The 54,509-nt window shown below is 64.6% G+C and carries 56 protein-coding genes, 5 pseudogenes and 1 other annotated feature (1 of these 62 running past the window's edge); of the genes and pseudogenes, 34 read left to right on the forward strand and 27 right to left on the reverse strand.

Features of this window, described 5'->3' with window-relative positions; all coding sequences use genetic code 11:
* Positions 1–222: 222 nt before the first annotated feature.
* The 10 genes and pseudogenes from BW981_RS18265 (at position 223) to BW981_RS18310 (ending at position 10,865) form a co-directional block, all read left to right on the forward strand.
* Entirely contained in the window at positions 223–795 is a 573-nt protein-coding gene (locus BW981_RS18265; RefSeq protein WP_076441838.1) for a transglutaminase-like cysteine peptidase, read from the forward strand.
* Between the two features lie 114 nt (positions 796–909).
* Positions 910–1,194 carry a hypothetical protein gene (locus BW981_RS18270; RefSeq protein WP_076441840.1) on the forward strand — a complete coding sequence of 95 codons (285 nt, stop codon included), beginning with the start codon at positions 910–912 and terminating at the stop codon, positions 1,192–1,194.
* 209 nt (positions 1,195–1,403) lie between these two features.
* Positions 1,404–1,762, forward strand: a pseudogene (locus BW981_RS18275) (DapH/DapD/GlmU-related protein).
* Between the two features lie 264 nt (positions 1,763–2,026).
* On the forward strand, positions 2,027–2,299 hold the full coding sequence (locus BW981_RS18280) for a spike base protein, RCAP_Rcc01079 family (RefSeq protein ID WP_139333838.1): 273 nt from the start codon (positions 2,027–2,029) through the stop codon (positions 2,297–2,299).
* A 17-nt stretch (positions 2,300–2,316) separates the two neighbouring features.
* Complete coding sequence (locus BW981_RS18285) at positions 2,317–4,296, forward strand: hypothetical protein (protein ID WP_076441844.1); 1,980 nt, start codon at positions 2,317–2,319, stop codon at positions 4,294–4,296.
* Positions 4,297–4,619: 323 nt separating this feature from the next.
* Positions 4,620–5,834, forward strand: a complete 1,215-nt coding sequence (locus tag BW981_RS18290) for a polysaccharide biosynthesis/export family protein (RefSeq protein WP_083712472.1) — start codon at positions 4,620–4,622, stop codon at positions 5,832–5,834.
* A 301-nt stretch (positions 5,835–6,135) separates the two neighbouring features.
* On the forward strand, positions 6,136–7,536 hold the full coding sequence (locus tag BW981_RS18295; RefSeq protein WP_139333839.1) for an O-antigen ligase family protein: 1,401 nt from the start codon (positions 6,136–6,138) through the stop codon (positions 7,534–7,536).
* 583 nt (positions 7,537–8,119) lie between these two features.
* Positions 8,120–9,049, forward strand: a complete 930-nt coding sequence (locus tag BW981_RS18300; RefSeq protein ID WP_083712473.1) for a transglutaminase-like cysteine peptidase — start codon at positions 8,120–8,122, stop codon at positions 9,047–9,049.
* Positions 9,050–9,281: 232 nt separating this feature from the next.
* Positions 9,282–9,719, forward strand: a complete 438-nt coding sequence (locus BW981_RS18305; protein WP_083712476.1) for an acyltransferase — start codon at positions 9,282–9,284, stop codon at positions 9,717–9,719.
* Positions 9,720–10,865, forward strand: a complete 1,146-nt coding sequence (locus BW981_RS18310; RefSeq protein WP_076441852.1) for a glycosyltransferase family 4 protein — start codon at positions 9,720–9,722, stop codon at positions 10,863–10,865.
* A 65-nt stretch (positions 10,866–10,930) separates the two neighbouring features.
* Here the strand turns inward: BW981_RS18310 and BW981_RS18315 are convergent, their stop codons facing one another.
* The 3 genes from BW981_RS18315 to BW981_RS18325 form a co-directional block, all read right to left on the reverse strand.
* Positions 10,931–12,055 carry an endo-1,4-beta-xylanase gene (locus BW981_RS18315; RefSeq protein WP_083712474.1) on the reverse strand — a complete coding sequence of 375 codons (1,125 nt, stop codon included), beginning with the start codon at positions 12,053–12,055 and terminating at the stop codon, positions 10,931–10,933.
* 23 nt (positions 12,056–12,078) lie between these two features.
* Complete coding sequence (locus BW981_RS18320) at positions 12,079–13,425, reverse strand: UDP-glucose dehydrogenase family protein (RefSeq protein WP_076441854.1); 1,347 nt, start codon at positions 13,423–13,425, stop codon at positions 12,079–12,081.
* Positions 13,426–13,567: 142 nt separating this feature from the next.
* Complete coding sequence (locus BW981_RS18325) at positions 13,568–14,986, reverse strand: mannose-1-phosphate guanylyltransferase/mannose-6-phosphate isomerase (protein ID WP_076441856.1); 1,419 nt, start codon at positions 14,984–14,986, stop codon at positions 13,568–13,570.
* Between the two features lie 283 nt (positions 14,987–15,269).
* Here BW981_RS18325 and BW981_RS18330 point away from each other — a divergent pair, with 283 nt between their 5' ends.
* Both BW981_RS18330 and pgm read left to right on the forward strand, forming a co-directional pair.
* Positions 15,270–15,905: a thermonuclease family protein gene (locus tag BW981_RS18330; RefSeq protein WP_139333840.1), complete on the forward strand. Its 636-nt coding sequence runs from the start codon at positions 15,270–15,272 to the stop codon at positions 15,903–15,905.
* A gap of 320 nt (positions 15,906–16,225) precedes the next feature.
* Complete coding sequence (gene pgm, locus BW981_RS18335) at positions 16,226–17,875, forward strand: phosphoglucomutase (alpha-D-glucose-1,6-bisphosphate-dependent) (RefSeq protein ID WP_076441860.1); 1,650 nt, start codon at positions 16,226–16,228, stop codon at positions 17,873–17,875.
* Positions 17,876–17,909: 34 nt separating this feature from the next.
* Here pgm and BW981_RS18340 read toward each other — a convergent pair whose 3' ends face one another.
* Positions 17,910–18,725 carry a class I SAM-dependent methyltransferase gene (locus BW981_RS18340; protein ID WP_083712475.1) on the reverse strand — a complete coding sequence of 272 codons (816 nt, stop codon included), beginning with the start codon at positions 18,723–18,725 and terminating at the stop codon, positions 17,910–17,912.
* Positions 18,726–19,282: 557 nt separating this feature from the next.
* Here BW981_RS18340 and BW981_RS18345 point away from each other — a divergent pair.
* From BW981_RS18345 to BW981_RS23180, 3 genes are all read left to right on the forward strand, one after another.
* A complete protein-coding gene (locus BW981_RS18345; RefSeq protein ID WP_076441864.1) occupies positions 19,283–19,663 on the forward strand; it encodes an ArsR/SmtB family transcription factor in 381 nt (126 codons plus the stop codon).
* Between the two features lie 205 nt (positions 19,664–19,868).
* Positions 19,869–20,303, forward strand: a complete 435-nt coding sequence (locus tag BW981_RS18350; RefSeq protein WP_076441866.1) for a pseudoazurin — start codon at positions 19,869–19,871, stop codon at positions 20,301–20,303.
* A gap of 249 nt (positions 20,304–20,552) precedes the next feature.
* Positions 20,553–20,978: a helix-turn-helix domain-containing protein gene (locus tag BW981_RS23180; RefSeq protein WP_175624171.1), complete on the forward strand. Its 426-nt coding sequence runs from the start codon at positions 20,553–20,555 to the stop codon at positions 20,976–20,978.
* Positions 20,979–21,618: 640 nt separating this feature from the next.
* On the opposite strand, the gene BW981_RS18360 is transcribed toward BW981_RS23180, so the two are convergent.
* Positions 21,619–22,236 (reverse strand): TetR/AcrR family transcriptional regulator, encoded by a 618-nt coding sequence (locus tag BW981_RS18360; RefSeq protein WP_076441870.1) that lies wholly within the window; start codon positions 22,234–22,236, stop codon positions 21,619–21,621.
* A 103-nt stretch (positions 22,237–22,339) separates the two neighbouring features.
* Here BW981_RS18360 and BW981_RS18365 point away from each other — a divergent pair, with 103 nt between their 5' ends.
* Entirely contained in the window at positions 22,340–23,032 is a 693-nt protein-coding gene (locus BW981_RS18365; protein WP_076441872.1) for a PspA/IM30 family protein, read from the forward strand.
* Between the two features lie 45 nt (positions 23,033–23,077).
* Positions 23,078–23,389: a YiaA/YiaB family inner membrane protein gene (locus tag BW981_RS18370; protein WP_076441946.1), complete on the forward strand. Its 312-nt coding sequence runs from the start codon at positions 23,078–23,080 to the stop codon at positions 23,387–23,389.
* A gap of 110 nt (positions 23,390–23,499) precedes the next feature.
* Here BW981_RS18370 and BW981_RS18375 read toward each other — a convergent pair whose 3' ends face one another.
* Positions 23,500–23,862 carry an antibiotic biosynthesis monooxygenase family protein gene (locus BW981_RS18375; RefSeq protein ID WP_076441874.1) on the reverse strand — a complete coding sequence of 121 codons (363 nt, stop codon included), beginning with the start codon at positions 23,860–23,862 and terminating at the stop codon, positions 23,500–23,502.
* Positions 23,863–23,982: 120 nt separating this feature from the next.
* Positions 23,983–24,435 (reverse strand): DUF3597 domain-containing protein, encoded by a 453-nt coding sequence (locus BW981_RS18380; protein WP_076441876.1) that lies wholly within the window; start codon positions 24,433–24,435, stop codon positions 23,983–23,985.
* 186 nt (positions 24,436–24,621) lie between these two features.
* On the opposite strand from BW981_RS18380, the gene BW981_RS18385 reads away from it, so the two are divergent.
* On the forward strand, positions 24,622–24,921 hold the full coding sequence (locus BW981_RS18385) for a hypothetical protein (protein WP_076441878.1): 300 nt from the start codon (positions 24,622–24,624) through the stop codon (positions 24,919–24,921).
* A 36-nt stretch (positions 24,922–24,957) separates the two neighbouring features.
* The gene (locus tag BW981_RS18390) at positions 24,958–25,521 is read left to right on the forward strand and encodes a hypothetical protein (RefSeq protein WP_076441880.1); all 564 of its coding nucleotides are present in this window, start codon (positions 24,958–24,960) and stop codon (positions 25,519–25,521) included.
* 149 nt (positions 25,522–25,670) lie between these two features.
* Here BW981_RS18390 and BW981_RS18395 read toward each other — a convergent pair whose 3' ends face one another.
* Positions 25,671–26,360 (reverse strand): hypothetical protein, encoded by a 690-nt coding sequence (locus tag BW981_RS18395; RefSeq protein WP_076441882.1) that lies wholly within the window; start codon positions 26,358–26,360, stop codon positions 25,671–25,673.
* 87 nt (positions 26,361–26,447) lie between these two features.
* Positions 26,448–27,224, reverse strand: coding sequence for a hypothetical protein (locus BW981_RS18400; RefSeq protein ID WP_139333841.1), 777 nt, complete (start codon positions 27,222–27,224; stop codon positions 26,448–26,450).
* Positions 27,225–28,140: 916 nt separating this feature from the next.
* On the opposite strand from BW981_RS18400, the gene BW981_RS18405 reads away from it, so the two are divergent.
* From BW981_RS18405 to BW981_RS22720, 4 genes and pseudogenes are all read left to right on the forward strand, one after another.
* The gene (locus BW981_RS18405) at positions 28,141–29,139 is read left to right on the forward strand and encodes a hypothetical protein (RefSeq protein WP_076441886.1); all 999 of its coding nucleotides are present in this window, start codon (positions 28,141–28,143) and stop codon (positions 29,137–29,139) included.
* On the forward strand, positions 29,136–29,456 hold the full coding sequence (locus BW981_RS18410; RefSeq protein ID WP_076441888.1) for a hypothetical protein: 321 nt from the start codon (positions 29,136–29,138) through the stop codon (positions 29,454–29,456). Before BW981_RS18405 ends, BW981_RS18410 begins: the two co-directional genes overlap by 4 nt.
* 372 nt (positions 29,457–29,828) lie before the next feature.
* Positions 29,829–29,954: pseudogene (locus BW981_RS22715) on the forward strand (SDR family oxidoreductase); the annotation flags it as partial.
* A gap of 94 nt (positions 29,955–30,048) precedes the next feature.
* Positions 30,049–30,576: a hypothetical protein gene (locus tag BW981_RS22720; RefSeq protein WP_139333843.1), complete on the forward strand. Its 528-nt coding sequence runs from the start codon at positions 30,049–30,051 to the stop codon at positions 30,574–30,576.
* Between the two features lie 49 nt (positions 30,577–30,625).
* On the opposite strand, the gene BW981_RS18420 is transcribed toward BW981_RS22720, so the two are convergent.
* The 3 genes from BW981_RS18420 to BW981_RS18430 are packed head-to-tail and all read right to left on the reverse strand — an operon-like array spanning position 30,626 to position 31,700.
* Positions 30,626–30,946: an acetyl-CoA hydrolase/transferase C-terminal domain-containing protein gene (locus tag BW981_RS18420; protein WP_210188698.1), complete on the reverse strand. Its 321-nt coding sequence runs from the start codon at positions 30,944–30,946 to the stop codon at positions 30,626–30,628.
* Entirely contained in the window at positions 30,943–31,491 is a 549-nt protein-coding gene (locus BW981_RS18425) for a DUF488 domain-containing protein (protein ID WP_076441892.1), read from the reverse strand. Before BW981_RS18425 ends, BW981_RS18420 begins: the two co-directional genes overlap by 4 nt.
* Positions 31,491–31,700 (reverse strand): hypervirulence associated TUDOR domain-containing protein, encoded by a 210-nt coding sequence (locus tag BW981_RS18430; protein ID WP_076441894.1) that lies wholly within the window; start codon positions 31,698–31,700, stop codon positions 31,491–31,493. The genes BW981_RS18425 and BW981_RS18430 overlap by 1 nt, the downstream gene beginning before the upstream one ends.
* 300 nt (positions 31,701–32,000) lie before the next feature.
* Between BW981_RS18430 and BW981_RS18435 the strand changes: the two genes are divergently transcribed.
* Positions 32,001–32,288 (forward strand): hypothetical protein, encoded by a 288-nt coding sequence (locus BW981_RS18435; RefSeq protein ID WP_076441896.1) that lies wholly within the window; start codon positions 32,001–32,003, stop codon positions 32,286–32,288.
* A 110-nt stretch (positions 32,289–32,398) separates the two neighbouring features.
* On the opposite strand, the gene BW981_RS18440 is transcribed toward BW981_RS18435, so the two are convergent.
* Complete coding sequence (locus tag BW981_RS18440; protein WP_076441898.1) at positions 32,399–33,517, reverse strand: PLP-dependent cysteine synthase family protein; 1,119 nt, start codon at positions 33,515–33,517, stop codon at positions 32,399–32,401.
* Positions 33,518–33,619: 102 nt separating this feature from the next.
* On the reverse strand, positions 33,620–34,021 hold the full coding sequence (locus tag BW981_RS18445) for a DUF6455 family protein (RefSeq protein WP_076441900.1): 402 nt from the start codon (positions 34,019–34,021) through the stop codon (positions 33,620–33,622).
* A gap of 163 nt (positions 34,022–34,184) precedes the next feature.
* On the opposite strand from BW981_RS18445, the gene BW981_RS22725 reads away from it, so the two are divergent.
* The 4 genes from BW981_RS22725 to BW981_RS18460 all read left to right on the forward strand — a co-directional run bounded on the left by BW981_RS22725 (position 34,185) and on the right by BW981_RS18460 (position 36,396).
* Entirely contained in the window at positions 34,185–34,394 is a 210-nt protein-coding gene (locus BW981_RS22725) for a hypothetical protein (protein ID WP_139333844.1), read from the forward strand.
* Positions 34,395–34,503: 109 nt separating this feature from the next.
* Positions 34,504–34,932, forward strand: coding sequence for an RrF2 family transcriptional regulator (locus tag BW981_RS18450; protein WP_076441902.1), 429 nt, complete (start codon positions 34,504–34,506; stop codon positions 34,930–34,932).
* A gap of 56 nt (positions 34,933–34,988) precedes the next feature.
* The gene (locus tag BW981_RS18455) at positions 34,989–35,450 is read left to right on the forward strand and encodes a hypothetical protein (RefSeq protein ID WP_076441904.1); all 462 of its coding nucleotides are present in this window, start codon (positions 34,989–34,991) and stop codon (positions 35,448–35,450) included.
* A 202-nt stretch (positions 35,451–35,652) separates the two neighbouring features.
* Positions 35,653–36,396, forward strand: coding sequence for a C40 family peptidase (locus BW981_RS18460; RefSeq protein ID WP_244560372.1), 744 nt, complete (start codon positions 35,653–35,655; stop codon positions 36,394–36,396).
* Between the two features lie 196 nt (positions 36,397–36,592).
* Here the strand turns inward: BW981_RS18460 and BW981_RS18465 are convergent, their stop codons facing one another.
* The 11 genes and pseudogenes from BW981_RS18465 to BW981_RS18515 all read right to left on the reverse strand — a co-directional run.
* Entirely contained in the window at positions 36,593–36,787 is a 195-nt protein-coding gene (locus BW981_RS18465) for a hypothetical protein (protein ID WP_076441908.1), read from the reverse strand.
* Positions 36,788–36,891: 104 nt separating this feature from the next.
* Complete coding sequence (ccoS, locus tag BW981_RS18470; protein ID WP_076441910.1) at positions 36,892–37,062, reverse strand: cbb3-type cytochrome oxidase assembly protein CcoS; 171 nt, start codon at positions 37,060–37,062, stop codon at positions 36,892–36,894.
* Positions 37,059–39,317 carry a heavy metal translocating P-type ATPase gene (locus tag BW981_RS18475; RefSeq protein ID WP_076441912.1) on the reverse strand — a complete coding sequence of 753 codons (2,259 nt, stop codon included), beginning with the start codon at positions 39,315–39,317 and terminating at the stop codon, positions 37,059–37,061. The genes ccoS and BW981_RS18475 overlap by 4 nt, the downstream gene beginning before the upstream one ends.
* Entirely contained in the window at positions 39,314–40,099 is a 786-nt protein-coding gene (locus BW981_RS18480) for a DUF2189 domain-containing protein (protein WP_076441914.1), read from the reverse strand. The genes BW981_RS18475 and BW981_RS18480 overlap by 4 nt, the downstream gene beginning before the upstream one ends.
* 14 nt (positions 40,100–40,113) lie before the next feature.
* Complete coding sequence (locus BW981_RS18485) at positions 40,114–40,320, reverse strand: hypothetical protein (RefSeq protein WP_076441916.1); 207 nt, start codon at positions 40,318–40,320, stop codon at positions 40,114–40,116.
* Entirely contained in the window at positions 40,317–41,195 is an 879-nt protein-coding gene (gene ccoP, locus BW981_RS18490) for a cytochrome-c oxidase, cbb3-type subunit III (protein ID WP_076441918.1), read from the reverse strand. Before ccoP ends, BW981_RS18485 begins: the two co-directional genes overlap by 4 nt.
* A 3-nt stretch (positions 41,196–41,198) precedes the next feature.
* Positions 41,199–41,369, reverse strand: a complete 171-nt coding sequence (locus BW981_RS18495) for a cbb3-type cytochrome c oxidase subunit 3 (protein ID WP_076441920.1) — start codon at positions 41,367–41,369, stop codon at positions 41,199–41,201.
* Positions 41,370–41,373: 4 nt separating this feature from the next.
* Positions 41,374–42,108 (reverse strand): cytochrome-c oxidase, cbb3-type subunit II, encoded by a 735-nt coding sequence (gene ccoO, locus BW981_RS18500; RefSeq protein ID WP_076441948.1) that lies wholly within the window; start codon positions 42,106–42,108, stop codon positions 41,374–41,376.
* Positions 42,109–42,112: 4 nt separating this feature from the next.
* Positions 42,113–43,768: a cytochrome-c oxidase, cbb3-type subunit I gene (ccoN, locus tag BW981_RS18505; RefSeq protein WP_076441922.1), complete on the reverse strand. Its 1,656-nt coding sequence runs from the start codon at positions 43,766–43,768 to the stop codon at positions 42,113–42,115.
* A 136-nt stretch (positions 43,769–43,904) separates the two neighbouring features.
* A pseudogene (locus tag BW981_RS18510) lies at positions 43,905–44,387 on the reverse strand (NapC/NirT family cytochrome c); the annotation flags it as partial.
* Positions 44,388–44,417: 30 nt separating this feature from the next.
* Positions 44,418–44,720 (reverse strand): annotated as a pseudogene (locus BW981_RS18515) (integrase core domain-containing protein); the annotation flags it as partial.
* 46 nt (positions 44,721–44,766) lie between these two features.
* On the opposite strand from BW981_RS18515, the gene BW981_RS18520 reads away from it, so the two are divergent.
* Positions 44,767–46,170: an IS30 family transposase gene (locus BW981_RS18520; protein ID WP_076441950.1), complete on the forward strand. Its 1,404-nt coding sequence runs from the start codon at positions 44,767–44,769 to the stop codon at positions 46,168–46,170.
* Between the two features lie 13 nt (positions 46,171–46,183).
* Here BW981_RS18520 and BW981_RS18525 read toward each other — a convergent pair.
* Positions 46,184–47,112 (reverse strand): annotated as a pseudogene (locus tag BW981_RS18525) (IS3 family transposase); the annotation flags it as partial.
* Positions 46,712–46,828 (reverse strand) — a sequence feature (AL1L pseudoknot). It overlaps the preceding pseudogene by 117 nt.
* A 122-nt stretch (positions 47,113–47,234) precedes the next feature.
* On the opposite strand from BW981_RS18525, the gene BW981_RS18535 reads away from it, so the two are divergent.
* Both BW981_RS18535 and BW981_RS18540 read left to right on the forward strand, forming a co-directional pair.
* Positions 47,235–47,570 (forward strand): metal-sulfur cluster assembly factor, encoded by a 336-nt coding sequence (locus BW981_RS18535; RefSeq protein ID WP_076441924.1) that lies wholly within the window; start codon positions 47,235–47,237, stop codon positions 47,568–47,570.
* On the forward strand, positions 47,570–48,742 hold the full coding sequence (locus tag BW981_RS18540; RefSeq protein ID WP_210188697.1) for a hypothetical protein: 1,173 nt from the start codon (positions 47,570–47,572) through the stop codon (positions 48,740–48,742). Before BW981_RS18535 ends, BW981_RS18540 begins: the two co-directional genes overlap by 1 nt.
* A 23-nt stretch (positions 48,743–48,765) precedes the next feature.
* Here BW981_RS18540 and BW981_RS18545 read toward each other — a convergent pair whose 3' ends face one another.
* Positions 48,766–49,653 (reverse strand): ferritin family protein, encoded by an 888-nt coding sequence (locus tag BW981_RS18545; protein WP_076441926.1) that lies wholly within the window; start codon positions 49,651–49,653, stop codon positions 48,766–48,768.
* 315 nt (positions 49,654–49,968) lie between these two features.
* On the opposite strand from BW981_RS18545, the gene BW981_RS18550 reads away from it, so the two are divergent.
* The 3 genes in view from BW981_RS18550 to BW981_RS18560 are tightly spaced (at most 39 nt apart) and all read left to right on the forward strand, a layout consistent with a single transcriptional unit that may run on beyond the window.
* Positions 49,969–52,233, forward strand: a complete 2,265-nt coding sequence (locus BW981_RS18550) for a NosR/NirI family protein (RefSeq protein ID WP_076441954.1) — start codon at positions 49,969–49,971, stop codon at positions 52,231–52,233.
* Between the two features lie 39 nt (positions 52,234–52,272).
* On the forward strand, positions 52,273–54,222 hold the full coding sequence (nosZ, locus tag BW981_RS18555) for a TAT-dependent nitrous-oxide reductase (protein WP_076441928.1): 1,950 nt from the start codon (positions 52,273–52,275) through the stop codon (positions 54,220–54,222).
* A 2-nt stretch (positions 54,223–54,224) separates the two neighbouring features.
* A protein-coding gene (locus BW981_RS18560; RefSeq protein WP_076441930.1) for a nitrous oxide reductase family maturation protein NosD crosses the window boundary here: on the forward strand, positions 54,225–54,509 show its 5' end (the start). The gene runs 1,113 nt beyond the window's last position; the window shows 285 of its 1,398 coding nt (coding positions 1–285); it begins with the start codon at positions 54,225–54,227; the stop codon falls past the right edge of the window.

Genomic DNA, 54,509 nt, shown 5'->3' on the forward strand with positions numbered 1-54,509 from the left:
CGTCTGCTTCCATCCCGATCCTCCGTCTCGCCAATCGGAGGATGCTGCCACATGCAGCTCATGAACCGCACGAGGGGACCGGCGTGGCGCTTACGCTGCAACCCCTTCGTCGGTTGATAGCGCTGGCCGAGCGGCAATGGCAGCGGTCAATCGGCGTGGCGCCGCCTACTGCCTGTTAACGGTGCGACGACTACGCTGTCGCGCGCTGTCCGGATGCCGCCCATGTCCCACCGCTTCCCGCTTTGCCGCGTTCTCGCCCTCGCCTGCACGCTTGCGGGGTGCAGCAGCGGGGTGGTGTCACATTCCAGTGCGAGTCAAGGCACGTCTGCACAACTCGACCAGTCGAATCTCACCCTGGCTCCGCTGCAGTTCGTCAGCTTCTGCATGAGAAACGGATCGGAATGCGCACCACGCGGCCCGTCCGACGCTCTTTTGCCCTGGACACCGGAACTTTCCGCGACGCTCGTCGCTGTGAACCTGAGCGTCAACGCGAGGATCGCGCCCTCTCGCGAGGAGAATCTCTGGCGGATCAATCCTACGAGCGGCAACTGCAATGACTACGTCGTGTCCAAGCGTCACGAGCTTCTGGCCCGCGGACTGCCTTCGAGCGCGCTGCTCATCAGTGTCGTTCGTACCCGGCCAGGGGAGGGGCATCTCGTGCTTGTGGTCAGAACAGACCGAGGCGAGATGGTCCTCGATAATCTGACCTCGCAAATCCGGGATGCCGCCGAGACCTCGTATTCCTGGATCAAGCGCCAGACGACGCGCGACCCGAAGCTCTGGGAAAAGGCTTGAGTCCTCCCCAGCGATCATCAGCCTTCTCCCGAATATATTCAGGCAAAAGAAACCTCGTCCTTGCACCTCGCTGAAAGGGAGGATCGCTTAACTGGAGCCAGAAGGAGATTGGCGATGCCCCAGATCTGGCTGACCTATGACGAGATGTCCGAAGCTTTCGATATTCCGCGCCATGTGGTTCGCGACACCTGCGCGGAGCTTGGGCTCGCGCGCATGAGAAGCTCCGACGGGACCACGCGTGCACGTCTGTCACCCGGATTGATGCATCAATACCTCAGCACCATCCTTGCTCAGCATGCCGGAGAGCCGACAGGGGCGCGCCATGAGCAGATCGCTTTGGAGATGATCCTCAAAGGGCAGGAGCCGCAGCGGAAGGCCGACCTCGCCTTGGCCGCGTAGACCAGCGCTGCGGGCGTCAGTCTTAACAACAGCTGACGCAAGGAGGGGGCGAGATCAGCGAAGGAATCCGCCAGACGGCTTGAGCCCGCCGATGAGCCGTCGCCCGTGGGTTCGGCCCCCTTCGAAATGCCGCGTTCAGCGCGATGCCGTCTCTCAACAAGCTGAAGAAGCTCCGCAGGATCATCTTTGACCTTCGGCGGCTCTATCAGATGTGCGTCTGGGGGATGGAGTCCACCCGACGCGGAATTTTCCCTGAGCGTTCGCTTCGACAAGACCTTTCCGGCAGGGGCCATGCCGGAGCCGAGACGTATATCGCGTTCGGTGTCGCCATTCTCGCCACCACACCGCTCGGCGGGCGTCCGAGCAGAACCGCATCGGACAACGCTGCTTCATCGGCGCCCGAAGCAGTATCTTGCCGAGCATCGAGATCGGCGATGGGTCCACCGTGGCAGCAGGCAGCGTCGTGGCCGGGAACGTGCCGCCGCGCAGCATTGTGGCAGGCCATCCGGCAGTCATCATCCTCAGCGATATCGAAATCGAGGCTTACGGCCGCCTTGTCCGGCGCTGACGTTCGACCGGATGTCCGTGCCGCCTGCGGGATAGCCGCCCTCATCGCCTGACTGTGACGTTCCGGTTCGTCGAGAGCCGCGTTCCGCGTGCCTCGTATCTGCGCGAGCTCTTCCTTCGTCGCCAGGGACCGGCGACCGGAGCTCCCCGAACTTGACAATGTTCCTGCTTTGTGCTAGGAACAAATTCCTCATAGCGGTTGCTGGATTCCCAACGGGCGGCGGTCGCGCCGCCCGCCGGCTCGCCGCATCCGGAAAGGACGATCATGCCTGCGCAGGACCTCTATTCCAGCCACTCCGCCTCGGCCACCGGGCCAGCCCGGCGGCTCCGCAGCGTGACCCCCAGCGATACGGACGAACTCGAATTCGTCTGCAGTGGGGTCGTCTGCGGCGCTGGCGGTTTTCTCTCCATCGTAGCGGTCGACGACAGTCTTCCGGTGACGCTGCCCGTTGTCGCGGGCCAGATCTATCCGGTTCGCGCCAAGGCGGTGCGGGCGACCGGCACCACCGCCACCGACATCGTCGCTTTGATTTCGTGAGGTGCTATGAACACGCCATGGAAACAGACCGCCGCCAGATCCTCTTGGGGGCCGGGTCGATGATCGGGCTCAGCCTCTCGATTGCCGAGGCCGCGACCCGCGGCCCCGGCTCGATCACCCTGTCCACCGCGTCCGTGGATGAGGATGCGGCGCCGGGCACCATCGTCGGCCGGCTCGACGTCATCGGGGCCGGGCCCGGGCCCTGGAATTTCAGCCTCGCGGACGATGCCGGAGGCCGCTTCGGCCTTGCCGGCGCGGATCTGCTGGTTGGAGCGACGCCGCTCGACAACGGCATGGCTCCGCGCCCCGTCATCCTTGCCCAGGCGACGGACGGCCAGAGGACGCTTGCCACACCCCTCGCGGTCGGCGTGCGGCCGCGACGTCGGCCGGTCGCTCAGGCGGGAGACCTGGTTTTCTCGGCGCAGGCCAACATGGCCTATCCGGTTCGCGCTGCCGCCAGCCAGTTCGTTGTCGCCCCGGGTCGCGAGCACTGCCTGTGCGAGACTTATCTTCCGGCGCAGCCCGCAGGGGCGCGCGTCGTCTACGCCGACAGCTGGGGCCGAGGCGACGGGACCTTCCCCGTGGAATACGGCCTCGCGAATGGCGAGACCATCGCCTGGTGCAGCCTGATGAACGGCGTCAACGGGACCACGCGGCGGGCGGACATCACCTTCACTGAGTTCGGCGCGGCAATTCCGGCCGGGGGCTTCACCCTGTCCGATCCGTTTCCGATCGCGGTCGCCGATGGCAACGCCTTGCGCACGGTCATTTCCGCGCCTCTCGGCGGCCAGCGCATGGCCAATAACGGCTACAACATCATCGGCGAACAGCAGCGTGCGAGCGCGACATTGTCGACCTTCAACACCGCGCGGACCAGCCAGGCCGCATCCGCGGTGGGGGGCGGCATCTTCAATGCCGAGGCCTTCACGGCGACGGGGATCGTGGCGCCGCGACCGGCCGGCTACCGGTCGTTCCTGCTGATCGGCACGTCGATCATGCGGGGGCAGGATACGACCTATCGCTTCATCCAGAGTCCTTCGCGCAACGCCTATGGCTATCTGCCGTTCGGCCTCGACAGCGCCGAGAACGGCCGCATGGGCTGGTGGCAGGCGGCCATTCATGGCCAGAATATCGCCAAGCAGAACGAAGATGCGGAGGGCAAGCTCGCCAAGCGCTTCGCGATCCTGACGGCGATCGCGGAGAAGAATGCCGGGCGCTGGCCGTTCACCGACATCATTCTCGACCTGCGCAACGACTGGGTCGGCGCCACCGGAAACGATCCTCAGAGCGTCTTCCGGTTCATGGCGAGCCAGACGAAGGAACTCGTCGCCAGCGTGAAGGCGCTGTTCCGCGACGTTCCGGTGCATCTGGTCGATTGCCCGCCGATCCAATCCATCGGCAGCGGCTTCCAGGCGTCGCGCTTCGGCACGGAGCCCGCGCTGCAGGTCCCGGCCAGCGGCAACCACAAGGCCGCAGCGGTCAGATTGCTGAACAACTGGATCGCGACGACCTATGCGGAACTCGGCGTCGCCAGTGTCATCAAGGCTGGCTCCGCCTGTTGCGCGCCGGATGACGGCTCAGGCTTCGCTCGCTGGCGCCAGACGCCGTTCACCGCTGCCGGAGGCGGGTCGATCGCTGCGGCGGATTATCCGAGCGGACTTGCCGCGGGCGTCAATCTCGCGACGACCGGCCTCGTCGTGGCGGCCGCCGCGGCTCCGGAGATTGGAGCCCATCTTGCGCTGTTCGATCCCGATATGGCCAACCCCGAAGCGATCGTGGGCAACGCGAACGGCTTCAGCGGCGGCTATATCGTATCGGCAACGGCGGCCGGAGCCGGGCGCTGGCTCGTGAAGACGGCGACAGGCAGCACGTCACGAGCGCGCCCGGCTGGCTCCGTCGCCCGTACCACGGCCACGCAGGACGGCACCCATCCGTCCCATTGGTTGCATATGGGGCCCATGGCCGAGGCCGTGATTGCCTGGAAGCAGATCATCTGAAGACCATGCTGCCGCTGCGGATCACCAAGGGCGGCACCGTAGGGACGTCTCATGCTGCAGTTGCGAAGCCGCTGCAGCATGTCTTACGTCGGCGGATAACCAGGTCCATTCTGCATCGGACCCTGAGTCACTTGTAATGATTGCATGATTTAAGTGCATGTTTGCCGACCAAATAGGCAATATCCGAGTCTTCAGCGTCCATCCGCGTGGTGTCGGACTGTTGCAGTTGTAGCACTCTTGTTAACCGATGTTTCAGAAATGAGGCGGCGCCCGTTTCGCGCTGCGTCATGATCTACTAAGCTGAGAATCGGGCTTGGATCGCCATGAATAGCGGCTGGGGTGAGGTTTCAGTGATCGAGCGCCACGGGGGCATCAGGCGGCGTGTGTTTTTGTGCGGCGCACTGGGCGCTGTGCTGAGCGCCTGTTCGGCCTTCCCGACGCAAGGCCCGAATTCGATGACGGTAACCCAGGATCAGCCTGCCACCGAGGCCGGCACCGGTTATCTGCTCATCGATCTCAACCCGACGAACATCACTGTTCTTGAGCGGCTCGGACCCAAATCCCAGGGCGACAGTTTCGCGAGCCTGAGCAACCGCCAGCCGACGCTGCTGTTCGGTGTCGGTGACCTCGTCAACGTGACGATTTTCGAGGCGGCGGCCGGTGGCCTCTTCATTCCGGCCGAAGCGGGCTCGCGCGCCGGCAATTTCGTGACGCTTCCGGTCCAGGAAGTCGATCGCAACGGCATGATCCAGGTGCCGTTCGCCGGAGCCGTGAAAGCTCAAGGCCAGACCCCGGGCCAGGTCAAGGAGGTGATCGAGGCCAGGTTGCGCAATCGCGCGATCGAGCCGCAGGCCGTGGTCACCCTGCAGGAATCGCGTTCCACACTGGTGACGGTGACAGGCGACGCGACCGCGCCCTCGCGCTTCCCGCTGTCGCGTTCGAGCGATCGCATCCTGGATGTGATTTCGCGGGCGGGCGGGTCGAAATGGCCGCCCTACGAGACCTATGTGACCCTGCAACGCGGCAATCTCACCCGGATGATCTATTTCAATCGCCTGGTGAACGAGCCGCGCAACAACATCTATGTCCAGCCCGGCGATGTGCTCAGTATCTCCCGCCTGACGCGATCCTTCATGGCGCTGGGTGCCTCGGGGCAGAACGGCTTCATCAATTTCGAAGCCGAGACCCTGACCCTGACGCAAGGTGTCGGCCGCGCCGGCGGTATCCTCGATTCCCGCGGCGATCCGGCGCAGACCTTCCTGTACCGCATGGAAAATCGGCGGACGCTCCAGCTCATGGGGTATGACACCAGCGGTTATCCGCGCGAGCAGGTGCCGGTCATCTATCGGGTCAATCTACGCGATCCGCAGGGCTACTTCCTCGCGACGAAGTTCCCGATGAGCGACAAGGATATTCTGTTCGTCTCGAATGCCCAGACCGTCGAGCTGACCAAGTTCCTGCAGTTGCTGCAGCTTACGGGCAATACGGTCAGCGATGCGGATGCCGCTCGCATCATTCTGAAGGGGTACAGCCGCTGATCGCTGCGGCCTTCGGGCGGGCGCAGATCAACGCCGGAGACCGGATTCCCGGTGCCAGCTCGGCCAGATGCGCCGTGGGCGGCCCTGCGAAGGCCTCCCGCGGCACTGGCTCGGCCGGTTGCCGAGCAGGCTGGCTGCTCATATCCGCCATGGCTTCGGCCTGCATCAATGTGTTCGCTGGCAGCCGATCGGCTAGGCGATAAACGAAGACCCGGAAGCGGGCAGGGCGCCGCTGGCCGCGCCGAGGGAGGATATCGCGGTGGAAACCGCTCATCGCTGTTCGCGGGGGCTCGCGCTCGCTGTGTTCGCGCTGGCGCCGCTGCCGTTCGGCTCGCTGGATGCGGTCTGGGTCGCGCTATGGACGGTCCTTCTGGCGCTCAGTCTGGTGACGGCCGACTACTCCGGGATCCGGAGGGGGCATCTCCTTCCGATCGGAATCGGACTGGCGACCTTTGCCGTCTATGCGAGCGTCGCGTGCCTGCAGTGGACCGTCTGGGACGGCCCATTTGCCGCGCCGATCTGGAGCGAGGCGGCCAGGCTTCTGCAGACGAAGCCGCATCCACGCATCTCGACGATCGCGACCTCGCCCTTGCTGACGTTGGCGCCGGCCGCCCTGTTTGTGGTGGCGACCCTCAGGGCGTTCGTGATGGCAACCGAAGAGGGGGGTGATCGACAGATCGCCCGCATCATCGGGCGGGCTGCGGTTGCATACGCTCTCTACAGCGCTGCGTCCCTGGTCCTGGCGCCCCATGCCCTGCTCTGGCGGGACAAGGAGGCCTATCTCGGCAACCTCACCGGAACGTTCATCAACAGGAACACGGCCGCGACCTATTTCGGCAGCGCGGCGATCATCTGGTTGCTCGCTTTGATCCGCGAACTGCGTATTCGCAGCAGCCGCAGGATGGATGCGGTGCAGAATCTCCGGTCGCTGATGCGCCAGCCGCCGCGAGCGGTGGTGATGGCGCTGGGCGGATTCCTGACCTGCTACAGCGCCGTCGCGGCAACCGGTTCGCGCGCCGGATTTCTGCTCACGACGGTGCTCGTGCTGCTGGCGGCTTCGCTGTCGGTCGATTGGTGGTCGCTGGCCAAGCGCGTGGGTTTATGGCGTGCTGCCGCGGCGGTCGGAGCCCTGCTCGTGCTCATCGAGATCTGGGGCGGCGGTGTTGCCGCGCGGATCGATCAGCGCGGCCTCGCCGACCAGGGACGACTCCAGGTTTATTCGCGCGTCGCCGATATTGTGGCCGACTATCCTGTCTTCGGCATCGGATTGGGAGCCTTCGAGGCCTTCTTCCCGTCGCGACGTCCTGCGGAACTCGGATCGGCCGGAATCTGGGTCCGGGCGCATTCGACGCCACTCGAAATGGCCGCGGAGATGGGGCTGCCGGCCGCAGGGCTTGTCTTCGCGGTCTTCGCGGGAGCGCTGGTCGCATTGGGGCGCTCGAGCCTGACGGGTCGGCGCAGCAGCGTGATCGCGGCCTTCTGTGTCGGCCTGCTCGGCCTGCTTCATTCCTCTATCGACTTTTCCCTGCAGATTCCCGGATATGCCGTGACATTCGCTGCCTTGATGGCCGCCGGCCTCGCCAGACTTGACCGCCCGTCGCGAGCCGAGGGGCATAGGGATGATCGGCGCACCGAGCGTGAGCCGCGGACAGCTCTCAGCGGTTCGGAACGACCTGCGAATTCGGGCTCGCCGGCGGGATAGGCCGCGACCGCTGCGACTCGATCGGCGCTGTCTGCGGATGGTCGCGCCGCTGCTGGTAGCGATCGAGATCGCGCTTCCTGTGCAAGCGGATCGCCTCCCGGTCCTTGGCCGACAATGGAGCCGTCGCTTGCGCTCCAGATAACGCGGGAAGGCCAGCGAGAGCAGCGCTGGCTGCCAAGATCATCAGGCGCTTCACGTCCCGGCCTCCAGTTCGATATCCAAGGAGGTGGTTCTGCGGACAGTCAAGTCAAGGGCGCGAGGCTGCCGTGCCGCTAACCAACTGTTTCCGCTGTTGCCACGTCGAACCCAAAGCGGCCTCCGAGCAATTCCGAAGCTTGTGTTAATGCGTTTCCCTCCGCGATTGCGTGATTGCCGCGAATCTGTACGGAAATCGGACGGTCCTGCTCGGTTTCACCCCTGCGCACAGCCAACAAGGCTAACAATGAGTCAACGATTTCAGGGTATTTTGAAATAGTATTCGTCGGTTAATCGGCAGTGAAAATGGCCGATAAACTCAGGTATTATTCCTGAATTCGATTGAAATTCGCCAGATATAGCTTCGTTCCCGGTCCAGGAGCGAGGCATGAAACAAGCCGCCCGTCAGTTGTTCATCGTGGGAGCTCTGGCTCTGGCTTCGACTGCGGCTCACGCCTATCCGCACGCGGGAACCGTGCCGCAGCCACGCCAGCTTCCCTCCGCGACGGCCCTGGCGGATACGGAGCCGACCTTGGCTCCGCTCGCCTTTCTGCAGTTCTGCAAGGCTTATGAAGGCCAGTGCAAAGGCGGCGCGGCCTCCGGGGGCTCGATATCCCTGGATGCGCGCACATGGGGCGATCTGCAGCAGGTCAACGATCGGATCAATGCGGCGATCGCGCCCGATCTCGCCAAGGGCGGTTTCGACTGGTCGCTCGACACCCGTTTCGGCAATTGCAACGACTATGCCGTCCAGAAGCGCGATGCCCTGATCAAGATGGGCTACCCGATGGGCGCATTGTCACTCGCCGTCGTGCGGACGTCGTTCGGCGAAGGGCATCTGGTGCTGACCGTACGGACGGATCGCGGTGATTTCGTCCTCGACAACCGGCGTCCGGCGATCGTGCCCTGGAATCGTACCGGCTACGCCTGGCTGAAACGGCAGTCGGTGAACGATCCGCAGTATTGGGTCGCAGTATCGACGCGACCCGCGCGCCTGACGCGCCCTGCCATCCGCCCCCCGTCGGTCGAGGGCGGCCCAATAGCGAAGCCTGCCGACAGCATGCCCTTGCCCGCAGAGAATACCGTGATCGCCACCGCGCGGCAGGACATGTTTGCGGCTGCGCCTGCCCCGCTCACTGGCAAGCTGACGTTCCCGCTCGATGTCGCCAGTTGGGAATACTTCTCGCCTGCCGAGCCGGCGGCGACCGGCTCGGGCGCCTTCCGCCCGCAGATGGCGCAATCCGGCTTTGCCAGCTCGGCCGTGGCTCTCGCCTTCAGCAGCGTTGGCGAATTCCCGGATCTGCCGCGCGTCGAGTAGCATCCTCGCCCTTTGTCGAGCCGAGGGCTCGCACACGCTTCCATGACGATTCCCCCTTGCGGCGCGGCCCTCGGAAGTCGCGTTTCGCAAGGGAACTTCCTCGACATCTCGTCGGCTTGCTGCATCGCACCATCCATGCTTTAGAAAATGCGATCTGCTGGCGACGGAGGCGGTTTTGGACCTGAACAAGTTCTTGCGGGTGCGAAATATCGTCGTTGCGGTGAAAAGGACCATGCTGACGAAATTCTGGGGAATGGACATCCATCCCTCGGTACAGTTCTCGCTGAGCACCAGGTTCGACAAGACCTATCCGAAGGGCGTGCACGTCGCCGAGAACACATACATCGCTTTCGACGTCGCCATTCTCGCTCATGATCGGACACGGGGCATGTATCGCCACACGCGGATCGGCAAGAACTGCTTCATCGGTGCCCGCAGCCTGATCATGCCGGGCGTCACGATCGGCGACGAGTGCATTGTCGGTGCGGGCTCCGTCGTGGTCAAGGATGTCCCGTTCCGCACGATCGTGGCGGGCAACCCGGCCGTTCCGATCAAGACGGGCGTGCCTCTCGTCGCCTACGGCGCCTACGAAACCGCGGATGCCGCGCGTAGCGACTTCTGGGCGAAGGAGAATGCCGGCCTGAACGGCGCCGATGGGCGGTCGTCCTGAATGAGCGAGAGCCCGACATCCAAGCCGACCATCCTGTTCGCGCAGGTGAACAGTTTCTCCTACACCAACGACGCCTTGCTGCGTGAACTCGGCCCGCACCTCCCCAATCACGCGATCGAGGCGATCAGGGTTTATCCGATCATCAGGAAAAACCTGTTTTTACTTGGGCTTTGCTATCTCGGTGTTGTTTTTGCGTACGGTTTCCGTGCAGCCTTTGACAGAAAGACGCTGACGGAAAAAATCATCAAGACTCCGATTTTCTTCGGACTTGCCAGTTATATTGTTCGCAACAAAGCAAGAAATACCCCTAATTTGGTCGCGATACTCCAGACCCAGGGTCTATTCAACGCCAAGGTCGATGGCGTGCCGTTGGTGATCTATACCGACAACACAATCCTGAACAGGATGAACCGTGCCATCGATCCGGAGCACGGCAATGTGCCGATTCTGAAGCAGGAAAGAAAACTCTACAAATCCGCAGACAAGATCCTAGTTTGCGCCGAACATGTCGTGACGTCGTTGCGGAATGACTACGGAATCGATTCCCGCTCGATCGAGAACGTCAGGATCGGAGCCAATAGTCCGGCACCTGCTTCCTGCGCCGCTGATCGATACCGCTCAGGTAACATCCTGTTTGTGGGGATCGACTGGGAAAGGAAAGGCGGGCCCGCGCTTCTGTCGGCCTTCAAACGGCTGCGCGAACAACGGCCCGATGCGCGCCTGATCATCGCCGGATGCAATCCGGACATTGCTAACGTGCAGGGTGTCATCGCTCTTGGCAGGATCGCGCCAACGCAAATTGCGGCGTTGCTCGGCGAGGCTGCCATTTTCTGTCTGCCAAGTCGGGTCGAGCCTTTTGGGATCGCCGTCATCGAAGCCGCGCGTGCAGGCCTACCCACCGTCGGCACGGCTGTCGGCGGTATGATCGACTCCATCGTCGACGAAAAAACCGGAATTCTCGTGCCGGTCGATGATGTCGATGCATTGGAAGCTGCACTCGGGCGGCTCCTAGCCGATCCGGACCTATGTGAGAAGATGGGAACGGCTGCGCGCGAATGGGCGAAGGAGTTCGAGTGGGCCTCGGTCGCGCTGCGGATATCTCGGGCGCTGACCATGCGGTCCCGGCATCAAGGCGATAGAGCTTAGACTTGCACCGGTCTGGCGGGGCGCGTTCTGCCTCGTGACAGCGTTGTCCGGCAGACCAGTCTCCATCAGCTTCGCGACCTTGCCGATTGCAACGCCTGCGCCAAGATGGCGCGCATCGATTTGGGGCGCATGTCGAGATCGTAGGGAAGTCCGCGCGAGGGGAGCTTGTCCGGGCGCGGGAAGAAGCTCGTCACCCAGAAATACCTGTCCGACAGACCCCAGGTCAGCAGCGTCTTGATCGCGGGCTCGTCCAGCGTGACGTCGAGGAAACGTCTTAGATGGTCCGAGACTGCGGCGTCGCGCTGCTCGGGATCGGCGGGCAGCCGGGTGTCATCGACATCGAGTTCCGTGATCGAAATCGGCAGCCCGAAGCCGGCGAGTTCCTTCAGATAGTTGCGCCAGCTCGGTTCGACGAAGTTGTTGCCGACCTTCAGATGCGCCTGGATGCCGATGCCCTCGACCGGGGCGCCGCCCTTCTTCAGGCTTTCGATCAACCTAAGCAGGGCGGTGCGCCGCGCGAGGACATCCGGCCAGTGATATTCGATGCCGAAATCGTTGTAGAACAGCTTCGCCTTGTCGTCGGCCGCCTTCGCGGCATGGAAGCATTCGGCGATATGGCCCGGCCCGCCCGTTCGCAACAGCACCGAGTCGCGCAGGCCGTCGGGCCGGCCGCTGCGCGGATCGATCGCCTCGTTGACGACGTCCCATTCCAGGATGCGGCCGCGGTAATGCGCCATGACCGCCTGGAGATAGTCGAGCGCTGGCTTGAAGCTGCGGGAGGCCTCCATCTCGGCAGCCGCCCATTTGGGCACGCCGTTGTACCAGACGGCGGTGTGCCCCCGCATGGCCATCCGCCCCTCGGACGCGAAGGCCGCGATCCTGTCGGCGGGCTGGAAGTCCAGATTTCCCTTGCTGGACTGAACGAAGCGCCACTTCATCTCGTTCTCGGGGACGATGATGGCGCATTCCCGCTCGATGATGGGCTTCAGCGCCGGATCGTCGAGATGCCTGGCATTCACCATCGAGCCGAAGCGGATGCCCTTGCGCGCGGCGATCTGGGCCAGACTGTCGCCCTGCGCCAAAGCGGCCGTGCTCGAGCCCGCCATCGCCAGCAGGGCGGCGCAGGTCTCGCGCCGGGTCAGCATGGCTGTGGACCGGCGCTGCAGCGGACGCTGGTCGAGAGGCGGCATTTGCTGTCTCCCGCCCGCCACGTTCAGGCGGCGTTTGCGGCGCCGGCCTTCGCGGGCTCCAGGATGCCGCGGCCGATATCCGCGTAGACGAAGCCCTTCTCGCGCACCTGCTCCGGCCGGTAGATGTTCCGCAGGTCCACCAGGACCGGCTCGGCCATCAGCGACTTGACGCGGCCGAGGTCCAGCGCACGGAAGATGTTCCACTCGGTCACGATGACCGCGGCATCCGCGCCGCTGACGCACTCATACGCGTCTGAACAATAGGTCACGCCGGCCGGCAGCACGGATTTGGCCTGCTCCATGCCCTCCGGGTCGAAGGCGCGGATGCTCGCTCCCGCATCGGTGAGCGCCGTGACGACGGAGATCGACGGCGCATCGCGCATGTCGTCTGTATCGGGCTTGAAGGTCAGGCCCAGCACGGCGATCGTCTTGCCGCGAACCGACCCGCCGCAGGCGGCCACGACCTTGCGGCCCATCGCCCGCTTGCGCTGGTCGTTCACCGCCGCGACGGTCTCGACGATGCGCGAGGGCGTGCCGTAATCCTGCGCCGTCTTGATCAGCGCCAGCGTGTCCTTCGGGAAGCAGGAGCCGCCATAGCCCGGCCCCGCATGCAGGAACTTGCCGCCGATGCGATTGTCCAGCCCCATGCCGCGCGCCACGTCCTGGACATTCGCCCCGACCTGCTCGCAGAGATCGGCGATCTCGTTGATGAAGGTGATCTTGGTCGCCAGGAAGGCGTTGGCCGCATATTTCGTCAGCTCGGCCGTGCGCCGGCTGGTGTTCAGGATCGGCGCGCTGTTGAGGTAGAGCGGCCTGTAGATATCCGCCATCACCTGCTGGGCACGTGGATCCTCGGTTCCGATGACGATGCGGTCCGGCCGCTTGAAATCGGCGATGGCTGCGCCTTCGCGCAGAAATTCCGGGTTCGAGACCACGGCGAAGGACAGGTCCGGCCTGATCTCGCGCACGATCCGCTCGACCTCGTCACCGGTCCCCACGGGGACCGTCGATTTGGTCACGATCACGGTGTACCCGCTCAGCGCCTGGCCGATCTCCCGGGCTGCCGCGTAGACATAGGACAGGTCCGCGAAACCGTCGCCGCGGCGGGACGGCGTGCCGACCGCGATGAACACGGCATCGGCACCGGCGACGGCGCCGGAGAGTTCGGTCGTGAAGGAAAGCCGGTTCGCCGCGACATTGTTGCGGACGATTTCGGCAAGCCCGGGCTCGAAGATCGGGATTTCGCCGCGCTTCAGCGCCGCGATCTTGCCCTCATGCTTGTCGACGCAGACGACGTCATGCCCAAAATCGGCGAAGCAGGCACCCGAAACGAGGCCGACATAGCCCGACCCAACCATCACGATCTTCATCGCGGTCTTCTTCCCGTTCTCTGGCGCGCCAATGTTGCAGGTGCGAAGTGTAGCGTGGAACCTGGCCGAGTGCGAGAAAAAGTGGTGTCGCGCGCCAGCTCCGCCTTCCGCCGTGCCAAGGAGCGTGGCCCCGCAGTGCTCGTCAGGCGCGGCTGTAGACGTCCTCGATCCGCACGATGTCGTCTTCCCCCGTGTAGGAGCCGACCTGAACCTCGATCAGCTCGAGCGGAATCTTGCCCGGATTGGCGAGGCGGTGTGTGCACCCGATCGGCAGATAGATCGACTCGTTCTCGTGGATATGGGAGACGGTTCCATCCAGCGTCACTTCGGCCGTACCCGAGACGACGACCCAGTGTTCGGCGCGGTGAAAGTGCTTCTGCAGGCTGAGCATGCCGCCCGGCTTGACGGTGATGCGCTTCACTTGGAAGCGCGGGCCGAGATCGATGCGCTGGTACCAGCCCCAGGGACGGTACATGCGCAGATGCTCCGTCGCCTCGCGCCGCCCCTCTTTCTTCAACCGCTCGACCAGGCCCTTGACCTCGCCGGCGCGGGCCTTGGTGGTCACGAGCACGGCATCGCGCGTCGCCACGACGACCGCATCCGTGAGGCCGATCACGGCGGTCAGGACCTCGTCGCTGCGGATCAGCGAACCCTGGGTCGCGATCGCCACGACCGGCCCGTCCAGGACGTTTCCGGCTTCGTCCTGAGGGCGGATCGCCTGGAGCGAGTCCCAGCTGCCGACGTCCGACCAGTCGAAGCTCGCGCGGAGCACGCCGGCGTGCCGCGTCTTCTCCATCACGGCATAGTCGATGGAGACCTTCCTGGTCTGGGCGAAGGCTTCGGCGTCGAGCCGCAGGAAATCCAGGTCCGGTATTGCGCCGGCCAGCGCACTGGCCGCCCCCGCGAGGACCTCCGGTGCCAGGGCTTCCAGCTCCGAGAGCATGCGGTCCGCGGCAAAGACGAAGTTTCCGCTGTTCCAGAGGAAACCCTGCTCGACATAGCCGCGGGCGGTCTGCGCATCGGGCTTCTCGACGAAGCGCGCGACCTTGCTCGCTCCCTCGACGCCCATCGCATCGCCCGGCTCGATATAGCCGTAGCCGGTCGCCGGTTCGGTGGGGACGATGCCGAAGGTCATGATGGGGCCGTCCATCGCCAGATCGGCGGCGCGCCGGCAGTCGCGGCGGAAGGCTTCGCCATCATTGATGACGTGATCGGCCGCCAGCGCAAGGCACAGCGCCTTTTCGTCCCGGCGGGAAATCAGCAACGCGCCGACCGCGATGGCCGCGGCGGAATCACGACGTTCCGGCTCCAGCACGATGTCTCCGGTCACGCCCATATCGCGCATCTGCTCCGCCACCAGGAAACGGAAATCGTTGCTCGTGACGACGACGGGGCGGTCGAAGCCTTCGCCTGTCACCCGTGACAGCGTCGCCTGAAAGGTCGAGCGACCGTCGTCGAGCAGGGAGATGAACTGCTTCGGCATCGAGTCGCGCGACAGGGGCCACAGCCGGGTCCCGGCACCGCCGGCCATGATCAATGGTGTGATGAGGCGGGAAGGCATCGGTCTCGGCGCTCCGGATCGCCCTATGCCGGGCGGAATGGGGCATAACGTCTCCGGTCCATTACCCTGCCTTGGTCGGCAGCGCGAGAGGCGAACGGCATCAAGGTTTCCGGGCCGGGGAGCCGCCCGCCATTGTCACTTTCGGGCGGCCCGGAAAGTATGAGATCATCACCGGGCTGCTGCGCTCTGCGTGCCGCGATTTAGGCTGGGTCCTGCGTTGAAGACACCGCTTTTCATGGTCCGGATGCGCAAGGCGCTTCTCCGCCGGGGCGCGGCTTATCCTGTGGCGATCATCGTGGTGGCAATGGCGGCCTGCATCGTCATGCTCTTCGATCTGGCCTCTCTGGACGAACGTCCGGCCCCCCTTGCGAAGGCGGTGGTCACGCGCTCTGTTGAGGCTATTCCGGCCCCGGCGACCGACAAGCGCATAGAGCGCATCGAGGCAGCGGCCGCCGTCGATCAGAAGAGCCGCATCGGGGGCGATCTCAGCGCGCTGTCGGCTTTCGAGGCGCCGCTGCCGCTGCGCTCCGTCGACGGCACCTCGTTTCGCCAGGGCGAGGAGGTGGTGCAGATTGCCGAAGTCGAGGGGCCGGCCGCAGGCGATGTCTGCCGCGACGGCGAACTGCGCTGGTCCTGCGGCCTGCAGGCGCGGGCGGCCCTGCACAATCTGGTTTCAGGCCGCAGCCTGATCTGCAGGCCGAGGCGAGCGTTGGGGCAGGGCGTGTTTTCGGCCGACTGCCGCGTTGGGCAGGATGCGGCATCTGCCGATGATGACCTGGCAAGGGCGCTGGTCCGGCGGGGCTGGGCGCGGCCTGCCGATGGTTCCGCGTCCCGGCTCGCCGAAGTCATGGAAGAGGCCAAAAGGGAGAAAGCCGGGCTGTGGCGCGGCGGCTGGACGATCATCCCGGCCGGACGCTGAGCGATTTTTGCCGATGGTTCAAATGCGAGCTATCGCTTCCACCGGGGAGCAATCCCTGCCGCGCTAGACCTCTCCCGTCTCTCGGGGGGTCTTCTCGTGCTCATCTCGCTCGGCATCGTCTGGCTCGGCTGCGCCGCGATCTTTCTCGAACTTGCCGATCGGGCGCCGCTGATCGACGGCTGATATCGCGGGCCCGGAACGCTCGGGCCGCCGAAGCCTGTCCCTCGGTCATGGCCGGGCAGGCTTTTTTTCTCGCGGTGCAGAAGAACTGCCGTCTATAACGGCGTCAGCATTGGCTGGCCTGCAACCCGAGACGCTTCATGACCGAGACCGTGAGCCCCCACGCCGGAAAGCGGCTGGACCCTTCCATGCTCGTCGATGTCGCGGCGTTGCAGAAAGCCTATTTCGACCAGCCCGACCCGTCCCAGCGCTCCCAGCAGGTCGCCTTCGGCACGTCCGGCCATCGCGGCTCCTCCTTCGCGAAGTCGTTCAACGAGGCGCATATCCTCGCGATCGCGCAGGCGATCTGCCTGTATCGCCGCGAGCAGGGCACCGACGGGCCGCTCTTCCTCGGCATCGACACCCATGCGCTCTCGCGCAACGCCTTCGAGACGGTGCTCGAGGTCTTCGCCGCGAACGGCGTCACCACGATGATCGACGAGAAGCTCGGCTTCACCCCGACCCCTGTCATCTCGCACGCGATCCTGATGCATAACCGGGGCCGGTCCTCCGGCCGTGCCGATGGCGTCGTGATCTCGCCTTCGCATAATCCGCCGGCCGATGGCGGGCTGAAATACAATCCGCCCCATGGCGGGCCGGCCGATACCGATGCCACCGGCTGGATCGAGAAGAAGGCGAATGCCTTCCTCGCCGAGAAACTGGCCGGCATCAGCCGCATCCCGTACGAGACGGCGCTGAAAAGCGAGCATGTCCGCCGGCACGACTACATCACCGGCTATGTTGCGGATCTCGCCACCATCGTCGACATGGAGGCGATCGCGCAGGCGGGCGTCGCCATCGGCATCGACCCGCTGGGCGGGGCCGGGCTGGACTACTACCAGCCGATCATCGACCGCTATCGCCTGAACGCCACCATCGTCGACAAGCAACTCGACCCGACCTTCGGCTTCATGACGGCCGATTGGGACGGCAAGATCCGCATGGACTGCTCCTCGCCCTATGCGATGGCGAGCCTGATCGGCATGCGCGACAGGTTCGACGTCGCTTTCGCCAACGACACCGATGCCGACCGGCACGGCATCGTCACCCGCAGCAGCGGGCTGATGAACCCCAACCACTATCTCGCGGCGGCGAGCGCCTATCTCTTCGCCAACCGGCCGGGCTGGCGCAAGGACGCCGCGATCGGCAAGACGGTGGTGTCGAGCGCGATCATCGACCGTGTCGCAGCCAAGCTTGGCCGCAGGCTGGTCGAGGTGCCGGTCGGCTTCAAATGGTTCGTGGACGGGCTGATCTCGGGCGATTTCGGCTTTGCCGGCGAGGAGAGCGCCGGTGCCTCCTTCCTGCGCAAGGACGGCTCGGTCTGGACCACCGACAAGGACGGGCTCATCCTCGGCCTGCTCGCCGCGGAGATCACCGCGAAAACCGGCTCCGATCCCGGCGTGCTTTACGACGCGCTCACCGCCGAGCTGGGCAAGCCCTGCTATGCGCGCGTCGATGCGCCTGCGACCGCCGCGCAGAAGACCGTGCTGAAGAACCTCGCCCCCAGCCAGATCGAGACGAAGGAACTGGCGGGCGAGCCGATCACCGCGATCCTGAGCCATGCACCGGGCAACGACGCGCCGATCGGCGGCTTGAAGGTCGTGACCGGCGAGGGCTGGTTCGCCGCCCGGCCCTCCGGCACCGAGGAGGTCTACAAGATCTACGCCGAGAGCTTCCGCGACGAGGCGCATCTGGCGCGCATTCAAGACGAGGCGAAGCAGATCGTCGGCAAGGCTTTCGCTGCGGTTTGACCGGGTCGGAGGCGGCGCATCGCGGCGCACGCCCTCAATCGCGTGCCTTGCGGACCATCACGAAGGCGTAGGTGGTGAAGAAGGTCGTGCCTGTCCGGGCGGCGAGCCAGTTGAAGGCGTGGTCCGCCTGCTTCAGGCCGGGCATCCGGTCGAAATAGCCGTGCCCCCAGAAGGGCTGGACATGGATATCGTCGAAGCCCGCTTCGTTGAGCATCGGCGTCAGGATCTTGGGATTGCCGCGGCACCAGTCGTAGATGGCCGGAAATTTCGGATCGCCGCCGCCATCGCGCCGGGCGGGAAACAGCGCATGCACGATGGCGCGCGACGCCTTTTCCGGAAGGATGTGGTTCAGCGCGAAGACCGGTGCCCACAGGGTCGGGAAGAAGGCGAGCGCCACGCCGCCCGGTGCGAGCAACGTGTGGATGTTCCCCCATGCGCTGCGAACGTCATGCAGGTGCTCGAACACCATGCGCGAGATCATCAGGTCGTAGCTGCCGGGGCGCACCTCGGCTTTCGAGAGATCGCCCGTGATGTCGAAGCAGGCGGTTTCGAGCCCTGCGGGCGTCAGGGCGAGTTCGCCAGGGTCGATGTCGTTGACGATAAGGTCGAACCCGTTCCGCGCGGCTTCATCGGCCGAGAAGGCAGGGTCGCGGCCGCCACCGATCTCGCAGACGCGGCGCAGGCCGAGGTCTCGAGACAGGGCGATGATGGTGTCCTCGTAATGGTCCCAGGCCCATTGGGAATGCCAGCCAGGCTCGCGCGCCGCCATGAAGCGCGACAGGCTCGCCACTCTTGGCGAACTGCGATCCGCAGGGGCCGCGCCGGGGCTATCGACAGCCAGAATCGACATGGTCTCTCCAAACGCCACCACAGCCAAAAAGCCGCGCTTGAGCCTATGAAGAGCGCTGCCCTCCAGCGCAATCGATAGTTGGTGCTAGCGCTAACGACTTCTTGTGCCGCAACGACCGTTCGCCCGAGCCGTCATCTGCGGCGTCGGACCATCCTCCGCCGCCTGCCCAGCATTCCTCAGGACTCGAGGGCCGGCGCGCGTGCGATCAACTCAAGAAATACTGCAGCGCACAATAACCAGGCGATTCCGACCCAGATAAGCATTGCTTCCTCCTGATTCTTTTTTTTGACCGTACACGCAAGAGCGTTGATCGACAAATCGCAAGTCGCTTGCACGCTGGCCTTTCGACGCTCATCGCCACCGGACTGGTCGCGGACGGGACGCAGGGCCGGGGTTTCGCTCCGGACTGGTTACCGTCTCGTTTCCGACCTTCGACCGCGCTTCATGCCCCGATCGGGTGGCCGAGTTTCGCCCCCGGCTTGTTTTGGGTTTGCCCGGCCCTCTGCCAACTGGCATGGAGCAGGTCGAACTCAATCAGGCGCGAAGCTGGAGACAGGATGGCTGCGATCGTCCCGAACGCGTCCGGAATCGAACAGGGCGACGATGCCGACTTCCCGCCCGAGCTGTTGCAGCTCAAGCGGAAGGCGCGCCAGGCGAGCGATTTTCTGAAGGCGCTCTCGCATGAGAACCGCCTGCTGCTGCTCTGCCTGCTTGCCGAGCGCGAGCGCACCGTGACGGAGCTGGAGAACCTCCTCTGCCTCAGACAGCCTGTGGTGTCGCAGCAACTGGCGCGGCTGCGCCTCGATCAGCTCGTCGCCACGAGGCGGGACGGCAAGGCGGTCTATTACAGCCTCGCCAATGACGATGTGCGACGCGTGATCTCGGTGATCTACGACATCTATTGCGGCCCCGTCTCGGGCGGAGCCGCGGGATCATAACCAGCGGTCGGGCGGCCCAGGGCGTCGGCGGTGACGGGACCGCTGGCCGCATTTTTTCGGCATGATCGCTTTGTGGCAGGGCCTCTTCCGCGCGCCATCCCGACCCTCGCCCCGTTTGCGCCAGCGCAATATCGGGAACCTTCGCACCGTCTAGTGCTGCGTTGAGGCGAGTGCTCATGCGCTCGCAACCGCAACGGAGACGCAGATGTTCAGGATCCTTCTCACCGGCGCCGTGATGGCGTTGGCGATCACCGGCGCGAGTGCCGCCGAGGTCGAGGTCAAGATGCTCAACAAGGGCGCCGCAGGTGCGATGGTGTTCGAGCCAGCCCTGGTGAAGATCGCGCCGGGCGACACGGTCAAGTTCGTTCCCACGGACAAGGGCCATGATGCCGCAACCATTCCGGACATGCTGCCGGCCGGGGCTGAGCCCTTCGCCAGCAAGCTGAACGAGCCGATGGATGTGACGTTCAAGCAGGCCGGCGTGTACGGCGTGCGCTGCAAGCCGCATTACGGCATGGGCATGGTGGCGGTGATCGTGGTTGGCGAGCCGGCCAATCTCGAGGCTGCGACCACCGTCGCCGCCAAGGCGCCGGGCAAGGCCAGGACGGTTCTGGCCGACCTGCTGGCGAAGGCGAAGTGATCTGCCGCTGATCCAAGCGCGGCCGGCCGCGGGAGTTCGAGGCCATGGCACCGATACCGCGACTGCGGGCCTATGGCGGCCCGCCGATCCTGTCCGACGGGTTCCGGCCGTTCTTCCTGCTGCGCGCCTGCTTGCAGGGCTGATGCCGTCGGACCATATCGGGCGCCGGGTGTCATGAATCTCGACCCTGGTCACCATATCGAGCCTTGAGATATTGCTAAAGAGCATGAATTTGACTACAAGAGACAAATGTTAGTCTCTGGAAATCAAATTCGTGCTGCTCGGGCGCTGCTCGGCATGGAGCAGAAGGACCTGGCCGCTCGCGCCAAGGTCGCAATCGGCACCATTCGCAACATGGAGGCGGCCGGCCTCGAACAGGTCGGCGGTCGCACAGATACATTGAACGCCGTCCTCTCGGCCCTCCGCGAGGCAGGCGCGCTGATCGTCCCCGAGAATGGCGAGGGTCCGGGCGTTCGCCTTCGGAAGGCGCGGCCCGCTTATTCAGAAGCGGATCGCGTCGCCAATGCCGACGACGTTCGTGCTCATGCCGCGACCGCAGCCGATTCCATGATGGGAAACATGGACGGCAGCCCTGGCGAAAAAGCAGACCGGCGCGGTGCTCTGACCGACGAACCGGCCATCGTCGCCAAAGCCAAAGGAAAGAGCCGAAAATAGCGCTGTTGTTGCGGCGAGGCTGCCAGGAGCCGCCGCAGCACCTGTACGCCGTTGAAAGCAGACGAAGCGCGCTGCACGCGAATGCGACAGGCATTCACTTGCGATTCCGGAGCGTGCCAGCTTCCAGCCCGCTCGTTTGCTTGGGAGGGAAGTGGTAGCGGGAGAGGGACTTGAACCCCCGATCGCCATCAACGGTTTGAAATATAATCGATTTCGGGGACGAAGACTCACACCTGCAGACGTCTGTAACCTACCTTTGTGCGGACTGTCGTGCAAGAGGAGAATCTATCGAGCCGCCTTTAGCCACTCGCACGAAGCGACGCTCTCTCATCGATCGGACGCTAAGCGCCATTATCAATCAGATGTTGAACCGGCAAAAAAGGGGAGGGCGGGGACTGATCAATTGTGGGGCCGACTGTCCCAGCTTCACAGGCGTTTCAGCGATTAGCCCAGGAGAGGACTCGAGCCTCCAGTAGAGCTACCTAAATACTGAATTATAAAGGATTTTTCGACTTCCGCTTGGGTTGCTGTGTGAAAGGCGAATGTGAACTGCTGAGCCTTCTGAGTATAGCGTGGACGCGCCCGAGATCCAGATTACTTCATGGCAGCTCGCTCGGCAGGTGAGGCTCATTCTTCGGGGCTATGCGCTCGGCGTCAGCCCTTTGCCGATCGCGCGCACAAGAGCTTCAATCTGGCCGTTGAGAGCGGCGGCGGGTACGGCCACAAACTTCTCCTCTAGGCCCAGCACGACCACCCCATGGACCGCCGAGAACAGGGTTCGGCTCAGCAGGGTGAGGTCCGGTTCGCTCGCCCTAGGCTGTAGCGCCCGGAGTGGCGCCAGGATGTAGCGGAACATCGCCATCTGCTCGGTGATCGCCCATTCCGGCACGCTAGCCCCTTCCGCCATGCGATGCTCGAACAGAGTACGCCAGAGTTGCAGGTTCTCGCGAGCGAAGCTGCTATAGGTCAACGCAATCGCGACTAACATGTCGGTCGCATCGCCGTCGGAGCCTGGTGTTCTTCCTCTTGTGGCTTCGGCCAAGGCTGCGTCTAGCCGCGCCAGCGTGCGCGAACCGACACGAAGTACGAGCTCGTCCATATCGTGCACGAGATTGTAGATCGCACCCAGCGAGCATCCGATGGCCTCAGCGAGATCGCGCGCCTTCAGGCCCGCGAGCCCTCTTTCCGAGATGGCCTGCTCTGCTGCCAGCACGAGGGCTTCACGCTGCCGATCGCGGCGTTCTGTCGTCTTACCCATCTCTCCTCTCATTCTTGAACTACGTTCAAAATATTGCTTGAACGTCGTTCATAATCGTGGCATCTCTGTGTTCGTGAACAACGTTCATAACAGGGAGCCAGCCATGTTCAAGATGTTTGTGACCCTCTTCCGTGGCGGCGTCGCCGAGGCGGGTGAGTCTGTAGCCGACCGAAACGCGCTGCTGATCCTCGATCAGCAACTCCGCGACGCAACCGCCGCCTTCGACCGCGCCAAGAAGGCGCTCGCGGTGGCGATCGCACAGGACCAGCAGGAAACTGTCCGCCTCGACGCCACCAAGGCGCGGATCGCGGAGCTGGAATTGCGCGTCGGTGCCGCGCTGGATGCGGGCGAAGAGCTTTTCGCCCATGAAGGGGCGGAAGCAGTTGCCGCGCGCGAGGCCGATCGCGATGCCGCCGCTACGGCGCAGGCGCTCTTCGCCGCCGAGATCCTGAGGCTGCGGCGTCACGTCGCCCAGGCGCAGATGCGCATCGCGGAGCTTGATCGCGGCCGCCGCCTGGCGCGTGCCTCGGAGGCCGTCCGCGACATGCGGCGCGGCCGTGTCGAGGGCGCACAGACCCACGAGGCGACGCTGGCGGATGCCGAGCAGACGCTGCGACGCCTGCGCGAGCGGCAGACGCAGGCCGAAGCGGCGGATCTGGCGCTCGAAGAACTCGACGGCGCCGCGACCGCTTCCGTCACCGAAAAGCTGGCGGCGCGGGGGTACGGCCCAAGGTTGAAGCCGACGGCCGAGGACGTGCTCGCCCGCCTGCGCAGCCAGGTCGCCAAGACCGCCTAACGACGTCCGACTGATCCCATTCTCTCAAATCGACGGAGACACATGATGAACCCGAATTCGCAACCCCATAGCGGTGCTTGGGTCAGCTTCACCTATGCGTCCTTCCTCGCCGCGGCCGTCATGGTCGGCGCCGGCATCCTGTTCTTGCCGCTCGACTGGTGGGCCAAGGGCTATCTCGGCATGGGCGTGGTCATGCTCGTCCAGTCCTGCGTCACCATGACCAAGACGGTGCGCGACATGCACGAGGCCTCGCGTCTGGTGAACCGCATCGAGGACGCCCGCACCGAGCGTTTGTTGATGGATGTCGGCAATCCGCCAGGAGGGCACTCATCGCATCAGGATCGCTTCTCTCGGTAGCCGGTGCATTCGACCCATGACGACTCGTCTTGGCCTGAACCTGCGCCCGCGACCTCCGACATCCATTCTCACGCAGTAGGCATTTCGATGCGTCCGACAGGACCTCCCTGTCACGAACGGCAGCAGGTGCCCGTCGGCTCCTGAGACCGCGGAAGCCCGCCCATCACGACCTCGGAATGCTCGACCGCCTCCGGCTTCTCCAGCAGGAAGCGGTCGTCCTCGGGATAGTAGCGGGCCAGCTCGCAGCGCTCTCCGGCGAACGCCTCGATCGCCCCGATCGACGTCCACCAGGACAGCGTGACGACCTCGGTGGTGCCATCGCCGAGATCCCGCAGCAGCATCTGGAAGCCGAGATTCCCCTCGGTGGCGCCGTAATCAGCGGCCCCGGTTCGTCGGACGTAGTCGGTGTAGGCCGCCCGGTTTTCCGTTCGAATGCGGGACGCCCATCGGCGCAGGATCGTAGTTTCCGGCATCTGGTTCCTCCACCTCAGAACGGCTGCGCACGTGCCGACGCAAAGCCGTCATTCACACCAAGAGCCCGCCGCGTGCGCACGGCGGGCTTTGGCCTGTCGCAAGGAACGGCTGGCCGCCGGTCAGTCGAGCAGGTCGGCGGGGACCCTGCCGCCGTTCTCGGAAAGCTTCTTGATGACGGCCTTGTGCAGCCAGACGTTCATCGTCGCGCTGTCATTGATGTCGCCGGTGTACCCGAACTCGTGGGCGAGCTCCTTGCGGGCGGCGATGCTGCTGTCGAGCTTCAGGGCCTTCATCAGGTCGACGATCGAGGTCTTCCAATTCAGCTGCTGCCCGCTGTCCTGGACGGCCTTGTCTAAGATCGGGGCGACGTCGACCGTCCCTGCTGGGGAGGCCGATCCCACCCCGGTCGTGGACGCGGCGCCGGCGGTGCCGGCCGGCGTCGAGGCGGGGGATGTCGAGGTGGTCGAGGGCGGCACAACGGCACCGGGAACGGGCGCGGCGTCAGGCGTCGCGGCCGTGCCGGCCTTGGCCTCGCCGAAGATGGCCTTCTTAATGCTGTCGAAGATGCTCACGGGATGCTCCTGCTGAAGTCAGCGGGGAAACGGCCTGCGGGCGGTCATGTTCCGGCGAGACACCCTTAGCACTGCGCCGATGCCGGTCCGCTCCTCACGCGCCCGTGATCAGGGTCGGAACCTGTCGTTCCGATTCGCCGTTGGGGTGGGACTGCGGCGACCGCCGCCCCTGCCAACGGAGATCCCATGAAGAAGCTGCTCATCGCCACACTGATCGCGTCCGCCACGTCCTTCGGTGCCATGGCCCAGACTTCGACGATGTCTCCGATGCCCGCGCCGAAGGCCGACGCGGACAAGAACGCCCCGCTCCCGGGCGCCAACAGCTTCACCGAAGGCCAGGCCAAGAGCCGGCTCGAAGCCAACGGCTACTCCAATGTCAGCGCTCTCAAGAAGGACGAGAACGGCATCTGGAAGGGCTCGGCGACCCACTCGGGCGCGAAGGTCAATGTCTCCGTGGACTACCGCGGCAACATCACCCGCAACTGATCCGTGCCGCTCGCACCTCGAAAACTGGAGAACGACATGACCCGTACCCTCACCCGCGCCTATGACAGCCATACCACCGCCCGCTCGGTCGTCGAGCAGCTTGAGGCCGCCGGCGTTTCGAGCGGCGACATCAGCATCGTCGGCCGCGATGGCGACGGCGAGACCAACGCCGCCGAAGGCGCCGGCATCGGCGCCGGCGTAGGCGGCGCGGCTGGCATGCTGGCCGGCCTGGGCCTTCTCGCGATCCCTGGCATCGGACCGGTCGTGGCAGCCGGCTGGCTGGCCTCGACCGCGGCGGGTGCTGTCGCGGGCGCCGCCGCCGGCGGTCTCGTCGGTTCCTTCGTGAAAGAAGGCCATGACGAGGACGAGGCGCACTACTACGCCGAAACGGTTCGCCGTGGCGGATCCGTCGTCTCCGTCCGCACCGAGCAGGAGCACGAGTCCACCGTCCAAGCCATTCTTGATGGCGCGACGCCGATCGATCGCTCGACCCGCGAGGCCGATTATCGTGCCGCCGGCTGGACGCGTTTCGATGAGAATGCCGATCCTTATGTCCGCGAGGCGGACACAGCCGGGCGGATGGCGCGTCCCGTTATCTGATCCAGCACGAGAGGCCAGGGCCATCGGTGAGAACCGGTGGCCCTTTTGGCGCGACGCTCGTGTTGCAAGGTGGCCGTCAATATGGGCGCCCAGCGCCTCCAGGACCCGGACGAGGGCCGCGTCGGTCCGATCCTAAGAAGCCCAAGGACCTAGACGTGGAACCGGTTGAGGAGGACGCCCCTGCCGCCATCGGCGACAGGCAGCGGACCCAGCGCCATGAGCTGGGAGCGATGCGCCTCGACCACCGCGTCCGACCCCCAGTGGCGGTCGGCGTCCCACAGGAAGGTCGAGACGACCTTCAGCTCCCCGCCGTCGAGCTGGTAGGCGACGCCGTCCTTGAGGATCGCGACGCGATCGCCACGAGCAGGCTCGTCCGCCGGCGGCGGGAGCGCGTCCTGCGCCTTCGGCGGCTCCAGGGTGCCAGCCTCCCAAGCATAATAAAGATCGAAGAGCTGCTCGAGCAGATCGTCGGCAGCATCGGTATCGGACTTGGCCACGATCCAGCCGGCTTGCCTCTTGTTCAAGAAGGCGATCGTCGGCTTCACGCCGGTAGAGGCGATCAGCCCCTCCTGACGTAGGAGGGGAAGGATCTCCGAACCAATTGGGCTACCATAGCCCAATTCACCTTTCTCATGAAAACACAGGAGCTTGCCCTTGGACTCCAAGCGGACCAAATGCCGCTTGATCAGCTTCCTGATGTAGCGCCCACCCTCCCGATCGAGGTCGGTCGCAAGGTCGACGTCGACGACCCTCGGCTCGCCGTCGATCAGGAACAGCCGCCTTCCCTCATGATGGAAGACGCGCGGCTTGGCCGCCTCGGGAAGGTTCTGCGCAGTCACGGTCTCTCTCCTCGCCAGCCGAATCGGCAGGACGGGATCGTGACAGGCTTCTCAGGCCGAAAATAGCCGAAACAGCCTGAAAACAGGCTACTCGGCGGCCTGCTGCGGGATCTCGACGAAAAGGCCGGCATCGGCCATCTGCTCGTGCGCCGTCTTCGCCGGCGCATCCCAGCCCATCGCGACCGAGAAGGGTACGTCCGCGCGAGGGGGCCGGTCCGCCATGTGGGGCTTGCGCAACCGGGCGATCGCGACGTCGGCCGCCGCGACGTGCTCGGCACCCATGGCGATCGGACCATGCCCGAGCGGCAGGCCGATCTTGTCGGCCGCCACCGGATCCTTCGGAAACTCGCCGGCCATCTGCCGGGCGACCAGGGTCTCGAGCGCCCGGCCCAGCCCCTCGTAGAGGGCCCGCTGCGACAGGTGCACGGCCAGGAGCCGCGCCGCGGCCTGGCGGCTGTTGCGCGCGTTGCGCTCGGCGGTGTCCTTGCGCTCCGGCCGCGGCGAATGGCGGGGCATGCCCTTGGGAAGCGCAAGCTCCCCACGCTCGGCCTTGTCGTCCCGCTCGGCCTGGAGCTCCAGGAGCCGGATCTCGATGTGGTCGGCCAGGGCCGCCACGGGACGGAAGCGCTCGTACTCGAGCAGGACCATCGCCTCGATCCGGCGCACGAGGCCGTCCAGGATCCCGCCGTCGTCGAGCAGCCCGAACGGCGCCAGGCGCTCCTCGGCCTGGGTCTCGCCGAACAGCATGCGGGCGAAGTCGACCTCCTGCGGGTTCATCGCGCCGGCGTCGATCAAGTCGACCGACCGCATCGCGGCGCGACGGGCGCGCTTGACGTCCTCGATGCCCTTCATCTCTGCGAACAAGGCTATGCCTCCCGACGCGACAGACGACCCGAAGGCCGCAACGAGCGCCCCGACTCGGTCGCCGGGACAAGGTCGGGAGTCATAGCACCGAAGGGCCGGGCCGAAAACGTCCCGGAAAAAGATTCCCTTGCTAGGACACGATTCCCGGGAATCGCTTAGATTCCCCGCAATCTTACAGATTCCCCGGAATCTCCTTGACACCAGGGAATCCCATGATCTCGCAAGATTCCCTGCGAGAGCCTGAATCCTAGGGAATCTTCGCCGGAAGACGTCTAAAATCGCCTAGGATGCACCGTTTTTCAGGTGATTTCCCAGAGGCATGGCATCTGAAGAAAAAATCACCTTGAAACGGCACTTTTCAGGCTTCGCCATAAGGGGCCTACGACGGCCGAGGTCCGGTCCCTCGACGGGCCGGTGGGGATCCCTCGAACCCGCCGGAAGGGGCTGCGCAGAAGCACTACGACGTGCTTTTCCAATGGGTTAGCGGTTCAGACCTCAAAGGGGACGAGTCCAGGGGTAGGAGGTCTGACACAGAGGGAGAATGAGGGCACGATACCGCAAAGTTGCTGCAGTGTCCTCTCGGACCCCGCAGTCACCTTCGCTGATCCTCGCTGGCGCTCGTCCCCGTGCTCTCCGAGGGGCCTCCCGGCGGGCTCAGCCGGGCTCTCGCCGGCCTTCGTTTGCCCTGTCGAATCCGGCCTTGGACGGCCTCGTCCCGCGCGCTCCATGTGCCATGGATCGCGCCTCCCTACCGGTCGGCTGCGTGTCGTTCGAAGGGCGTCCAGTCGACCGGCGAAACCCGTCTCCAGGACCGTTCCCGGTAACCACGCCGTCTCTCCCGTTCTGGCGATGTTCTCCGGAAAAGGGCAGGATCAGCCCGTGAAACGGTCTGATTCGGCCAGTTAGGAGTTGCGTGATGTCCAAGGCCAAAGCCCCTTCCAAGACGTTGAGCGAAGTCGCCATAGAGCCGGCGCTCTTCACCCACGACGGCTACCGCCTGCACGTCATCGACGGCGTGCCGTACATGACGGATGACGACCTCGCCGATCGGCTGGGTTTCGGTCAGGACCGCGACATCCGCAAGCTCATCAAGCGCCAGGAGGCGAACCTCCGACTGCTCGGCGAAGTCACCGGCACCCTTGGAGTAGTCCGTTCGAAACCGCGCCACGGTGGCGCGGTTTCGAACGGACTACTCCGTCGCGACGCCAACCGGAAGGCCGGCGCGCGCGGCCCCATCGGAGCGGCGTACTACCTCAACCAGCAGCAGGTCCGTTGGATCGTCATCAAGTCGGAGACCCCCGAAGCAGACGTCCTGCTGCGGCAGATCCTCGGCGTCTTCGACGCCTGGGAGAAAGGACAGCTCGTCTCCCGCGCCGAGGCGGCGGAGGCCCGGGCCGAGGCCGCCGAGGACCGCCGGCCGGTCGCCCAGCATCCAAACTGGCCGCGCTATTACGGCCACGAGCACAGCCTGTTCCTGATGGCGGGCGCGCCGGCGGCGATCCCGTCCGGGTTCATCGAATCCGTCTCGAAGGACAACCGCTTCACGCGGTTCGCGACGACGCTCGATCTCACAGTCACGGCCACCGAGGACCAGATCAGGATCTTCGACGTCGACCTCGGCCACGCCATCGGCGGCCAGTGCACCAACAAGGTGCGCCCGCGCGTCCGCGAGCTGCAGGGCAAGCTGCGCCTCAGGGCCCCGACCCCTGGCACCAGATCCAGGCCTACCGCCACCTCGGCCACAGCTACGACCTCACCTCGGTCTTCCTGCTGTGCCACGAGCAGGCCAAGGCGATCGCCGCCGTCATGGACCCGGAGGGCCATAGCGACATCCACTACCGGATCGACCTGCTCTACTACCACGTCGCGAACGGGCGCCTCGGCGAGATCGTCAACGGCACGCAGGGCGCCATGATCGCGGCCGCGTTCGACGGCCGGGCCAAGGCCAGCAAGGCGCTGCCGGAGCGGTACCGGGCGCTGCCAGAGAGGGCGCCCCCGGTCGCCCTGCCGGCTGTCGCCTCCGACCCCTTCCAGCTCATCATGCTGCAGGAATCGACCGCGAGGGCGTTCGGGTCGCTCTCGGAGGACCTCGCCGAACTCTCCGCCCTCTGCCGGGCGCTGAAGGACGAGCGAGTCGGACTCAGGCTGCGGCAACGCGGCGGCAAGGGCCCTCGAAGGCGCCGGGATCAAGCACGACACGGACGACAGCGCGTTCTTCGAAGAGGACGCTGACGACGAGGACGACGACGAAGACGACGAGGATGGAAGCGAGGAAGGGGAATCGTGAACGTCGCGACCCTGTACCTCACCAGGGAGGAGGCCTTCGGCCTCAAGGTCGGCGGCCTCGAGCGCGTCACATGCTGGCTCGCGAGACCCCAGAGGCAAGGCCTCGACGACTTCCTCGGCAAGCCATCCTGGGGATGGGCGTCGCCCGTCAGCCAATTCTCGGCAAGAGCCTTCCACGTCATCGGCGCGACCGACGTCGCGAGGGCCATCTGGCGCGCCGTCCAGGAGACCGCCTTCCCAGAGATCGACTACGAGGACTGGGACGGTCATCCTGAAGGACGGCAGCCCCTGAAGATCGTGACCTGGGGCGGACCAGGCATCCCGCTCGGCCGCGTCGGTGAGCCGGAGGAAATCGCCAAGGCCGTTCTCTTCCTCGCCTCCAATGAAGCCAGTTTCGTCAACCGGAACGAGCTGTTCGTCGATGGCGGGCAGGCGCAGATCTGATCGTCATCCCAGGGTACAGTCGCACTCCAGAGCGTGCTGTGCAGCTCTGGAGTGCGCCACAAGCCGACCCTGGCGGCTTGCCAGGAAGCGGACGTTGGCGGACTGGCCCCAGAAGCCGGGCAGCAACGTCTCGCATTGGCCCAAGCGACTGGGGCTCGCCAATGCGCGCGCGATCGAGCCAACGGCTTTCCACCTGCAAAAGGTGACTTGGCCGATCGAGCTAGTGCTTGAAGAGCGCATAGTTGATGCCAAAGGGAATGTTCGGCAGCCGGAGTGGAAGTGCGATGGAGCGATGGTCGACCGTATCAATCGGGCAGAGGAAGGCGATCACATCGCAATTTGCACGATCGACGGCAATTTGATGCGGGATGCAACCGGCCGCTTGGCGCCAGGAATTGCCGCAGCCCTATTGAGAGCGGCTGAGAAGCGCCGCGTAAGAATTTGGCTTTTCACCTTTGCAGGTCTCGCGATGCCAGGGCCAGATTTTCTGCTAGCCGTCGAACAGGAAAATTGGTTTGAGTGCAGATTTTCGAGCGTGGACGGTTATCCCGGCCTAAGCGTTATGCGACCAGGATCCTCGGATACGCCAATTATGCGGACACTGGATACTGGATGGGCGTAAGCGATAATGCGGCTTTCCTCCGGGGAGTACCTATCGGAATCGCTCAAGTTTATTGCGAGGCTTGGGGCGCCGTGCGGCCAAGCGTATCGCGAAAGTCCGGATGGGCGATTGCGACCATTTTTTGGACACGCTCAGCGAGGGACAGGCCGCGAAGATCGGCGACTCCATACTCGGTAACGACAATGCTGGCGTCCGCCCTGCCGATGGTCGCTGGACCGGACAGGCCAGCAACAATCCAGCTACTCATCTGCCCCTTCACCTCGGCGGTAGAGGGCAGGGCAATGATCGGCACTCCTCCTTGCGATGCGCGTGCCCCACGGAGGAAATCAAGAGCGCCTCCGATGGCGCCGATATAGCGACCGCCGGCTATCTCGCTTCGGCGGGCTCTGCCGGATAGGTCACCTTCCCGTCGTTCGTCGTCCGAGCTCCCGGCGTCGGCATGGCATGCTCGATCTGTCCTGGCCCCATCAGGTGATCGACCGGATGGCCGTTCAGAACAAGATAGTCGGTGATGATGCGGCGGTGACATCGCCACCACACGGCCTCCGAGCACATCAACGCCACGCGACGATCCATCCCAAGGCGCAACACCCGCCCAAGCGCATCGCCGAACGCGTCGCTCAGCGCATAATCGGCGTAGTTGTGAAAGCTCTGGTTCCGCCACAGCGCGTTGAGCCGATCGTCCACTCCGTCTTGCTTCGCGCGGCGTCCGCCCAGCTCGGGGATATGGCAGTAGCCGACCTGGAAGCGCTCCAGATCATGGGGCAACCGGTCGATATTGAACTCTGGATTAGCTCGCGATCGCGGAAAGGTGCGGACATCGATCAGGAGATCGACGCCGGCCTCCTGCAACATCGCCACGAATTCGGCGAGGGAGCGGTTGGAATGGCCGATCGTGGTGAACTGGGCCACCATCAGCCGATCTTCGTCAGGGCGGCGTCCTTATGAGCTGCGATATCCTCGCTCCTGTCGCTCCTGATTTCGTATTGCGGCTCCTCCTGCGACGCGCGATGCCGGTGGCCCTTGTAGTCGAAATCGGCGTGATGGACCCTGATGATCCTGCCGCTCACCATTCCGGCCTCGGAATTCCAGCGGACGTGATCGCCGACCTTGAACTTGTCCATAACGTTCTGCCTTCGGGGTGGAATGTGCGATCGACGGACTTGTTCCGGGCGCATGCGAGGACTGGGCGCTGACTTACAAGAGACGTTACGATGTGCTCTGCGACGACAGGTCAGGCTGAGGCGCGCCGCCCGCGACATGACGGTACGGCGTCTGGAGGAACCGCGGGGTCCGATCGCGGTCCCGCGCGCTTGACGTCTGTCGGGAGAAGAACACGATCTCCCTGGCCGTCGGGACGACGGACTGCTTCCACGCTCGCCATGCCGCGCTGCCAACCAAGAACCAGCTGAACGAGGCGCCCCATGATCTCGTATCTGCAAGCGGCCCACGAACTCGACTTGCGCTGGTCGTTCTCGCTGCAGTTTCTGCCTCCAACGCCCATCCTGCGCAGCAACAGCGAATGCGCCGAGGCGCGCGGGATCGCTAGGGCGGAAGTCGATCTTTTCATGGGCTATGCCAAAGAGATTGCAGCGGACAATGAACTACACTTCAACCTGCTGGTCGATCTGTATGACCTGATGCTGGTCCACGGTCTGAGTTGGAACGACGGTTCCAGTCATGCAGCGAGCGATCGTCCCCATGCCGGTTGATTGCGCACTGCGCCCCGGATCGATCGTACCGTCATCTGCCGATGCAGTCGCCGATCCGGCTCCCGCAGTGTCAACGATGGCGTCCCTATTTCGTCGCGGCTCCCTCGCGCTCAGCCGTGGCATTCCGCGAGATCGAGGTCGAGCCCCGCGCCCTGTAGGAAAGCCTCGATGGCGGGCTCGAACGGCGCGGGATCGAGCTCATTCGCTTCCAGCCAAGCACCGTCGTAGTAGCTGTTGGAATAGCGGTCGCCGGAGTCGCAGATCAACGTCACCAGCGATCCCGCCTCGCCCGCTCTCGCCATGCGAGCCGCATGGAAGCACATCGCGGCGAAATTCGTGCCGGTCGAACCGCCGACGCGCCGCCCGAGCCGACGCGAGAGCACCCGCATCGCCGCCAGCGAGACGGCATCCGGCACGCGCAGCATTGTGTCGATCACACCCGGCACGAAGGAGGGTTCCACACGCGGCCTTCCGATGCCTTCGATGCGCGAGGGGCGATCGCAGCGGCAGCCGAGTTTGCGCGTGGAGAAACCCTCGAAGAAGGCGGAGCGCTCGACATCGGCCACGGAAAGCCGCGTCGCGTGGCGCTTGTAGCGGATGTAGCGGCCGATCGTCGCGGTGGTTCCGCCGGTTCCCGCGCTCATCACGACCCAGGACGGGATCAGGTGGCGCTCGCTCGCCAGTTGCTGGAATATGGACTCGGCGATGTTGTTGTTGCCGCGCCAATCGGTCGCCCGCTCGGCATGGGTGAACTGATCCATGAAATGGCCGGACAGGCGCGCCGCCAATTCGGCGGATTCGGCATAGATCCGTTTGCCATCGTCGATGAAGTGGCACAGGCCGCCGTAATGCTCGATCGCGGCGATCTTTTCGGGCGAGGTGGAGCGCGGCATGACGGCGAAGAAGGGGATGCCGATCATGCGTGCGAAATAGGCCTCCGACACCGCCGTCGAGCCGGACGAGGCCTCGACCACCGCCGTGCCCTCGCGGATATTGCCGTTGCAGAGCGCATAGAGGAACAATGAACGCGCCAGCCGGTGCTTCAGGCTGCCGGTCGGATGCGTCGATTCATCCTTCAGGTACAGGTCGATCCCCGACAGCGCCGGCACGTCCAGCTTCCACAGATGCGTGTCGGCGGAGCGACGTTGGTCTGCCTCGATCGCGGCAATTGCGCGGTCGACCCAGTTCCGGGCGGTCGCTACCTCGCCCTTGCCCAATCTGTTTTCCATTTGAGCGCTCCACCCCGTCGCGGGCAAATCATGTCCGGTATCTGGCGACGGTTCTTCGCCGGCGTAAAGCGCGGGCACGAGCAAGAGCCGGATCGGCAGTGTTCAGAGTTCGCGTGGTCGCGCGCCCGTCTCGGAACCCTGGCGCAGCGCCCTGATGGTCTCCGTGTTCGGGCAATACCGCCCGTGGCGCAGGGGAGCGTCTTGCTGGCTGAGGTCGCTGCGGCATCGACGCGTCATCGCGCACCCCGCGCAGACGATCGTCATATCCCTCAGCACGCTCGCTTGCCTCTGCGCCAGTTGTTCGGGGTCGATCCCCAGGCGCTTGAGCAGTCGGGGAAGGAGGGCAGAGTCTGTCTCGCTGCGAGATACGAGCTGGCGCAGGTCGGCCTCGGGAATGGCATTGTCCCGGGCCAGCTCCGCCATCGCCGCCGGGCCGAGCGCTTCGAGCTTTCGCAGGTAGGATTGAACACGCCACCACTGGCGAACCGTTTCGACGATCTGCATGGCAACCTCCACGCCCCCACACCACTATCGCCCTGTTGGCAGCAACCTTCGTTGCGGTAGCTCAAACCTCCCGTCATCGCTTGCGCACTTGAGAAATACCCTCTCCGCCTCCGGCCGAAGCCGATCCTCATCCCTTAGGCGGTTGGGGCAGCGGCGTGATGCCATGGCAGCTCGGCGCAATATCGGAATCGGAATTTACAATGGATCTTTTTTTTCGCATAAAGATGGATCAAAAATATATCTTTTAGAGGAAGCCACCATGATCGGCCGACCGCGTGACGCAGCCGGCACCGACAGCACGTTGGTGCCGATGCTGATATGGGGACTTGTTCTGGTCGTTGTCGGAATGGCTTTCGTCATGCTGTTCGTGTAGCGCTCGCTCGCTTCCCGCGGGCGGCTGCGACGAAAGGACCGTCTCACGCGTGTCCCGTCGGGAAGGAACGACCTGTCGGGGTAGCCGGCCGGAACATGCGGGATGGTTCATGCGACTGACGCGATTTTCCGATTATTCACTCCGGGTCCTGATGTATACAGAAAGTCGGGGTGAACGCCTGATCACGATCGAGGAGACGGCTGCAACCTACCGGATTTCGCGCACGCATCTGATGAAGGTCTGCCATCAGCTCACCAGGGCCGGTTTCCTCCGGGCTATTCGCGGTCGCTCCGGCGGGCTCGTCCTGGCCAGAGCGCCGTCCGAAATCGGAATCGGCGAGGTCCTGCGCCTGACGGAGCCGGATTTCGCGCTGGTCGAGTGCTTCGGCGGTGGCAAGGACTGTGTGATCGCGCCGCGCTGCCGGCTCCAGGGCGTCCTTCATGAGGCACTCGCCGCGTTCCTTGCGACGGTCGATCGCTACACCCTGGCCGATCTGATGCTGAACCCGGCGGATTTCGGCCTCGCGCCGGCGGCTTGAGGCGGGACGTTGTCGCAACGCTCCGCGCGGCGGATGGCAGGAAGGAGCGGCCATAGATGCGGCTTGTGTTCGACCAAGCCTTCGGCCTCGACGAGGACAGTCTGCACGACGTCGTCGCGGTGCTGAGCGAGCGGTTGCGCGCGCATCCCCGCCTGCGCCGCCCACTCGACCGCGTCGTCGGCAACCGCTGGGCCGAATTCGAGCACGACCTCACACATTTCATCGCGGCGCTGAGCGCACGCACCGGCGACCACGGTGGCGGCCTAGCCGCGTTGTTCGATGCGTTTCCGGAACTGGCGCCCGAGCACGTCGCCGATGCGCGCGATCTCTTCGTCGAGTCCGCCCTGGCAATCCTGCCTCTTCATGCTGCTGCTTCGCTGTCGGACCTGGCTGACAGCGTCTGTGATCTGACCTTGCGCGCGTTGCGTCTGCAGTCGAGCGAAACCAGCGCGATACCGCTGCCCCGCCGGATCAGCGAGGCCGAGGAAGCCCTGCGGATCGGGGCTGGCCTCGGATAGGCCGGGACGCACGCTCGCACCATCTCCTCGGAACCACGCCGTCCATCCCGGGTTGTATGGGCCCGGAGCGTGTTGCCGGGAGGCTCCGCGGCGCTCATGATCGCCGCCAGCTGCTGAGGGGCGATGATCCTCCCGCCAGCCGTTCTGGAGAGCGAAGATGAGCGTTCGGGAACGGGTGCGTGATCTTGCCGGCCGGGCCATCATGCAGTTGATCGCCAAGCCCTCCAGAGCCTACGAACCCTTCACGCCCCCGGACCCCGCGGCGCTGCGACGGAGCCTGCAACCGGCCGACGTCTTGCTGATCGAGGGAAACCAGCGCGTGTCGACCGTGATCAAATACATGACGCAGTCGACCTGGTCCCATGCTACGCTCTTTGTCGGTGATGCCTTGGCCTCTCGCGGGGAAGCCGATGACAGCCTCATGCTGGTCGAAGTCGACCTGTCGGCCGGCTGCATCGCCGTGCCGCTGACCAAATACACACAATACACCACCCGCATCTGCCGCCCGGTCGGCTTAACCGACATGGATCGGCGCAAGGTCGTCGATTTCATGATCGCGCGGCTCGGTTTCCGCTACGATATGCGCAACGTCGTCGATCTCGCCCGCTATCTCCACCCCATGCCGTTCCTACCGGTGCGCTGGCGTCGGCGCATGATCGCGCTCGGCAGCGGCGAACCGACACGGGCCATTTGCTCCACGCTGATCGCCGAGGCCTTCCAGGCGGTGCACTACCCGATCCTGCCGCTGATCGACCATCTTCCCAGCCATGAGCGCGCCGATAGCGAGCACGCCCGCCAGGAGATCCTGCATATCCGCCACCACAGCCTCTACGCGCCGCGTGACTTCGATATTTCGCCATACTTCCAGATCGTCAAACCGGCGATCGAGAACGGGTTCGACTACAGGAGCCTGACCTGGGACGGTCACGATCTTCCGTGCTCCTAGGCCACGCTTTAGCGAAGTTCGGTCTTTTCCCTCTCCATGCGATGGAGCACGACACCCGGCTTGCGCGCGAACGTAACCTTGGCGCACTTCATGCCGCGACGCTGCGCCGCCTCGAACAGCATGCTCCGCACCCTGGCGTAGCCGACTTTGTCGCCCCAGTAGGTTTCGCCTGATTGATGTTTCTTGGGAGCCTAGTCTAGATAAGTCCCGACCGTACTGGGTTTTCAAACCACGCAGGATCATCCACCGCCCAGCGATCGGTCAGGACCGTCGGGGTGTTCGCACTCGTGCCGAACTCCCGGACCTCGCCCCGCTTGCCTACCTCGGCCAGCGCCAACGCGACCGTCTCCTTGCGCACATCAAGGCCAACGTAAGTGATAGGCTTTTCCATAACCCGGCTCCTATGCAAGAGGCTCGGTGCAGAACCACCCGGCGCAACCCTCGCAACCCGCATACTGTGAGACGGGGCGCCCCTATCTCAGGCGGACATATGGCCTAGCTCGCCTCATCGCCCTCGATCCGATCGTTATCGCCCTCCATGAGAATACGTGCAGCCGCACCGTCGAGGTCATCATATTGGCCATCGCGCAGCGCCCACAGAAAGGCGGCCAGTGCCGCCCCCCCGAGCAGCAGCGCCAGCGGGACGAGGAAAACGAGGCTGCTCATTCGCCAGGCTCGCCAGCCAGAATGAGCCCCAGGGGTTGCCGTAAGCTGGGTTGGGCAGAGGTCGTCCTCCCCGCATCGAGCCGCAAGGCATTGGCAACAACGAGGATCGAGGACAGCGACATGGCGAGCGCAGCGATCAGCGGCGTGACATAGCCGGCGATGGCAACCGGGAGGGCCAGCGCATTGTAGAGGACCGCGAGCGCGAAGTTCTGCCGGACGAGCCGGCCGGCGGCCCGCGCGACAGCGACGGCCACTGGCACCGCATCGAGCCCGTCATGCAGGAAGACGAAATCCGCAGCGTTGCGGCCGATATCAGCAGCCGAGGCCGGCGCCATTGAGGCATGCGCTGCGGCAAGCGCCGGTGCGTCATTGAGGCCGTCGCCGACCATCAGGACCTTGCGTCCCTTTGCCTCCAACGCGGCGAGTTGCTCGACCTTACCGGGCGGCAGAAGCCCGGCCGAAACCTCGTCGATGCCGAGCGGGCCTGCAATCACCTGAACCGCCGCTGGGCGATCGCCGGAGAGCACGATAATTGCGAGACCGTCCACGCGCAGGCTGTCGATGGCGGCGTGCGCCTGCGGGCGCAGGGTTTCGGCGAAGGCAAAGCGCGCGACGAGCGCCCCGTCGCGGCTCAGTACCGTCCTGTTCTCCTGCCCTCCGCGGGTCTCGTCCGCAAGCGCCCATTTGGCCCGCCCGAGGCGATAGTGCTGCCCGTCCAGTTCGGCCTCGACACCGAGGCCCGGATACTCCCGGATTTTCGCCGGCACCAAACCTCCCTCCGGCGCGGCGGCAGCGATGGCACGCGAGAGCGGATGGCTCGAACGCCGCGCGATCGCCGCCGCGATGGCCAGCTCCCTAACCGGAATCGATGCGGGGTCGATCAGTTGCGGCTGGCCATAGGTCAGCGTGCCTGTCTTATCGAAGGCGACAGTGTCGATCTCGGCGATGCGCTCGATGGCCGAACCGTCCTTGACCATGATCCCAGCCTCGAACAGGCGCCGCGACGCCACGACCTGCACGATCGGCACGGCCAGCCCCAGCGCGCAGGGGCAGGTGATAATCAGCACGGCGATGGCGATGGTGATCGCCCGGTGCCAGTCGCCAGTCGCCGCCATCCAGCCGATGAAGGCGATGAGCGCGGTCGCGTGGACGACCGGCGAATAGAGCGCGGCCGCGCGGTCGGCGATGCGGCGATAGCGGGCGCGACCGCCCTCCGCCGCCTCCATCAATCGAACCATCTCGGCGAGGAAGGAGCTTTCGGCCTTCGCTGTGGCGCGGATCGTCAAAGGCCCGGAGAGGTTCAGCGTCCCGGCCTGCACCGCCATTCCCGGCGACACGGATCGCGGTGCGCTCTCGCCGGTGGCGATGGCGCAGTCGAGTTCGGAAGCTCCTTCCTCCACGACACCGTCAACGGGCACGCGCTCGCCGGCCGTGAGCGCGATCCGCATGCCCAGTGCGACCTCGGCCAGCGGCAGGTAGGTCCGGCCGCCCTCTACGCCGAGCACGGTAGCGCCGCGCGGTGCCAATCGCATTAGGCCGCGCACAGCGGCCCGTGCCTTCTCATGCATGAGATGGTCGAGTGCGCGGCCGATCAGCAGGAAGAAGATCAGCGAGGTCGCCGCGTCGAAATAGGCATGCGGCCCGTCATGGATCGTGTCGTAGAGGCTGAGAGCGAAGGCGAGGCAGATGCCGATCGAGATCGGCACGTCCATATTGGTGCGGCCGTGCCGCAGTACCGCCCAGGCCGAGGCGAAGAAGATGCGGCCCGCATAGATCAGGCAGGGTAAGGCCAGCGCGCCGGAGATCCAGTGGAAGGCGCGGCGCGTCTCAGGCTCCGCTCCCGACCAGACCGAGACAGAGAGCAGCATGATGTTCATGGCGCAGAAGCCGGAGACCGCCAGCGCCCGGATCAGCCGGTCGCGCTCGGGGTCCGTGCCGTCCGCCTCGCTCTCGAAGAGATGGCCGGGATAGCCGAGCCCTGCGAGCGCCGTCAGCAGCTCCGGCGCCTCCTCGCTCCGCCATTGCACCGCGACGCGGCGGGTCGAGAGATTGACCCGAACCTGCGCAACGCCGGGCAGCCGGGCAAGCCCGGCCTCGACCGCCCGGATGCAGGCGGCGCAATGCAGACCGGGCACCGAAAGGTCGCTCTGCCACAGGCCATCACCAAGGTCGCGGCTGGCGAGGCGGATTTCCTGCCGCGCGGCGGAGGGATCGGGCGCGCCGTCCAGAGCCAGCGGCGGCGCGCAGCAACTCATCTGAGCGCCCGGTAGCTGTGCCAGGTCGCGTGGCCGAGTAGCGGGAAAACCACGATCAGGCCGAGAAGCCCGGTCGCGACCGAAACGAGAAACAGGGCGAGCACGACGGCGCCCCAGGCGATCATCACCGGCAGGTTCCGCCAGACCATCGAGATGCTGGTGCCCATCGCGGTGAAGGCATCGACCCGCTCGTCGAGCAGCATCGGAATCGCGAAGGCGCTGATCGCGAAAGAGAAGGCCGCGAACAACCCGCCGACCACGGTTCCTACCAGCAGCATCGCCCAGCCGATCGGCGTGCCGAACAGCATGGCCGCGACCTCGTTGAGGCCGGGGAACGGTCGCAGGCCGAAGAACAGCGCGTAGATGATCACGGCTGCCCGCATCCAGACGAGCATCAGCAGCGACAGGATCGCGCCGGTATACCAGACCTGCCCGCCCGAGGCCGCCTTGACGAAGATCATGCGGGAGAGACCGACCGGCTCGCCCTGCTCGATCGCGCGGCTCTTCTGGTAGAGCCCGATCGCGAGCAGCGGCCCCATCACCATGAAGCCAGCCAGCGCCGGGAACAGGATGTAGTCGAGCTCGAGCCAGAACAGCCCCCAGACGATAATGGCCGAGATCGCGAAGACCGCGAGCCCGTAGAGCAGGCTCGGTCCCGGATCGCGCCAGAGGTCGCGCCAGCCCGCCCCGAGCCAGGACAGGGCCGCGCCCGCCGGCAGGTTGCGCCGCCGCTGCGCGGCGAGAGGCAGCGGCATCTCCTGGCCGTTCCCGATCGCAGCCATGTGCTCCTCCTTCCTCAGCAGGACGGGCGTGCGGCGCGGAACCCGCCCGCCTCGCTCGCCGAATTCGCATGCGGCACGCAGTCCGGCTGCGAGCCGATGGCGACATAGACCAGATGGGCGTTGGCGAGGATCAGCCCACCCGCCAGCACGCCGGCGAGCACGAGCCAGAAGGCCCTTCGCCCGCCGCGCCACCGTGTCTCGCCGTCGGCCGGGGCGCTCATCGCTTCGCCTCACGGAGCGTGCCGACATAGAGCGCCAGCAGCTTGATATCGGTCGGCGAGAGCCGGCCCTCCCAGCTCGGCATCTGGCCCTGCCGCCCGCCATGGATGCTATTGACCACCGATTGCAGGTCGCCGCCATAGATCCAGCTGGCATCGGTCAGATCCGGCGCACCGAGATCATGCTGCCCCTTGCCTTCCGGCCCATGGCAGGCGGCGCAATTCGCCGCGAAGACCTCCTTGCCCGCCGGCACGCGCGCCCGCTCGGCCTCATCCTGCTTCAGGCCCGAGAGCGAGCGGACATAAGCCGCAACGGCCAGAACCTGCTCGCGCTGGAGAATGCCATCGCGGCCGAAGGCCATCATCTGCGCACTGCGCGTATCCTTGGCCGTGCCGTTGATGCCGACGCGGATCGTCTCGGCGATCGTCTCCGGGCTGCCGCCCCAGAGCCAGGAACCGGCGGCGAGATTGGGGAAGCCCGGCCCGCCCCGCCCCTGCACGCCGTGGCAGACGGCGCAATTGTCCTCGAACAACGTCCGGCCGGTATCGCGAACATGGCGCATCAGCCGGGGATCGGCGGCGATCTCCGCGAAGGAGGCCTTGTCGATCTTCGCGGTCCAGTTCGCCCGCTCGGCGGCGGCATCGCGCACCTGTTCGGCCACGACCTTGCGCTGGTCGATGCCGAGCAGACCCTTGGTATAGGTCACGCCCAGCGGCCAGGCCGGCATCAGCAGCCAGTAGCCGATCGCGAACAAGGTTGCGGCGCCCAGGAAGAACAGCACCACCCGCGGGATCGGTGTATCGAGCTCCTCGATGCCGTTCCACTCATGGCCTGTCGTCATCGTTCCCGTGACGGGATCGCGCGTCGCATCTGCCATCGCTCAGTCCCCCGGCCTGTCGTCCTTGTCGAAGATGCTCGTCTTGGCCCGGTCGAAGCGTTTCCGGTTCGCGGGCCATAATGCGTAGATCAGCACGCCGATCGCCATCGCCACGAGATAGAACAGCCCCCAGCTCTTGGCGAAACCGACCAGCGCATGATGATCGACGTCCATCGTCTCACTTCTCCGCAGCGGCAGCCTGCTTCTGCGCGGCATCTGTCAGGCGGCCCAGCACCTGGAGATAGGCGACCACCGCATCCATCTCGGTCAGGCGGCCCGGCTCGCCGTCGAAGGCGCGCATATTGGTGGCCTCGCCGTAGCGCTCGGTGACGCCGGCGGCATAGGGGCTGTCGGGGCTTGCCTGGCCATAGGCGTCGGCGCTGGCATTGGCGATCTGGGCGTCGGTATAGGGCACGCCGACCGTCCTCTGCGCGGCGAGATGCCGGCCGAGATCCTCGGTCTTCAGTTCGTTGCGCAGCAGCCAGCCATATTTCGGCATCACCGACTGGGGCACGACGTCGCGCGGATTGTAGAGATGCGCGACATGCCAGGCATCCGAATACTTGCCGCCGAGCCGGGCCAGGTCCGGCCCCGTGCGCTTCGAGCCCCAGAGCATCGGATGGTCGTATTTCGACTCGACCGCCAGGGAATAAGGTCCGTAGCGCTCGACCTCGTCGCGCAGCGTCCGGATCATCTGGCTATGGCAGGCGTAGCAGCCCTCGCGGATATAGATGTTGCGCCCGGCCAGTTCGAGCGGCGTGTAGACGCGCATGTCCGGCGCCTTCTCGACCGTCTCGTGGATGGTGAAGAGCGGCGCGATCTCGACGAAGCCGCCGATCGCGGAGACGCCGATGATGGCGAGGACGAAGCCGATCGCATTGCGTTCGAGCTTGCGATGGAAGAACTCGCGCATCGGCTCACTCTCCCGCTTGTAGCGCCGCGCCCTGCAGCGCCGGCAGGTCGCCGTCGCCGGCTGCCCCAACAGCCTGCGCGCGCGACATCCGGATCGTCATCCAGACATTGTAGGAGGCGACGATCGCTCCGAGCAGGAACAGGAGCCCGCCGACGGTGCGCGCGATGTAATAGGGGTGCATCGCCACGACGCTGTCGATGAAGGAATAGGCCAGCGTGCCGCTGTCGTTATAGGTGCGCCACATCAGGCCCTGGATGATGCCCGAGTTCCACATCGCGAAGACGTAGATGACGGTCCCCGACAGGGCGAGCCAGAAATGGACCTCGATCAGCTTGGGCGAATACATCCGCTCGACCTTCCACATCCACGGCACCAGCGCGTAGAGCGAGCCGAATGTGATCATCGCGACCCAGCCGAGCGCGCCGGCATGGACATGGCCGACGGTCCAGTCGGTGTAATGCGAGAGCGAGTTGACCGCCCGGATCGCCATGAAAGAGCCCTCGAAGGTCGAGAGCCCGTAGAACACGGCAGCGACCATCATGAAGCGCAGCGTGGCGTCGTCGCGCACCTTGCCCCAGGCGCCGTTCAGCGTCGCCAGCGCATTGCCGGCCGAGGCCCAGGACGGCACCAGCAGCACGACCGAGAAGGTCATCCCCAGCGTCTGCACCCATTGCGGCAGCGCCGTGTAGTGCAGATGGTGCGAGCCCGCCCACATATACATGAAAGTGATGCCCCAGAAGCTGATGATCGACAGCCTGTAGGAGTAGATCGGCCGGCCCGCCCGCTTCGGCAGGTAGTAATACATCATCCCGAGGAAGCCGGAGGTCAGGAAGAAGGCGACGGCGTTGTGGCCGTACCACCACTGCGTCATCGCATCCTGCACGCCGGAGAACAGCGAATAACTCTTGGCCTCGCCGAAGGAGACCGGCACCGCCAGGTTGTTGACGATGTGCAGCACCGCCACGACCAGGATGAAGGCCATGTAGTACCAGTTGGCGACGTAGATATGCGGCTCCTTCCGCCGCTGCAGCGTGCGGATATAGAGCAGGAAATAGGTGACCCAGACGATGACGAGCCAGAGATCGGCATACCATTCCGGCTCGGCATATTCCTTCGACTGGGTGATGCCCATCAGGTAGCCGGTCGCGGCCAGCACGCAGAACAGGTTGTAGCCGATCAGCACGAACCACGGACTGAACTGGTCCGGCAGGCGCGCCCGCGTCGTCCGCTGCAGGACATGAAACGAGGTCGCGATCAGCGCATTGCCGCCGAAGCCGAAGATCACGCCCGAGGTATGGATCGGCCGGATGCGGCCGAAGCTCGCCCATGCCGCGTCGAAGGTGAGGTCCGGCCAGGCCAGCAGCGCTGCGACCCACACTCCGAAGAACATGCCGACCACGGCCCAGCCGAGCGAGAGCACGATGCCCACCTTGGTCGGGTCGTCGTAATAGCGCGTCAGGCGCTCCTCGGACGGCTCCGGCGCGAAATAGTTCGACATGACCAGGCCGATGCAGCCGAGCCCGAACAGCAGGACGATGACGCCATGGACGCCGAACAGATCGTCCCGCCCGACGATCGCCATGGCGAGCCCGCATAAAGCCAGGAGAGCTGAGACCGAGATGGCGCGCTGTCGCTCAGCGATCGTGAGTGCCGCAATCATCGCTCCCTCTCTCCGTAGCTGGCGCGAGCCGACGGCCTCATGCCTTCAAGAATCGGTATCGCACAAAAGCATTATCTCAAATACCCAATTTGCCGACGGGTGGGTCGGACAAAATGCCGTAGGCGCTGGCTGCACGTCACTGCTTCTCGATCTCCGCCAGATAGGTCCGCACCGCGCGTTCAGGCCCGTGCCAGGAGGCGCTGCCCTTGCCCTGAAGCTCCGGCGCGTCCTTCCAGCCCGGCTCGACTCCCGTCATGTCCGGCAGCAGATGGGCGATGCCCTTGTGGCAGTCGATGCAGGTCTTCTCGCCCGTGGTCAGGAAGCGGCCATGGATTTCGGCGGCGCGGCGCGTCTGCTTGGTGAAGTCCATCGCGACGGAGGAATGGCAGTTGCGGCACTCCAGCGAGTCGTTCGCCTTCAGCCGTGACCATTCGTGCTTGGCAAGCTCCAGCCGGTGGTTGAGGAACTTCTCGCGCGTCGAGATCGTGCCGAAGATCTTGCCCCAGACCTCCTTCGAGGCCTGCATCTTGCGGGCGATCTTGTCGGTCCAGTTATGCGGGACGTGGCAGTCCGGACAGGTCGCGCGCACGCCCGAGCGGTTGGAGAAGTGTGAACCGCGCCGGGTTTGCCGGAGGCCATTGGATGTTAGTCACGCCGCCATATCGATCTGCTCGGCGGCAGCATAGTAGTTCGCTTCGGCTTCGGCAGGCGGGATGTTGCCGATGGGCTCGAGTAGCCGGCGATGGTTGAACCAGTCGACCCATTCGAGGGTAGCGTATTCGACGGCTTCGAAGCTACGCCATGGCCCGCGTCGATGGATGACTTCAGCCTTGTACAGGCCGTTGATCGTCTCGGCCAAGGCATTGTCATAGCTGTCTCCGACGCTGCCGACGGAGGGCTCGATGCCTGCTTCTGCGAGGCGTTCGGTGTATTTGATGGACACGTACTGGGCGGATTCAACCGGTCGTCGCAACACCAAGAGATTGGAGATTGTGACGATGGCTGGTCAACGAGCATCGGATCGCTGCACACGGCGGAAGTTACGTTCGCCAGGAAGGCCACCTGCCTGGCAGCGTGAGCATTATTGCCGCTTCTGGCAGGCTATCGCGCGCGGACGTACGAGCGAGGAGGCAGCCGCCGACGCCGGTGTTTCGGCGCCGCTGGGGCCGCGCTGGTTTCGGAGTTCGGGAGGGATGCCGCCAACCCATCTTGCGCCTTCGGCGCCCGTGCCAGTCGGAAGATACCTGTCCTTCGGCGAGCGCGAGGAGATTGCGATCGAGCTTGCCAAGGGAGCAGCGATCCGCGCGATTGCACGTGCCCTGGGGCGCTCGCCCAGCACGATCTCACGCGAAGTGCGCCGCAACGCCGCCACACGCGGTGGTAACCTCGACTATCGCGCCATCGCGGCGCAATGGCATGCTGACCGCGCGGCACGACGGCCTCGGCCGGGGAAGCTGGCGAGCAACCTCGCTCTACGCGCCTATGTCGAGCAGCATCTCTCGGGACAGGTGACGAACGTCGATGGCACCGGCTTCGCTGGGCCCAAGGTGATATGGAAGAAGCGTCGCGCCGTACTCCGGCAGAGCCGGCGCTGGTCAACCGCGTGGAGCCCGGAGCAGATCGCCCATCGACTTCGGATCGATTACCCGGAGGATCCCAGCATGCGCATCAGCCACGAGGCGATCTACCAGTCTCTCTATATCCAGGGTCGCGGTGCATTGCGTCGGGAGCTGACGGCTTGCTTGCGCTCGGGTCGAGCTCTGCGTGTTCCGCGTGAGCGGACCCGCGGCCGTGGAAAGGCCTTCGTGGGCGATGCCATCATGATCAGCGAACGACCGCCGGCGGTCGAAGACCGGGCGGTTCCGGGGCACTGGGAAGGTGATCTCATCCTGGGCCTGCACAGCTCGGCGATCGGCACTCTCGTCGAACGCAGCTCGCGCTTCACGATGCTGCTGCACCTGCCGCGCCAAGAGGGATATCAGCGTGGACAGCGGGTCAAGAACGGCCCGCCACTTGCCGGACACGGTGCTGAAGCCGTTCGCACGGCCATCGTACAATCCATGAGCGAGCTGCCCGCGACGCTTCGTCAATCGCTGACCTGGGATCAGGGAGCCGAGATGGCTCAACACGCACGGCTCCGCATCGAGAGTGGGTTGGAAATCTACTTTTGCGATCCGCAAAGCCCATGGCAGCGCGGCTCGAATGAAAATACCAACGGCCTTTTGCGCCAGTACTTCCCGAAAGGGACTGATCTCAGCCGGCACTCGGCCGGGGAGTTGGCTGCCGTCGCGCACGCGATGAACACCCGGCCCCGCAAAACGCTCGGATGGAAAACACCGATCGAAGTACTCGATCACTTCCTCGCTCAGCAGTATGATGCTGGTGTTGCGACGACCGGTTGAATCCGCCCAGGCTGCCGCGGTCCGAGTGGTGGACAAGGCCAGCACCTCGCGCAGGACGGCGATCGTGCAGCGCCTGCTCGAGCGCATCGAGGACGAAGCCGGCATGGGCGCTCCGGCTGGCCCGCCAGCCGACGATCCGACGGGCATAGGTGTCGATGACGAACGCCACGTAGACGAACCCGGCCCAGGTCGCCACGTAGGTAAAGTCCGACACCCACAGCATGTTCGGCGCCGGAGCACGGAACTGGCGGTTCACCCGATCGAGCGGGCATGGTGCCGCCTTGTCGCTGACGGTGGTGCGCACCGGCTTGCCGCGGATCACGCCTACCAAGCCCATCGCCCGCATCAACCGGGCAACGGTGCATCGGGCGACGTCGAACCCCTCGCGGCGCAGCTGCCGCCAGATCTTGCGGACGCCATAGACGCGGAAATTCTCCTCGAACACGCGGCGCACCTCCGGTCGAAGCACGTCGTCCCGCCGAGCCCGAGCCGACCGCCTGGTCGGCTCCATCCTTCTGGCAACATGGGCATGGTAGGTGGATGGGGCGATCGGCAGTACCCGGCAGATCGGCTCGACCCCGTACATCGCGCGGTGCGCGTCAATGAACGACACCATCACTTCGCTCGGCGGTCGAGCTCCGCCATCGCAAAATAGGCGGACGCCTTGCGAAGGATCTCGTTCGCCTGACGCAGTTCGCGATTCTCGCGCTCCAAGGCTTTCATCCGCTCCGCGACGTCACTCGGCACACCACCGCGCATGCCGCTGTCCACCTCGGCTTTCTTCACCCATTCGTTGAGCGTCTGCCCGGAACAGCCGATCTTCGCCGCGATCGATACTACCGCCGCCCACCGCGACGGGTGATCCTTCTCGTGTTCCAGCACCATCCGCACCGCGCGGGTGCGAACCTCAGGCGAGAACTTGTTCGTCGTCTTGCTCGTCATAGACCCTTCCTCTCAGGAGTTGGGGCCTCCGACAAACCCGGCGCGGTTCAGTTTCTGTTTGCGAGAACGCAAAGAGCGGCGGCATCGATACGGGCATGGTCCAGCCTTGAAGCAGGACCGTCATGAGCCGAACAGCGCAACACAGCCTTGATCCAGATTTGCTCGAATGCCTTCTCGATGTAACCGACCCCGAGATTGGTTTGAGCGTGGTCGACCTTGGGCTCGTCTACCGCGCGACACGCGACGAGAGCGGCATCGACGTGGAGCTCACCTTGACCGCCCGGTCCTGCCCGCTCGGAGAGATGCTGATGGAGCAGGCGCGCGAGCGCTTGGCCGAGCGTTTCCGGGACGTCTCCCGGATTGGCATTGGCCTAGTCTGGAATCCGCCGTGGAAACCAGACCTCATCAGCGATCATGGCCGCGAACTGCTTGGCCTCAAGACTAAGGAAGTAGCCTGATGGCGCGGCCTTATGAGGAAGAAACAGATATCCCACACGCCAACATGAGCCTTGCCCCAGAGCCGGTCGGAAGATCTCTATACCGTCGGGGCGCTGTTCGGGTTCCCCTTCTCGCAACGGCCGCGATCGCGCTGTTGGCGGGTGTCTGCGCGGGCTTCGGCCGGCTCGGGTGGGAGATCCCTCATGTGAGTGCTTTGACCGAACTGCACGGCCCGCTGCTGATATGCGGGTTGTTCGGGATACTGGTTTGCCTTGAGCGAGCTGTTGCGCTGGACCGTGGCTGGGCCTATGCGGCGCCAGCTCTGGCGGCACTGGGAACGATTTCCTTACTCGCAGGCGCGCCGGTCCCGGTGGCTGGGGGACTTTACGTCCTCGCCGCCGCGGTGCTCGTGGGCGGCTTGCTCGTGATCGTCATGCTCCAGCCGGCGCTTTTCACGGGGACGCTCCTGTTCGGCGCTTTGGCCTGGCTCGCTGGAAATCTCCTCTGGGTCATGGGTAGTCCGATCGCAGACGTGGTCGGTTGGTGGCTGGCCTTCCTGATTCTTACGATCGCCGCCGAGCGCCTCGCACTCAGCCGTCTTCGTCCGCCGAGGCGGGGCAGCGAGGCGCTGTTTTTGTTCGCACTGGGCATTCTCCTCGTCGGAGCGCAAAACGGCATTATGAGCAAAAACGGCTCGACCCTGTTCGGGATCGCCCTGCTCGTTACGACGGCATGGCTCCTACGACATGACATTTCGTTGCCAAGCCTGCGTCGAACGGGGCAGACGCGGTTTGTGGCTCTCTGCATGCTGCTGGGATATGCATGGATCGGCGTCGCCGGCGTTGCCCTGATTGGATTACCGCCCGGCGCAAGCGCTTTCGGCTACGATATCGCCTTGCACGCCATTCTAACCGGCTTCGTGCTCTCGACGGTATTCGGGCACGCCCTGCTCATCCTTCCCGCAATCGTCCGCTTGCGCGTCCGATATGCTGAGATCTTGTACGCCCCCCTGTTCCTGCTGCAGGGGGCCGTCGCCTTGCGAGTGGCTTCTGGGCTGGCGGAATGGGGCGCCGGTCGCGCAGCCGGCGGCGTCCTGACCGGCGTGGCCCTGGCCAGCTTCGCGCTTGCGGTCGCAGTCGTGTCGCGGCGCAACTGGTCTTTTGCGAAGGAGGCGAGTGGACCCGTCTGCTGAAGCGGGCAGCAGGTTGATCTCGATCAACGCTCCTCGCTGCGGCGCAATTCGGGCAAATCCGATCGCAACCAGGCGAGACGTGCAATGGCCTGCCCGGCGAACCTTTGAACGCGCAGCAGTTCGCCCTCGTCGCGCAGGCTGTCCGCCGCTTCGAGATATCGTTCGGTCAGCAGCTCCGCTAAGGCGATCGGATTATCCGGGAGCACCTGCAAGAGCGAGCCGGCGGGTGTGGCGATCGGCGCACGCTCAAGCTCAAGCGCATGTCCTCTCGCTTCCTCTATGAATGCGCGCAGGCGAATCTGCTCGGGAGCCGGCGCAAGAGCTGCGAGTGGTTCGAGAAGCTCGGCAAGCCGCTGTTCGAGAAAGGCGGCATCCTGAACCGGTTTGTCGCCGACATTTCCGGCGTCCGCTGATCGGTTCGCATGGAAAGCACGGCGTCGTTCACGCCGGAGCGTCGCAACATGGCCGAGTTCCTCGCGCGCCATCGCCTCCGCCGCCTGCTGGATTTCGGGCACCGTCGCCTGTGCCGCGACATAGCTCCAGAAGGCAAAGGCTCGCTCCTCGTTGCGCACCGCCATTGCCAAGGCGCGATATGCGTTCTGGAGGCGGGGATCGATCGTGGCGGCTCCCTCATCGTCGAATGTCTCAGGAAGTTTCCATCGGATCAACGCCGGATCAGGAGCCTTGCCTCTGACCTGCTCCGACCAATGCGCCACTTGGTCCAAATGCCCCTTCTCATCGGCCGAAAGTCGCTCGAAAACCGCAGCCAGCCCAGGGTTGCCTTCATCGTTCATCCGTCCGGCGATGTCTGCGTAGCGTTCGGCCGCCTCATGCTCCATTGCGTGCGCGATCGCAAACAGTTCCTCCAATGTCTTCACCGGGGTCGATGGTTCAGTTTTCAGCAGCGACATGTGACCTCCCTTTCGCCCCCGGTGGGGCCCGCCATCGGAAGTTGGCCGAATTCTACCGCCTGCAATTTGCGGTATGTCAAATCTTGCCGGGCTCATATGCGCCAGTAGTATGGTGACGCCGAGCAGACTTTGGCTCAAACTCGAAACGGAGGAACCCGCCGATCGTGGCCGCGTTCCCCAGGTCATTTACCCATACGTTCTCCGGGAACCTTGTTCGGCATAGGATGATCCCCGTTGGCCTACTCGCAGCCGTTTCAAAAGCTGAACCTCGCAGGACTCTCACGGCTGGTGTTGGCCGCGATCGTCGTGGCAGTCATGTCCCTGGTTGCCGGTCGAAGCCTGGCAGCAGGGCAGGTCCAAGACTATCTTCCGAAGATTCAGTCCGGCGAGTTTTTTGCCGAGGCAGACCGCTTCGGCGCAGTGCAAGGCGACCCGCCTTTGATCCCGGCCTACCGTGGCGATAAGCTTCTCGGTTTCGTCTATCTGAATTCCGATTTTGCCAATGCGACGGGCTATTCCGGCAAGCCGATCCACGTGTTGGTCGGCATCGACACGCAGGGTGTCGTCCGCGGACTGAAACTCGTCGATCACAAAGAACCTATCGTTCTGATTGGCATTCCCGAGCAGCGCATCGTCGCCGCAATGAACCGGCTCATCGGGAAAGATCTCCGTCCGGTCGCCTCCGGGTCCGAGCGGCCACCGCAAGTCGATATCGTCAGCGGCGCGACCGTAACGGTGCTGGTCATGGGCGACAGCGTCGTGCGCTCGGCGGTGCGCCTGATCAAGAGCGGACGACTCGGTTCTGGCGGCCAACCTGGGCCGGTGTCCGGAGTGGCGCCAGCGGTCAAGACCGTCGACGTCGAAAAAAGCGAGGTGCGCGACTGGGAGGCGCTCGTCGGCGATGGCTCAGTTCGTCGCCTCTCCCTGACCATTGGTGAAGTCAACGAAGCTTTCGCAAAGGCCGGAAATCAGGCTGCTGCGGACAACCCGGAGCCGGGGGATCCGAATGATCCGTTCATCGACCTCTATGTAGCTCCTGTCAGCGTACCGACCATCGGACGCAGCCTCCTCGGGGATTCGGCGTATGAGCAATTGCGTGCTCGGCTGAAGCCGGACCAACAGGCGATCCTGGTTGCGGGGAACGGCGCCTATTCTTTCAAGGGCTCGGGTTATGTCCGTGGCGGCATCTTCGATCGGATCGAGCTCCTCCAGGATGGGCAAACCACCCGCTTTCGCGATCGTAACCACACCCGCCTGGGCTCCATAGCCGCTGAGGGCGCGCCGGATCTGCGGGAGATTGCTCTTTTCGTCGTTCCCGAAGATTTCAAGCTCGACCTCGTCGAGCCTTGGCAGCTGCAACTGTTGGTCCAGCGCAATATCGGGGCGCGCGACAAGGCGTTCCTGAATTACGAAGTCGGGTATGCGCTCCCGGACCGCTACCTGCGGATCCAGAAACCCGCGGCGCCAGCCGTAGTTCCCGCGCCATCGGAAGCTCCGCAAAAGGCCGGACAGGATTCCGCGGCATCGAAGCAGACAGCAGCCGACTCTCTAGGTGGCGAGTTGGACGAGCCGCTGTGGCTGCGAATCTGGAAGACCAACGCGGTCTCGGTCGGAATCGCGGCCTTCGCTATCGTCGTCCTCACTGGCATCTTCTTCTTCCAGGACGCCTTGGTCCGCAGACCGCGAACCTATGTTTGGGTCCGTCGCGGCTATCTAGCATTCACCCTCGTCTGGCTCGGCTGGTACGCCAATGCGCAGCTTTCGGTGGTCAATGTCCTAACCTTCACGAACGCCCTGATCACAGGCTTCAACTGGGAGTTCTTCCTGGCAGCGCCGTTGATCTTCATTCTTTGGGCGGCCATCGCCGCGGCGCTATTGTTCTGGGGCCGCGGTCCTTTCTGTGGCTGGCTTTGCCCCTTTGGGGCACTGCAGGAGCTGACGAATAATCTGGCCCAGTGGCTGAAGGTGCCACAGATCAAGGTACCGTGGGGGCTGCATGAGCGGCTTTGGCCGATCAAGTACGTGATTTTCCTGGGCCTGTTTGGCTTGTCGCTCTATTCGGTTGCGCTCGCGGAAGTCGTCGCCGAAGTCGAGCCGTTCAAGACCGCGATCATCCTGAAGTTCGTTCGCGACTGGCCGTTCGTGATCTACGCGTTGACGCTGCTTTCGGCTGGCCTGTTCATCGAGCGGTTTTTCTGCCGCTATCTCTGTCCGCTGGGAGCTGCGCTCGCGATCCCTGGCCGTATTCGCATGTTCGAGTGGTTGAAGCGGTGGCCCGAATGCGGGTCGCCCTGCCAACGCTGCGCCAACGAATGCCCCGTGCAATCGATCCACCCCGAGGGTCAGATCAATGTGAACGAGTGCATTTACTGCATGCATTGTCAGGAGCTGTATCACGATGATCACCGCTGCCCGCACATGATCCAGGTGCGGCTGAAGCGTGAACGGCGCGAGGCGCTGTCATCTCCGTCTATGCGCCAGATCAAAGAAGGAGGGCAGGGGCCTGCTAAGCCGGTCATCACCCATATGGGAAAATCACTTCAGGACGCCGGCCCGGCCGAGGCCCCGCCTGCGAGTTGACGCCCCGGCCACCGACACGCGAGCAACGAGGAGACTGTCATGTCAGAAGAGACCAGGAAGAAGGGACTGAGCCGGCGCGACATGCTGGGTACGACCGCGGCGGTCGGTGCGGCTGGAGCGGCAGGCGTCGCGGGGGGCATCGGGCTCTCCCAGTCGGGCGCAATTCTATCCGCGGAAGCGCAGACCAGGCCGGCCGCGCCAGCCGCACGGCCCGCGGTTGGCAATCACTACGAGGTGAAGCCGGGCGAACTCGACGAGTATTACGTGTTCTTTTCCAGCGGCCAGACGGGTGAAGTCCGCATCGTCGGCTGCCCCTCGATGCGCGAGCTGATGCGCATTCCCGTGTTCAACCGCGACAGCGCCACGGGCTGGGGCCAGACAAATGAGAGCCTGCGCGTGCTGACCGAAGGGCTCACGCCGGAAAGTCGCGAATTCCTGAAAGATAGGGGCGGCGTCTATCAGAACGGTGACCTGCACCATCCTCATCCGTCATTCACCGATGGCACCTATGACGGACGCTATCTTTACGCCAATGACAAGGCGAACACGCGCGTCTGTCGCATCCGCCTCGACGTCATGAAGTGCGACAAAATCCTCCAAATTCCGAACCAATATACCGTTCACGGCCTGCGCGTGCAGAAATACCCCAAGACCGGCTACGTCTTCTGCAACGGCGAGGATCGGGTGCCGGTCCCCAACGACGGCAAAATCCTGAACGATCCGAAGAAATATGTGTCAATCTTCTCGGCCGTCGATGGCGAGACCATGAAGGTCGCCTGGCAGGTCAAGGTCGACGGCAATCTCGACAATGTCGATGCGGACTACCAGGGCAAATACGCCTGGGCGACCTGCTACAACTCGGAGGAGGGTGTGACTCTCGCCGAAATGATGGCGAAGGAGCAGGACTGGGTCGTCGTCTTCAATCTGAAGCGCATCGAGGAGGCAGTGAAGAAGGGCGAGTTCGAGACGATCGGCGGTGTGCCCGTTCTCGACGGGCACGCGGGTTCGAAATTCACCCGTTACATCCCTGTGCCGAACAGCCCGCACGGCATCAATACCGCTCCCGACGGCATCCATTTCGTCGCCAACGGCAAGCTCTCGCCGACCGTCACCGTCTTCGACGCCCGCAAGCTCGACGATCTATTCGACGACAAGATCAAGCCGCGTGATGTCGTGGTCGCCGAGCCGGAGGTCGGCCTGGGGCCATTGCACACGGCCTATGACGGCAAGGGCAACGCCTACACGACGGTGTTCATCGACAGCCAGGTCGTGAAGTGGAACATCGACCTCGCCAAGCGGGCGTTCAAGGGCGAGAAGGTCAATCCTGTCCTCCAGAAACTCGACGTGCACTATCAGCCGGGCCATAACCACAGCTCCATGGGGCAGACCAAGGAAGCGGACGGCAAGTGGCTTATTTCGCTGAACAAGTTCTCAAAGGACCGATTCCTGAACGTCGGACCGCTTAAGCCGGAGAACGATCAGCTGATCGACATTTCGGGCGACCGCATGGTGATCGTGCATGACGGCCCGAGTTTTGCGGAGCCTCACGACGCGACACTCGTGCACCGGTCCAAGATCAATCCCGTGAGCCTCTGGAAGCGCGATGACCCATTCTTCGCGCACGCTGTCCAGCAGGCCAAGGCCGACGGCATCACGCTGGAGCAGGATTCGAAGGTGATCCGCGATGGCAACAAGGTGCGCGTCTACATGACGTCGTCCGCGCCGGCCTTCGGGCTTGAGGACTTCACGGTCAAGCAGGGCGACGAGGTCACCGTCTACGTCACCAACATCGACGAGGTCGAGGATCTGACCCACGGCTTCTGCATCACGAACTACGGCATCAACATGGAGGTCGCTCCCCAGGCGACGGCATCGGTGACGTTCACTGCCTCGAAGGCCGGCGTCTACTGGTATTATTGCTCCTGGTTCTGCCATGCGATGCACATGGAGATGAAGGGCCGGATGATGGTCGAGCCGCAGGCGACCTGACCATGCCGCTTGTGCGCACCCTCGTGTGCCTCGGGTCGGCGGCGGCATTCGCCGCCGGCCTCGCCCTGCCGGCCTGGGCCGAACGCATCGTCGTTGCGCCGGGGAGCGAGGATCTTCAATCGATCATCGACCGAGCCGCTGACGGAGACACCGTTACGCTCAACAGCGGCGAGCACCGTGCTCCCGTCCGCATCAGCAAGAGGCTTGTCCTGGAGGGGGAGCCGGGTGCCGTCCTTTCGGGAGCGGGCAGCGGAAGCGTGGTGACCGTCTTGGCTCCCGGAGCCGTC

Source organism: Allobosea sp. TND4EK4, from assembly GCF_900156025.1.
In the GTDB taxonomy this organism is placed as follows: domain Bacteria; phylum Pseudomonadota; class Alphaproteobacteria; order Rhizobiales; family Beijerinckiaceae; genus Allobosea.

Excerpts from the sequence above, each read along its gene's own strand:
- BW981_RS18265 (WP_076441838.1), top strand. The coding sequence starts at position 223 with ATGTCCCACCGCTTCCCGCTTTGCCGCGTTCTCGCCCTCGCCTGCACG.
- BW981_RS18270 (WP_076441840.1), top strand. The coding sequence starts at position 910 with ATGCCCCAGATCTGGCTGACCTATGACGAGATGTCCGAAGCTTTCGAT.
- BW981_RS18280 (WP_139333838.1), top strand. The coding sequence starts at position 2,027 with ATGCCTGCGCAGGACCTCTATTCCAGCCACTCCGCCTCGGCCACCGGG.
- BW981_RS18285 (WP_076441844.1), top strand. The coding sequence starts at position 2,317 with ATGGAAACAGACCGCCGCCAGATCCTCTTGGGGGCCGGGTCGATGATC.
- BW981_RS18290 (WP_083712472.1), top strand. The coding sequence starts at position 4,620 with ATGAATAGCGGCTGGGGTGAGGTTTCAGTGATCGAGCGCCACGGGGGC.
- BW981_RS18300 (WP_083712473.1), top strand. The coding sequence starts at position 8,120 with ATGAAACAAGCCGCCCGTCAGTTGTTCATCGTGGGAGCTCTGGCTCTG.
- BW981_RS18305 (WP_083712476.1), top strand. The coding sequence starts at position 9,282 with ATGCTGACGAAATTCTGGGGAATGGACATCCATCCCTCGGTACAGTTC.
- BW981_RS18310 (WP_076441852.1), top strand. The coding sequence starts at position 9,720 with ATGAGCGAGAGCCCGACATCCAAGCCGACCATCCTGTTCGCGCAGGTG.
- BW981_RS18315 (WP_083712474.1), bottom strand. The coding sequence starts at position 12,055 with ATGCCGCCTCTCGACCAGCGTCCGCTGCAGCGCCGGTCCACAGCCATG.
- BW981_RS18320 (WP_076441854.1), bottom strand. The coding sequence starts at position 13,425 with ATGAAGATCGTGATGGTTGGGTCGGGCTATGTCGGCCTCGTTTCGGGT.
- BW981_RS18325 (WP_076441856.1), bottom strand. The coding sequence starts at position 14,986 with ATGCCTTCCCGCCTCATCACACCATTGATCATGGCCGGCGGTGCCGGG.
- pgm (WP_076441860.1), top strand. The coding sequence starts at position 16,226 with ATGACCGAGACCGTGAGCCCCCACGCCGGAAAGCGGCTGGACCCTTCC.
- BW981_RS18340 (WP_083712475.1), bottom strand. The coding sequence starts at position 18,725 with ATGTCGATTCTGGCTGTCGATAGCCCCGGCGCGGCCCCTGCGGATCGC.
- BW981_RS18345 (WP_076441864.1), top strand. The coding sequence starts at position 19,283 with ATGGCTGCGATCGTCCCGAACGCGTCCGGAATCGAACAGGGCGACGAT.
- BW981_RS18350 (WP_076441866.1), top strand. The coding sequence starts at position 19,869 with ATGTTCAGGATCCTTCTCACCGGCGCCGTGATGGCGTTGGCGATCACC.
- BW981_RS23180 (WP_175624171.1), top strand. The coding sequence starts at position 20,553 with ATGTTAGTCTCTGGAAATCAAATTCGTGCTGCTCGGGCGCTGCTCGGC.
- BW981_RS18360 (WP_076441870.1), bottom strand. The coding sequence starts at position 22,236 with ATGGGTAAGACGACAGAACGCCGCGATCGGCAGCGTGAAGCCCTCGTG.
- BW981_RS18365 (WP_076441872.1), top strand. The coding sequence starts at position 22,340 with ATGTTCAAGATGTTTGTGACCCTCTTCCGTGGCGGCGTCGCCGAGGCG.
- BW981_RS18370 (WP_076441946.1), top strand. The coding sequence starts at position 23,078 with ATGAACCCGAATTCGCAACCCCATAGCGGTGCTTGGGTCAGCTTCACC.
- BW981_RS18375 (WP_076441874.1), bottom strand. The coding sequence starts at position 23,862 with ATGCCGGAAACTACGATCCTGCGCCGATGGGCGTCCCGCATTCGAACG.
- BW981_RS18385 (WP_076441878.1), top strand. The coding sequence starts at position 24,622 with ATGAAGAAGCTGCTCATCGCCACACTGATCGCGTCCGCCACGTCCTTC.
- BW981_RS18390 (WP_076441880.1), top strand. The coding sequence starts at position 24,958 with ATGACCCGTACCCTCACCCGCGCCTATGACAGCCATACCACCGCCCGC.
- BW981_RS18405 (WP_076441886.1), top strand. The coding sequence starts at position 28,141 with ATGTCCAAGGCCAAAGCCCCTTCCAAGACGTTGAGCGAAGTCGCCATA.
- BW981_RS18410 (WP_076441888.1), top strand. The coding sequence starts at position 29,136 with ATGATCGCGGCCGCGTTCGACGGCCGGGCCAAGGCCAGCAAGGCGCTG.
- BW981_RS18425 (WP_076441892.1), bottom strand. The coding sequence starts at position 31,491 with ATGGTGGCCCAGTTCACCACGATCGGCCATTCCAACCGCTCCCTCGCC.
- BW981_RS18430 (WP_076441894.1), bottom strand. The coding sequence starts at position 31,700 with ATGGACAAGTTCAAGGTCGGCGATCACGTCCGCTGGAATTCCGAGGCC.
- BW981_RS18435 (WP_076441896.1), top strand. The coding sequence starts at position 32,001 with ATGATCTCGTATCTGCAAGCGGCCCACGAACTCGACTTGCGCTGGTCG.
- BW981_RS18440 (WP_076441898.1), bottom strand. The coding sequence starts at position 33,517 with ATGGAAAACAGATTGGGCAAGGGCGAGGTAGCGACCGCCCGGAACTGG.
- BW981_RS18445 (WP_076441900.1), bottom strand. The coding sequence starts at position 34,021 with ATGCAGATCGTCGAAACGGTTCGCCAGTGGTGGCGTGTTCAATCCTAC.
- BW981_RS22725 (WP_139333844.1), top strand. The coding sequence starts at position 34,185 with ATGGCAGCTCGGCGCAATATCGGAATCGGAATTTACAATGGATCTTTT.
- BW981_RS18450 (WP_076441902.1), top strand. The coding sequence starts at position 34,504 with ATGCGACTGACGCGATTTTCCGATTATTCACTCCGGGTCCTGATGTAT.
- BW981_RS18455 (WP_076441904.1), top strand. The coding sequence starts at position 34,989 with ATGCGGCTTGTGTTCGACCAAGCCTTCGGCCTCGACGAGGACAGTCTG.
- BW981_RS18460 (WP_244560372.1), top strand. The coding sequence starts at position 35,653 with ATGCAGTTGATCGCCAAGCCCTCCAGAGCCTACGAACCCTTCACGCCC.
- BW981_RS18465 (WP_076441908.1), bottom strand. The coding sequence starts at position 36,787 with ATGGAAAAGCCTATCACTTACGTTGGCCTTGATGTGCGCAAGGAGACG.
- ccoS (WP_076441910.1), bottom strand. The coding sequence starts at position 37,062 with ATGAGCAGCCTCGTTTTCCTCGTCCCGCTGGCGCTGCTGCTCGGGGGG.
- BW981_RS18475 (WP_076441912.1), bottom strand. The coding sequence starts at position 39,317 with ATGAGTTGCTGCGCGCCGCCGCTGGCTCTGGACGGCGCGCCCGATCCC.
- BW981_RS18480 (WP_076441914.1), bottom strand. The coding sequence starts at position 40,099 with ATGGCTGCGATCGGGAACGGCCAGGAGATGCCGCTGCCTCTCGCCGCG.
- BW981_RS18485 (WP_076441916.1), bottom strand. The coding sequence starts at position 40,320 with ATGAGCGCCCCGGCCGACGGCGAGACACGGTGGCGCGGCGGGCGAAGG.
- ccoP (WP_076441918.1), bottom strand. The coding sequence starts at position 41,195 with ATGGCAGATGCGACGCGCGATCCCGTCACGGGAACGATGACGACAGGC.
- BW981_RS18495 (WP_076441920.1), bottom strand. The coding sequence starts at position 41,369 with ATGGACGTCGATCATCATGCGCTGGTCGGTTTCGCCAAGAGCTGGGGG.
- ccoO (WP_076441948.1), bottom strand. The coding sequence starts at position 42,108 with ATGCGCGAGTTCTTCCATCGCAAGCTCGAACGCAATGCGATCGGCTTC.
- ccoN (WP_076441922.1), bottom strand. The coding sequence starts at position 43,768 with ATGATTGCGGCACTCACGATCGCTGAGCGACAGCGCGCCATCTCGGTC.
- BW981_RS18520 (WP_076441950.1), top strand. The coding sequence starts at position 44,767 with ATGGCTGGTCAACGAGCATCGGATCGCTGCACACGGCGGAAGTTACGT.
- BW981_RS18535 (WP_076441924.1), top strand. The coding sequence starts at position 47,235 with ATGAGCCGAACAGCGCAACACAGCCTTGATCCAGATTTGCTCGAATGC.
- BW981_RS18540 (WP_210188697.1), top strand. The coding sequence starts at position 47,570 with ATGGCGCGGCCTTATGAGGAAGAAACAGATATCCCACACGCCAACATG.
- BW981_RS18545 (WP_076441926.1), bottom strand. The coding sequence starts at position 49,653 with ATGTCGCTGCTGAAAACTGAACCATCGACCCCGGTGAAGACATTGGAG.
- BW981_RS18550 (WP_076441954.1), top strand. The coding sequence starts at position 49,969 with ATGTCCCTGGTTGCCGGTCGAAGCCTGGCAGCAGGGCAGGTCCAAGAC.
- nosZ (WP_076441928.1), top strand. The coding sequence starts at position 52,273 with ATGTCAGAAGAGACCAGGAAGAAGGGACTGAGCCGGCGCGACATGCTG.